Annotated in this window: 52 protein-coding genes, 1 tRNA gene and 1 pseudogene (2 of these 54 running past the window's edge); 34 read left to right on the forward strand and 20 right to left on the reverse strand. The window is 72.2% G+C overall.

Annotated features, from left to right (window positions below):
- Positions 1-943, forward strand: the 3' portion of a protein-coding gene (locus ACGF8A_RS03230) for an MFS transporter (protein ID WP_393103664.1). The gene continues 518 nt to the left of window position 1, outside the view; the window shows 943 of its 1461 coding nt (coding positions 519-1461); its start codon lies off the left edge, out of view; it ends in the stop codon at positions 941-943.
- Between the two features lie 361 nt (positions 944-1304).
- Here the strand turns inward: ACGF8A_RS03230 and ACGF8A_RS03235 are convergent, their stop codons facing one another.
- Positions 1305-1724 (reverse strand): DUF3151 domain-containing protein, encoded by a 420-nt coding sequence (locus tag ACGF8A_RS03235; RefSeq protein WP_393103666.1) that lies wholly within the window; start codon positions 1722-1724, stop codon positions 1305-1307.
- A gap of 122 nt (positions 1725-1846) precedes the next feature.
- On the opposite strand from ACGF8A_RS03235, the gene ACGF8A_RS03240 reads away from it, so the two are divergent.
- The 8 genes from ACGF8A_RS03240 to ACGF8A_RS03275 all read left to right on the forward strand — a co-directional run bounded on the left by ACGF8A_RS03240 (position 1847) and on the right by ACGF8A_RS03275 (position 10460).
- Positions 1847-3295 carry a recombinase family protein gene (locus ACGF8A_RS03240; protein ID WP_393103668.1) on the forward strand — a complete coding sequence of 483 codons (1449 nt, stop codon included), beginning with the start codon at positions 1847-1849 and terminating at the stop codon, positions 3293-3295.
- A gap of 18 nt (positions 3296-3313) precedes the next feature.
- Positions 3314-3523 carry a DUF3151 family protein gene (locus tag ACGF8A_RS03245; protein WP_393103670.1) on the forward strand — a complete coding sequence of 70 codons (210 nt, stop codon included), beginning with the start codon at positions 3314-3316 and terminating at the stop codon, positions 3521-3523.
- An 80-nt stretch (positions 3524-3603) separates the two neighbouring features.
- Positions 3604-4443, forward strand: a complete 840-nt coding sequence (locus ACGF8A_RS03250; protein WP_393103672.1) for a tryptophan 2,3-dioxygenase family protein — start codon at positions 3604-3606, stop codon at positions 4441-4443.
- The gene (kynU, locus tag ACGF8A_RS03255; RefSeq protein WP_393103674.1) at positions 4436-5623 is read left to right on the forward strand and encodes a kynureninase; all 1188 of its coding nucleotides are present in this window, start codon (positions 4436-4438) and stop codon (positions 5621-5623) included. Before ACGF8A_RS03250 ends, kynU begins: the two co-directional genes overlap by 8 nt.
- A gap of 230 nt (positions 5624-5853) precedes the next feature.
- Positions 5854-6753 carry an alpha/beta hydrolase family protein gene (locus tag ACGF8A_RS03260; RefSeq protein ID WP_393103676.1) on the forward strand — a complete coding sequence of 300 codons (900 nt, stop codon included), beginning with the start codon at positions 5854-5856 and terminating at the stop codon, positions 6751-6753.
- Between the two features lie 236 nt (positions 6754-6989).
- On the forward strand, positions 6990-8336 hold the full coding sequence (locus ACGF8A_RS03265; RefSeq protein WP_393103678.1) for a sensor histidine kinase: 1347 nt from the start codon (positions 6990-6992) through the stop codon (positions 8334-8336).
- Positions 8333-8998 (forward strand): response regulator, encoded by a 666-nt coding sequence (locus tag ACGF8A_RS03270; protein WP_393103680.1) that lies wholly within the window; start codon positions 8333-8335, stop codon positions 8996-8998. Before ACGF8A_RS03265 ends, ACGF8A_RS03270 begins: the two co-directional genes overlap by 4 nt.
- A gap of 241 nt (positions 8999-9239) precedes the next feature.
- The gene (locus ACGF8A_RS03275) at positions 9240-10460 is read left to right on the forward strand and encodes a cytochrome P450 (RefSeq protein ID WP_393103682.1); all 1221 of its coding nucleotides are present in this window, start codon (positions 9240-9242) and stop codon (positions 10458-10460) included.
- A gap of 162 nt (positions 10461-10622) precedes the next feature.
- On the opposite strand, the gene ACGF8A_RS03280 is transcribed toward ACGF8A_RS03275, so the two are convergent.
- Together ACGF8A_RS03280 and ACGF8A_RS03285 are read right to left on the reverse strand one after the other, a co-directional pair.
- On the reverse strand, positions 10623-12230 hold the full coding sequence (locus ACGF8A_RS03280) for an ABC transporter permease (protein WP_393103684.1): 1608 nt from the start codon (positions 12228-12230) through the stop codon (positions 10623-10625).
- Positions 12227-13141, reverse strand: coding sequence for an ATP-binding cassette domain-containing protein (locus ACGF8A_RS03285; RefSeq protein ID WP_393103686.1), 915 nt, complete (start codon positions 13139-13141; stop codon positions 12227-12229). The genes ACGF8A_RS03280 and ACGF8A_RS03285 overlap by 4 nt, the downstream gene beginning before the upstream one ends.
- 102 nt (positions 13142-13243) lie before the next feature.
- On the opposite strand from ACGF8A_RS03285, the gene ACGF8A_RS03290 reads away from it, so the two are divergent.
- A complete protein-coding gene (locus ACGF8A_RS03290; RefSeq protein WP_393103689.1) occupies positions 13244-13750 on the forward strand; it encodes a GbsR/MarR family transcriptional regulator in 507 nt (168 codons plus the stop codon).
- 45 nt (positions 13751-13795) lie between these two features.
- Here ACGF8A_RS03290 and ACGF8A_RS03295 read toward each other — a convergent pair whose 3' ends face one another.
- Positions 13796-14641 carry a diacylglycerol kinase gene (locus ACGF8A_RS03295; protein WP_393103691.1) on the reverse strand — a complete coding sequence of 282 codons (846 nt, stop codon included), beginning with the start codon at positions 14639-14641 and terminating at the stop codon, positions 13796-13798.
- 185 nt (positions 14642-14826) lie between these two features.
- Between ACGF8A_RS03295 and ACGF8A_RS03300 the strand changes: the two genes are divergently transcribed.
- Together ACGF8A_RS03300 and ACGF8A_RS03305 are read left to right on the forward strand one after the other, a co-directional pair.
- Positions 14827-16110: an adenylosuccinate synthase gene (locus ACGF8A_RS03300; protein WP_393103693.1), complete on the forward strand. Its 1284-nt coding sequence runs from the start codon at positions 14827-14829 to the stop codon at positions 16108-16110.
- A gap of 104 nt (positions 16111-16214) precedes the next feature.
- A complete protein-coding gene (locus ACGF8A_RS03305; protein WP_393103695.1) occupies positions 16215-16427 on the forward strand; it encodes a hypothetical protein in 213 nt (70 codons plus the stop codon).
- 25 nt (positions 16428-16452) lie between these two features.
- Here the strand turns inward: ACGF8A_RS03305 and ACGF8A_RS03310 are convergent, their stop codons facing one another.
- The 3 genes from ACGF8A_RS03310 to ACGF8A_RS03320 form a co-directional block, all read right to left on the reverse strand.
- A complete protein-coding gene (locus ACGF8A_RS03310) occupies positions 16453-17103 on the reverse strand; it encodes a hypothetical protein (protein WP_393103697.1) in 651 nt (216 codons plus the stop codon).
- A 123-nt stretch (positions 17104-17226) separates the two neighbouring features.
- Positions 17227-17928: a GntR family transcriptional regulator gene (locus tag ACGF8A_RS03315; RefSeq protein ID WP_393103699.1), complete on the reverse strand. Its 702-nt coding sequence runs from the start codon at positions 17926-17928 to the stop codon at positions 17227-17229.
- Positions 17929-18019: 91 nt separating this feature from the next.
- Entirely contained in the window at positions 18020-19375 is a 1356-nt protein-coding gene (locus tag ACGF8A_RS03320; RefSeq protein WP_393103701.1) for an aspartate aminotransferase family protein, read from the reverse strand.
- Positions 19376-19546: 171 nt separating this feature from the next.
- Here ACGF8A_RS03320 and ACGF8A_RS03325 point away from each other — a divergent pair, with 171 nt between their 5' ends.
- The 4 genes from ACGF8A_RS03325 to ACGF8A_RS03340 all read left to right on the forward strand — a co-directional run bounded on the left by ACGF8A_RS03325 (position 19547) and on the right by ACGF8A_RS03340 (position 24471).
- Positions 19547-20158, forward strand: a complete 612-nt coding sequence (locus tag ACGF8A_RS03325; protein ID WP_393103703.1) for a type 1 glutamine amidotransferase family protein — start codon at positions 19547-19549, stop codon at positions 20156-20158.
- A complete protein-coding gene (locus ACGF8A_RS03330; RefSeq protein WP_393103705.1) occupies positions 20155-20619 on the forward strand; it encodes a MarR family winged helix-turn-helix transcriptional regulator in 465 nt (154 codons plus the stop codon). Before ACGF8A_RS03325 ends, ACGF8A_RS03330 begins: the two co-directional genes overlap by 4 nt.
- A 266-nt stretch (positions 20620-20885) precedes the next feature.
- On the forward strand, positions 20886-22802 hold the full coding sequence (locus ACGF8A_RS03335; protein WP_393103707.1) for a protein kinase: 1917 nt from the start codon (positions 20886-20888) through the stop codon (positions 22800-22802).
- Between the two features lie 145 nt (positions 22803-22947).
- On the forward strand, positions 22948-24471 hold the full coding sequence (locus tag ACGF8A_RS03340; protein ID WP_393103709.1) for a substrate-binding domain-containing protein: 1524 nt from the start codon (positions 22948-22950) through the stop codon (positions 24469-24471).
- A gap of 40 nt (positions 24472-24511) precedes the next feature.
- On the opposite strand, the gene ACGF8A_RS03345 is transcribed toward ACGF8A_RS03340, so the two are convergent.
- Positions 24512-25261, reverse strand: a complete 750-nt coding sequence (locus ACGF8A_RS03345; protein WP_393103711.1) for an SLATT domain-containing protein — start codon at positions 25259-25261, stop codon at positions 24512-24514.
- Between the two features lie 298 nt (positions 25262-25559).
- Between ACGF8A_RS03345 and ACGF8A_RS03350 the strand changes: the two genes are divergently transcribed.
- From ACGF8A_RS03350 to ACGF8A_RS03380, 7 genes are all read left to right on the forward strand, one after another.
- Positions 25560-25901, forward strand: coding sequence for a YbaB/EbfC family nucleoid-associated protein (locus ACGF8A_RS03350; protein WP_393103713.1), 342 nt, complete (start codon positions 25560-25562; stop codon positions 25899-25901).
- A 58-nt stretch (positions 25902-25959) separates the two neighbouring features.
- Positions 25960-26559, forward strand: a complete 600-nt coding sequence (gene recR / locus ACGF8A_RS03355) for a recombination mediator RecR (RefSeq protein WP_171109735.1) — start codon at positions 25960-25962, stop codon at positions 26557-26559.
- Positions 26552-27208 (forward strand): DUF5063 domain-containing protein, encoded by a 657-nt coding sequence (locus tag ACGF8A_RS03360; protein WP_393103715.1) that lies wholly within the window; start codon positions 26552-26554, stop codon positions 27206-27208. The genes recR and ACGF8A_RS03360 overlap by 8 nt, the downstream gene beginning before the upstream one ends.
- 216 nt (positions 27209-27424) lie before the next feature.
- Positions 27425-28702, forward strand: a complete 1278-nt coding sequence (locus ACGF8A_RS03365; RefSeq protein ID WP_393103717.1) for an aspartate kinase — start codon at positions 27425-27427, stop codon at positions 28700-28702.
- Positions 28699-29751, forward strand: coding sequence for an aspartate-semialdehyde dehydrogenase (locus ACGF8A_RS03370; protein ID WP_393103719.1), 1053 nt, complete (start codon positions 28699-28701; stop codon positions 29749-29751). The genes ACGF8A_RS03365 and ACGF8A_RS03370 overlap by 4 nt, the downstream gene beginning before the upstream one ends.
- A gap of 313 nt (positions 29752-30064) precedes the next feature.
- Positions 30065-30727, forward strand: coding sequence for a SigE family RNA polymerase sigma factor (locus tag ACGF8A_RS03375; RefSeq protein ID WP_393103721.1), 663 nt, complete (start codon positions 30065-30067; stop codon positions 30725-30727).
- Complete coding sequence (locus ACGF8A_RS03380; protein ID WP_393103723.1) at positions 30724-31929, forward strand: hypothetical protein; 1206 nt, start codon at positions 30724-30726, stop codon at positions 31927-31929. Before ACGF8A_RS03375 ends, ACGF8A_RS03380 begins: the two co-directional genes overlap by 4 nt.
- Here the strand turns inward: ACGF8A_RS03380 and ACGF8A_RS03385 are convergent.
- Complete coding sequence (locus ACGF8A_RS03385) at positions 31899-32756, reverse strand: SURF1 family protein (RefSeq protein WP_393103725.1); 858 nt, start codon at positions 32754-32756, stop codon at positions 31899-31901. The genes ACGF8A_RS03380 and ACGF8A_RS03385 overlap by 31 nt on opposite strands.
- A 112-nt stretch (positions 32757-32868) precedes the next feature.
- Between ACGF8A_RS03385 and ACGF8A_RS03390 the strand changes: the two genes are divergently transcribed.
- Positions 32869-34698, forward strand: a complete 1830-nt coding sequence (locus ACGF8A_RS03390) for a prolyl oligopeptidase family serine peptidase (protein ID WP_393103727.1) — start codon at positions 32869-32871, stop codon at positions 34696-34698.
- A gap of 97 nt (positions 34699-34795) precedes the next feature.
- Here ACGF8A_RS03390 and ACGF8A_RS03395 read toward each other — a convergent pair whose 3' ends face one another.
- Positions 34796-36718 carry an NAD-binding protein gene (locus ACGF8A_RS03395; RefSeq protein WP_393103838.1) on the reverse strand — a complete coding sequence of 641 codons (1923 nt, stop codon included), beginning with the start codon at positions 36716-36718 and terminating at the stop codon, positions 34796-34798.
- Between the two features lie 267 nt (positions 36719-36985).
- On the opposite strand from ACGF8A_RS03395, the gene ACGF8A_RS03400 reads away from it, so the two are divergent.
- The 6 genes from ACGF8A_RS03400 (at position 36986) to ACGF8A_RS03425 (ending at position 41029) form a co-directional block, all read left to right on the forward strand.
- Complete coding sequence (locus ACGF8A_RS03400; RefSeq protein ID WP_393103840.1) at positions 36986-37915, forward strand: permease; 930 nt, start codon at positions 36986-36988, stop codon at positions 37913-37915.
- Complete coding sequence (locus ACGF8A_RS03405; RefSeq protein ID WP_393103729.1) at positions 37912-38787, forward strand: TIGR03943 family putative permease subunit; 876 nt, start codon at positions 37912-37914, stop codon at positions 38785-38787. Before ACGF8A_RS03400 ends, ACGF8A_RS03405 begins: the two co-directional genes overlap by 4 nt.
- 108 nt (positions 38788-38895) lie before the next feature.
- Positions 38896-39474 (forward strand): hypothetical protein, encoded by a 579-nt coding sequence (locus tag ACGF8A_RS03410; protein ID WP_393103731.1) that lies wholly within the window; start codon positions 38896-38898, stop codon positions 39472-39474.
- Positions 39471-39659, forward strand: coding sequence for a ferredoxin (locus ACGF8A_RS03415; RefSeq protein ID WP_393103733.1), 189 nt, complete (start codon positions 39471-39473; stop codon positions 39657-39659). Before ACGF8A_RS03410 ends, ACGF8A_RS03415 begins: the two co-directional genes overlap by 4 nt.
- 19 nt (positions 39660-39678) lie before the next feature.
- Positions 39679-40611 carry an FkbM family methyltransferase gene (locus ACGF8A_RS03420; RefSeq protein ID WP_393103735.1) on the forward strand — a complete coding sequence of 311 codons (933 nt, stop codon included), beginning with the start codon at positions 39679-39681 and terminating at the stop codon, positions 40609-40611.
- 43 nt (positions 40612-40654) lie between these two features.
- Positions 40655-41029, forward strand: a complete 375-nt coding sequence (locus tag ACGF8A_RS03425) for a VOC family protein (RefSeq protein ID WP_393103737.1) — start codon at positions 40655-40657, stop codon at positions 41027-41029.
- Here the strand turns inward: ACGF8A_RS03425 and ACGF8A_RS03430 are convergent.
- The 7 genes and pseudogenes from ACGF8A_RS03430 to ACGF8A_RS03460 all read right to left on the reverse strand — a co-directional run bounded on the left by ACGF8A_RS03430 (position 40995) and on the right by ACGF8A_RS03460 (position 49908).
- Positions 40995-41801 carry a glycosyltransferase family 2 protein gene (locus ACGF8A_RS03430; RefSeq protein WP_393103739.1) on the reverse strand — a complete coding sequence of 269 codons (807 nt, stop codon included), beginning with the start codon at positions 41799-41801 and terminating at the stop codon, positions 40995-40997. The genes ACGF8A_RS03425 and ACGF8A_RS03430 overlap by 35 nt on opposite strands.
- Positions 41802-41808: 7 nt before the next feature.
- Positions 41809-42597: a GntR family transcriptional regulator gene (locus ACGF8A_RS03435; RefSeq protein WP_393103741.1), complete on the reverse strand. Its 789-nt coding sequence runs from the start codon at positions 42595-42597 to the stop codon at positions 41809-41811.
- Positions 42598-42812: 215 nt separating this feature from the next.
- The gene (locus ACGF8A_RS03440; protein WP_393103743.1) at positions 42813-46787 is read right to left on the reverse strand and encodes an NACHT and WD repeat domain-containing protein; all 3975 of its coding nucleotides are present in this window, start codon (positions 46785-46787) and stop codon (positions 42813-42815) included.
- 399 nt (positions 46788-47186) lie between these two features.
- Positions 47187-47598: pseudogene (locus ACGF8A_RS03445) on the reverse strand (2-phosphosulfolactate phosphatase); the annotation flags it as partial.
- Between the two features lie 220 nt (positions 47599-47818).
- Positions 47819-47892: transfer RNA gene (locus ACGF8A_RS03450), tRNA-Pro, on the reverse strand.
- A gap of 32 nt (positions 47893-47924) precedes the next feature.
- Positions 47925-48719: a Pr6Pr family membrane protein gene (locus tag ACGF8A_RS03455; protein WP_393103745.1), complete on the reverse strand. Its 795-nt coding sequence runs from the start codon at positions 48717-48719 to the stop codon at positions 47925-47927.
- A 259-nt stretch (positions 48720-48978) separates the two neighbouring features.
- The gene (locus tag ACGF8A_RS03460; RefSeq protein ID WP_393103747.1) at positions 48979-49908 is read right to left on the reverse strand and encodes a metallophosphoesterase; all 930 of its coding nucleotides are present in this window, start codon (positions 49906-49908) and stop codon (positions 48979-48981) included.
- A 94-nt stretch (positions 49909-50002) separates the two neighbouring features.
- Here ACGF8A_RS03460 and ACGF8A_RS03465 point away from each other — a divergent pair, with 94 nt between their 5' ends.
- Positions 50003-50467: a GatB/YqeY domain-containing protein gene (locus ACGF8A_RS03465; protein WP_393103749.1), complete on the forward strand. Its 465-nt coding sequence runs from the start codon at positions 50003-50005 to the stop codon at positions 50465-50467.
- 160 nt (positions 50468-50627) lie between these two features.
- Here the strand turns inward: ACGF8A_RS03465 and ACGF8A_RS03470 are convergent, their stop codons facing one another.
- Positions 50628-52943 carry a transglycosylase domain-containing protein gene (locus ACGF8A_RS03470; protein WP_393103751.1) on the reverse strand — a complete coding sequence of 772 codons (2316 nt, stop codon included), beginning with the start codon at positions 52941-52943 and terminating at the stop codon, positions 50628-50630.
- A 417-nt stretch (positions 52944-53360) separates the two neighbouring features.
- On the opposite strand from ACGF8A_RS03470, the gene wblA reads away from it, so the two are divergent.
- The gene (gene wblA, locus ACGF8A_RS03475; RefSeq protein WP_196460922.1) at positions 53361-53699 is read left to right on the forward strand and encodes a transcriptional regulator WblA; all 339 of its coding nucleotides are present in this window, start codon (positions 53361-53363) and stop codon (positions 53697-53699) included.
- 75 nt (positions 53700-53774) lie between these two features.
- Here wblA and ACGF8A_RS03480 read toward each other — a convergent pair whose 3' ends face one another.
- Together ACGF8A_RS03480 and ACGF8A_RS03485 are read right to left on the reverse strand one after the other, a co-directional pair.
- Positions 53775-55184 (reverse strand): ArsA family ATPase, encoded by a 1410-nt coding sequence (locus ACGF8A_RS03480; RefSeq protein ID WP_393103753.1) that lies wholly within the window; start codon positions 55182-55184, stop codon positions 53775-53777.
- Complete coding sequence (locus tag ACGF8A_RS03485; RefSeq protein ID WP_393103755.1) at positions 55181-56158, reverse strand: ArsA family ATPase; 978 nt, start codon at positions 56156-56158, stop codon at positions 55181-55183. Before ACGF8A_RS03485 ends, ACGF8A_RS03480 begins: the two co-directional genes overlap by 4 nt.
- A gap of 107 nt (positions 56159-56265) precedes the next feature.
- Here ACGF8A_RS03485 and ACGF8A_RS03490 point away from each other — a divergent pair, with 107 nt between their 5' ends.
- Positions 56266-56427 carry a DUF4177 domain-containing protein gene (locus tag ACGF8A_RS03490; RefSeq protein ID WP_003975360.1) on the forward strand — a complete coding sequence of 54 codons (162 nt, stop codon included), beginning with the start codon at positions 56266-56268 and terminating at the stop codon, positions 56425-56427.
- Positions 56424-56805, forward strand: partial view of a RidA family protein gene (locus ACGF8A_RS03495; RefSeq protein ID WP_393103757.1) — the 5' portion only. It continues 86 nt past the right edge of the window; the window shows 382 of its 468 coding nt (coding positions 1-382); the start codon lies at positions 56424-56426; its stop codon lies beyond the right edge, outside the window. The genes ACGF8A_RS03490 and ACGF8A_RS03495 overlap by 4 nt, the downstream gene beginning before the upstream one ends.

Here is a 56805-nt window from a genome sequence, read left to right on the forward strand (position 1 = left end):
CGTCCCGCTCGCCCTGGTGTGCGTCCCCGTTGCCCTGCGCCACGTGCCGGAGTCCGCCGGCGGCCGGGCGCACGGCCGCTTCGACGCGCTCGGCGCGGTACTGGCCGCGCTGTCGCTGGCACTGGTGACGTACGCCCTGATCGAGGCCACGGACGGCTCCCTCGCGGTCGCCGTGACGGCGGTCGCGGGCGTGGCGGCGGGCGTCGCCTTCGTGTACGTCGAGAAGCACCGGCCCGATCCGATGATGCCGCTGGACATCTTCTCGTCGCGCCAGTTCACCGCCGTCAACCTGGTCACGCTGTGCGTGTACGCGGCCTTCGGCGGATTCTTCTTCCTCGCCGTGATCCAGCTCCAGGTGGTCTCCGGCTACTCGCCCCTGGCGGCCGGTACGGCTCTGCTCCCGACCACGGCCCTGATGCTCCTGTTCTCCGCCCGCTCCGGGGCGCTGGGCGAACGGATCGGCCCCCGCATCCCGCTCACCGTCGGCCCGCTGCTGGCCGGGGCCGGGATGCTGCTGATGACGCGGGTGGGTGAGAACGCCTCGTACCCTCGGGACGTGCTGCCGGCCGTGCTGGTGCTGGGCCTGGGCATGGTCACCCTCGTCGCCCCGCTCACCGCCACGGTCCTCGCCTCCGTCGACCCGGCCCGGGCCGGGCTGGCGAGCGGCGTCAACAACGCGGCGGCGCGGGCGGCGGGCCTGTTGGCGGTCGCCGCGCTGCCCCTGGTGGCGGGGATGGGCCCGGAGGCCTACCGCTCGCCGGACGCCTTCGACGCGGCGTTCGGCCGGGCGATGGTGGTCTGCGCCGCGATCCTGCTGGCCGGCGCGTTCCTGGCCGTCACCTACGTCCGCCGCCCGGCCCCCGGCTGCGAACGCCCCGAATGCCGCAGGCACGGCAACGTCATGTCCCCGCCGCTGGAGAGGCCGGGACCGGCGGAGGGCTAGCGCCGCTGGAGAGGGCCGGGGGGAGGGCTCGCGCCGGGGAAGCGGGCGGGGTCGATTGGTGTGTGCCGCCGGGCAGCGGGGGCCGGGGCGGCGGGTGTGTGGCGCCGGGGAGCGGGGCGGGGTCGGTGGAGGGCCAGCGTCGGGGGAGCGGGGCGGGGTCGGTGGAGGGCCAGCGTCGGGGGAGCGGGGCGGGGTCGGCTGAGGTGTGGCGCCGCCGGGGTCGCGGCGCAGTACCCCACGTCGTCCTCGCTGGCCTGGGCACAGCCGGCCGGCGAAGGGTGCTACATGTGGTCGTGCGCTGCGTGCCGCCGCTGCGTGAGACTGAGAAGCGGCGGCACATTCTTTCGAGCCGCGGTGACTGCTAGCGCTTCAGCTCGGCGTACGCCTCGGCGCTGCTGTCCTGAAGGAACTGCCAGCAACGCTCCGCCTCGTCCTTCTCGTTGATCTCGCCGGCGGCGCGGGCGAGGGCGGCGAGGCAGCGCAGGAACCCGCGATTGGCGCGGTGCTCCCAAGGGATGGGCCCATGCCCCTTCCATCCGGCCCGGCGCAGCGCGTCCAAGCCGCGGTGATAGCCGGTGCGCGCGTACGCGTACGACTCGACCACTCGTCCCCCCTCGAAGGCGTCGTCGGCGAGCATGGCCCAGGCGAGCGAGAACGTGGGGTGCTTCGCCGCGACCTCGGCCGGTGACAGGGACTCCTCGCCCAGCAGGCGGTACGCCTCCTCGTTCTCCGGGAGGTGAGTCGGATCTGGGCCGCCGAGCAAGTTCTTGTGGGTCGTCATGCCGCCAGTCTGCCACTTGTGGCCAGGCATCCGGGACACCTACGGGAGAGAAGGGCCGCGGATCGAGGACAGATGAGAATGGCGGTTGATGTACCTGTTCGCCGTATGCGACGATCCGGCGCATGACCGCACGACGGGGGTCCTCCGGGGGCGTACAGGTGGGCATCTACACCCGGATCAGCAAGGACGACGAGGCCGAGGGGCTGGGCGTCGCGCGGCAGGAGGAGGACTGCCGACTGCACTGTGCCGCCAGGGGCTGGGAGGTGGCCAGGGTTTACGAGGACAACGACCTCTCGGCGTACAAGCGCAAGACCGTGCGCCCGGAGTTCCGTCGGATGCTGGAGGACCTCAAGGCCGGGCGGATCGACGGAGTCGTCGCCTGGGACATCGACCGCTTCACGCGCCAGCCGCGTGAACTGGAGGCATGGATCGACGAGTACGAGGATGCGGAGCGCCGGAAGCGCCACCTCGTCTTCGACTCGGTATCGGCGTCGGACATCGACCTGTCCACGGAGAACGGCCGGTTCATCGCACGGATCAAGGTCACCGTCGCCGACAAGTCCTCGGCGGACACGTCGAAGCGGACGAAGCGCAAGCACCTGGAGCTGGCGGCGAAGGGCAAGCTTCCTGGTGGTCGGGCGCCGTACGGATGGGACCGCGAGGACCGCAGGACGCTGGTGCCGGAAGAGGCCGAGAACCTCCGCAAGGCGGTGAAGGACTTCCTGGACGGCATCCGTTGGGCGTCGATCGCGCGTGCGTGGCGGGACAAGGGGATCAGGTCGCACAGCGGTGGCTTCTTCGACGACTCCAAGATCAAACGGATGCTGATGAACCCGCGGATCTGCGGTTACCGCATGCACCGAGGGGAGTTGTTCCTGGACGAGCAGGGTGCCCCGGTCGCCGGGGACTGGGAGCCAGTCATCACTCCGCAGGAGTGGTACCTGCTCATGGAGAAGATCCGCAAGGAGTCGGAGGGGCGGGCGGCACGGGACTACGCCACCAAGTACCTGCTCTCCGGCATCGCACGGTGCGGACGATGCGGTACGAAGATGCGCGCGTTCCCGTCGTACCGGAAGTCGAAGACCTCGTCGCAGTTCCGGTACGCGTGTCCCGGCAAGAACGACGGGGGATGCGGGGGCGTGGCCAGGGCGGGGGAGCCGGTCGACCGTCTCGTCAGGAACGCCGTCTTCATCAGCTCGGACAAGGCCCTGGCAACCGTTCCGGAGCGCGCGCCGGCGTGGACCAAGGAGGAGGATCTCGCCTCGCTGGAAAGGGATATGGCCGAGTTCAAGCAGGCGTGGCAGGCCAAGCGGCTGTCGGCCGCCCGCTACATCGCGCTCACCGAGGACTTGGAGAAGCAGATTGCGGACCTGCAAAGGGAGCGCGCTGTGCACCGGGCCGAGGCCGCGACCATTGCCGCCGGGCCCATTGACATACGGGAACGGTGGGAGGAGCTGACGATCGAGCAGCAGCGTGCCGCAGTCCTCAAGGTCTTCCGCGCGATCATCATCAAGCCCTCCTCGAACGGGCCGATCTTTGATCCTGCGGACATCGAGCCGGTGCTCAGGTGACAGACGGAAGCCGGGCCCGTGCGGGCACGAGCCGAACCGCGACCTTCTGCGTGCCTGCACGCGCTCGCCCGTGCGGCTGGTTCGATCGGTGAGCAGCAGGAGTACGAACACTGCACCCAGTTCCTGAAGGGCTCCTCGCCCACGGCGGCACAGACGCTGGGCCAGGCGTCCTTTCGCAGGCCCGTCTGTGATCCAGACCGGCCTTGCGATGTTGCGGGGCATCCCTGAGGATGCGGGTGGGGACCGGGGCCCCCGTGTCGGTAACGGCAGGGGCGGACCGCTACCCGGAGTAACAACAGGAGACAGCGATGTCCCATGAGGCTCACGAAACGCAGGAGCCCGAGACCCCGCATCTCGATTTCGAGGGCACGACGCCGTACGAGGACTACGTCAAGGCGGACGTGCTCACCCACCTCCAGCACACCCTCTCCGACGATCCCGGAGAGATGGTCTTCCTGGTCACCACCCAGGTGATGGAGCTGTGGTTCACCGTCATCGTCCATGAGTGGGAGACCGCCGCGAAGGCGCTCCGCGAGGACGACGTACCGGTGGCGGTCTCGGCGCTGAAGCGTTCCGTCCGCGAGCTGGAGGCGCTGAACGCCTCCTGGACGCCGCTCGGGCAACTGACGCCCGCCCAGTTCAACTCGTACCGCTCGGCCCTCGGCGAGGGCTCCGGATTCCAGTCCGCGATGTACCGGCGGATGGAGTTCCTGCTCGGCGACAAGTCGGCGTCCATGCTGGTCCCGCACCGGGGCGCGCCCCGCGTGCACGCCGAGCTGGAGAAGGCGCTGCACGAGCCCAGCCTCTACGACGAGGTGCTGCGGCTGCTCGCGCGGCGCGGCCACGCCGTCCCGGAGTCCGTGCTGCGGCGCGACGTGTCACGGCGTTACGAGCCGTCGGACGAGGTCGAGGCGGTGTGGGCCGCCGTCTACACCGGTGACCAGAACGCCGAACTCGTGCGCCTCGGCGAGGCGCTGACCGATGTGGCGGAACTGGTGTGGCGCTGGCGCAACGACCACCTGGTCGCCACCCGCCGCGCGATGGGCGCGAAGGCCGGCACGGGCGGCTCGGCCGGGGTGGCCTGGCTGGAGAAGCGCGCCCGCAAGAACGTGTTCCCCGAGCTGTGGACGGCGCGGTCGTATGTCTGAACTCGCCCTGCGGGCCCAGAAGCTGGACGCGGCGGACGAACTGGCCCCGCTGCGCTCCCGTTTCGTCCTCGACGACGTGGTCTACCTGGACGGCAACTCCCTCGGCGCGCTGCCCGCGCACGTCCCCGACCGGGTGGCGGACGTGGTCCGCAGACAGTGGGGTGAACTGCGCATCCGCTCCTGGGAGGAGAGCGGCTGGTGGACGGCGCCGGAGCGGATCGGCGACCGGATCGCCCCGCTGGTCGGCGCGGCGCCCGGCCAGATCGTCGTGGGCGACTCGACCAGCGTCAACGTCTTCAAGGCACTGGTGGCCGCGGTCCGCATCGCCGGTGACGGTCGGGACGAGATCCTCGTGGACGCCACCACCTTCCCCACGGACGGGTACATCGCCGCGTCGGCGGCACGCTTGACTGGCCGCGCGCTGCGGGCGGTCGAGCCGGGCGAGGTGGGTGCCGCCCTGTCGGGTCGCACCGCCGCGGTGCTGCTCAACCACGTCGACTACCGCACGGGACGGCTGCACGACCTGCCCTCGCTGACGGCCGCGGTGCACGGGGCGGGTGCGGTGGCCGTCTGGGACCTGTGCCACAGCGCGGGCGCGTTGCCCGTGGGGCTGGACGACCACGGGGTGGATCTGGCGGTCGGGTGCACGTACAAGTACCTGAACGGGGGGCCGGGTTCACCGGCGTACCTCTATGTACGGGCCGATCTCCAGGACCGCTTCGACTCGCCGCTGCCGGGGTGGAACTCGCACGCCGAGCCCTTCGGCATGCGCGGCGCCTACGAACCGGCGCCCGGCGCGGTCCGCGGTCGCGTCGGCACGCCGGACATCCTCTCGATGCTGGCCCTGGAGGCCGCGCTGGAGGTGTGGGACGGCGTCCCGGTCGAGGCGGTGCGTGAGAAGTCCCTCGCCCTGACGGACTTCTTCCTGGAGTGCGTGGGTGAGCACGTGCCGGCCGGGCGCGTGGAGCCGGTGACTCCGCTCGCCCACGACCAGCGCGGCAGCCAGGTGGCGTTGCGGTGCGCGGACGCCGGGGACGTGATGAGGCGGCTGATCGGACGCGGCGTGGTCGGCGACTACCGGGCCCCGGACATCCTGCGCTTCGGCTTCACGCCGCTGTACGTGGGCTTCGGGGACGTGGAGCGGGCGGCGCGGGTGCTGGGGGAGGTGCTGGGCGCCTAGTCGCGGGTGCGAGTGCTGCTCACCCGCTGACGTACACCCCCGCCACGGCGGCCCCGCGTACGCGGCCCGTGCGGCGCGCTCCGCGGCTCGGCGACCGTGGAACCGTTTGCAGACTCCTCACCGAGCGTGACATCCGCGTGCAGCCCCACGTCACCGGCCTGATACGGTCCCGGCCAACGGCCGCATACCCCTGGTCCGCCAAACCCGTTACGCCGCTGAGAGGTTGGAGCATGCCGGACGACGCCGCAGCAGCCCGGGCCGCCGCCGAGGAGGAATCCGCCTTCTCGCACGCGGCCGTCCACCCCGACGCCACGGCGGCCTACGGCGACCACCCCGACCAGGTGATCGACTTCTACGCCCCGCGCGGCGCGGAAGCCGCCGGGCCCGCGGCCGTGGCCCCGCTCGTCGTGGTGCTGCACGGGGGCGCGTGGCGGGCGCCGTACGACCGCCGGCACATCAGCCCGTTCGCGGACTTCCTCGCCCGACGGGGGTTCGCTGTCGCGAGCGTCGAGTACCGCAGGGGGGCCGACGCGGATACGGGTGCGTCCGGCGGTTCCGAGGGGCCCCTCGCCGGTCGCTGGCCGGAGACCTTCGACGACATCGCCGCCGCACTGGACGCGCTGCCCGCCCTCGCACGGGAGGCCGTGCCGCAGGCCGACCTCCGCCGTACGGTGATCACAGGGCACTCGGCGGGCGGGCAGCTGGCACTGTGGGCGGCTGCCCGGCACCTGCTCCCGGCGGACGCGCCGTGGCGTACGGACCGTCCCGCGCCGCTGCGGGGTGTCGTGGCCCTGGCCCCGATCGCCGACTTCGCCGTGGCCGCGAAGCTCGACGTCTGCGGAGGCGCGGCGGTTCAGCTCCTGGGCGGCCAGGAGCACTTCGCGCAACGGCAGCCGTATGCCGACCCGGCGCTGCTGCTGCCCACCGGCATCGCGACGACGCTCGTCCAGGGACGTTCCGACGTGGTGGTGCCGCAGGCCGTCGCCGAGTCGTACGCGGACGCGGCGGCGAAGGCGGGGGAGGTCGTGGGGGTGACCCTCCTGGAGGGCGCCGGGCACTTCCCGCTGATCGATCCGGCGGCGGACGCCTGCGCGGTGGTGGCGGAGGAGATCGCGCAGCTGGCCTGGTGAAGGCGGCCTCGCGCGAAGGCGCCTCGCGCGAAGGCGCCTCGCGCGTGGACCGGTGTGTGCTGGGGCGCTTGAGCTGTGGGGCCGGAGTGCTCGGCGTTCCTGGTCAGGCCCACCGGCTACTGACCGACGCGACCGGCCGGGCCGTCAGGGCCGACCCGTAGTACCTGAGAGGGACCCCGAAGGACCCCTCTCACTGGTGACGACCGCGACGCCGGCCTCGCCGTACCGTTCTGAACGTGACCGAGACGACCCAGACGCACAGGCCCCCGACACCGCCCAGCGGTGCCGCGGCGCGCAGCCCCGAGTACCGGCTGGCCCTGGATGCCCTGCGGGGGCTGCGCCAGGATCTGTTCCACGACGCCTTCGCCTACCGTCCGCTGCCCCGCATGAGCCTCGACGGGCCGATGACACGCCGGCTGAAGGGCCGGCTGCGGCAGTACGCGGCGTGGACGCCGCACGCGGTGGTGACGTCGGCGGGCCTGCTGGCGATGCTCGTCGGGTTCGAGTCGAGTCACGGGGGGAGCCTCGACGGACTCGTCGGCCTCCTCGCGCTCGCTCCGGTCCTGCTGACCCTCGTCCGCCCCGTCGGCGCCTTCTGGGTGTCCATGGCCGCGGCTCCGGTCTCCGGAATTTTCTACGGCGGCTGGTACGAGTGGCCCTGGCCCCCCGGCAGCCTCGTCGCCCATCTGACCGTGCTGACGATCGTCGCCGTGCGCACCCGGCCTCGTACGGCCGCGTGGATGTGGGCGCTGACCGCGGTCTACGCGTTCCTCGCGGACTCCCTCCTCAGCTCCGGCTACTACGACAGCAACAGCGGCCCGATGCTGGTGATGTCGGCGTTCATCCTGCTGTTCGTCTCCGTGCTGCACATACGCCGTGAGGCCAGGCAGGAGGTGACCGCCCAGCAGACGGTCACCGAGCACGAGCGTTCCCGCCGCACGCTGCTGGAGGAGCGCACGACGATCGCCCGCGAGTTGCACGACGTCGTCGCCCACCACATGTCGGTCGTCGCCATCCAGGCGGAGGCCGCGCCCTACCGGGTGGAGAACCCGCCGCCGGAGCTGGAGCACGCCTTCGTCACCATCCGGGAGAACGCGGTGGCGGCGCTGACCGAGCTCCGCCGTGTCCTGGGCGTCGTGCGCGCCGAGGACTACGAGGCGCCCGAGGCCCCGCAGCCCGCCCTCGCCGACCTGGACGCGCTGCTGGCCAACGTGCGGGACGCGGGCCTGACCGTCGACAAGACGGTGACCGGGGCGGTGCGCGAGCTTCCCCAGGGCGTGGAACTCTCGGCCTACCGAATAGTCCAGGAAGCGTTGAGCAACACCTTGCGGCACGCGCCCGGAGCGAGCGCCCGGGTCGAGATCGGCTATGTCCTCGGCGGGCTGGGCCTGCGCATAGTCAACGGCTCGCCCCCGGCGCCCGCCCTGGTCAAGCCCTCCCCCGGCGCGGGCCACGGCATCACGGGGATGCGCGAGCGCGTCACCATGCTGAACGGCCAGATGACGGCCGGCCGCACCGACGAGGGCGGCTACGAGGTGACGGTGTTCCTGCCGGTGGCCACGGTGAGCGAAGGTGACGCATGACGATCCGCGTGCTGATCGCAGACGACCAGATGATGGTGCGCGAGGGCTTCTCGGTCCTGCTGAACGCGATGCCGGACTTCGAGGTCGTCGGCGAGGCGGTCAACGGCCGGGAGGCGGTCGAGAAGGTCCGTGAACTGGCGCCGGACGTCGTGCTGATGGACATCCGGATGCCCGAGCTGAGCGGCATCGAGGCGACCCGGGAGATCATCGCCGCGGACGGCGCGGCGAAGGTGCTGGTGCTGACGACGTTCGACCTCGACGAGTACGTGTACCAGGCGCTGCGGGCGGGAGCGTCGGGCTTCCTGCTCAAGGACGCCTCGGCACGGCAGCTCGCCGACGGGGTCCGGGTGGTGGCCGCGGGCGAGGCACTGCTGGCCCCGTCCGTCACCAGGCGGCTGATCACGGAGTTCTCGAAGCTGTCCGACGCCCCCGGCATCCCGGCCTCCGCGCAGGCGGCGTACGGGGACCTGACCGAGCGGGAGACGGAGGTGCTGGTGCTGATCGCCCAGGGCCTGTCGAACTCGGAGATAGCCGAGCGGCTGGTCGTGGCCGAGTCGACGATCAAGACCCACGTCAGCCGCATCCTGGTGAAGCTGGGCCTGCGGGACCGCACGCAGGCGGCGGTGTTCGCGTACGAGGCGCGGTTGGTGACGCCGGGCTGAGCCGCGCATCGGCGTCGAGCAGGGCGCCGCGCCCGGGGGTGGGCGTCAGTGCAGTGCGGCCTCGCCCGTGTGGACGGCGCGCACCACGGCCACCTGCATGACAACTCCTCCAAGTACAAGATGCCCACTCTTCCCGATGTTCCGTTCGGTGGCGGGGGCCGATCGGCGGCCGGTGGCATGCCTTGCGTCCCTCGCTGGAACACCCTGGTCAACGAGCGTGCTTCCGGGCTAGCGTCCGTCCATGGCAGCTGCTTCGGACCTCGCCTTCGACCCGTGGGACCCGGCGTTCCTGGCCGACCCGTACCCCGCCTACGCGGAGCTGCGCGCCCGGGGCCGGGTGTTCTACTTCGAGCCCACGGACCAGTGGCTGGTCCCGCACCACGCGGACGTCTCGGCGCTGCTGCGCGACCGGCGCCTTGGCCGGACCTACCAGCACCGCTTCACGCACGAGGACTTCGGCCGCACCGCGCCCGAGCCGGAGCACGAGCCGTTCCACACGCTGAACGACCACGGGATGCTGGATCTGGAACCGCCGGACCACACGCGGATCCGGCGCCTGGTGTCGAAGGCCTTCACACCACGCACGGTGGAGCGGCTGAAGCCGTACGTGGACAAGCTGGCCGGCGAACTCGTCGCGGCGCTGGCGGAGGCGGGCGGCGGGGACCTGCTGACGGACGTGGCGGAGCCGCTGCCGGTCGCGGTGATCGCCGAGATGCTCGGCATCCCCGAGCCGGACCGGGCGCCACTGCGCCCCTGGTCGGCGGACATCTGCGGGATGTACGAGCTGAACCCGTCGCAGGAGACGGCGGCACGCGCGGTGCGGGCGTCGGTCGAGTTCTCGGACTACCTCCGGGAGTTGATCGCCCAGCGCCGCAAGGCCCCCGGCGAGGATCTCATCTCCGGGCTGATCGCGGCGCACGACGAGGGCGACCGGCTCACCGAGCAGGAGATGATCTCGACGGCGGTACTGCTGCTGAACGCGGGTCACGAAGCCACGGTGAACGCCACGGTCAACGGCTGGTGGGCATTGTTCCGCGACCCCGGCCAGCTGGCCGCCCTGCGCGCCGACCACTCCCTCGTCCCCTCCGCCGTCGAGGAGCTGATGCGCTACGACACCCCGCTCCAGCTCTTCGAGCGCTGGGTCCTCGACGAGATCGAGATCGACGGCACCATGATCCCGAGGGGCGCGGAGATCGCGATGCTCTTCGGCTCCGCGAACCACGACGACCAGGTCTTCGCCGCGCCGGAACGCCTGGACCTCACCCGCCGGGACAACCCCCACATCTCCTTCAGCGCCGGCATCCACTACTGCATCGGGGCCCCGCTGGCCCGCATCGAGCTGGCGGCGTCGATGCGGGCGCTGCTGGAGCGGGCCCCGGCCCTGCGGCCGGCGGCGGAGCCGAAGAGGAAGCCGAACTTCGTGATCCGGGGGCTGGAGGGGCTGAGCGTGGAGGTCGGCTGATCTGCTCCTGCCGATCGCTTCGTCGGTCGGGGCGACCGGGCGCAGGGCAGGTAACGGGACATCCAGACGGTGACGATCGGCGCCGAGGTCGGCCTCCCGTCCCCCGTCGGCATCGATCCCGACACCGAGGGCCTCAAGAAGTCGTCGACCGTGGCCGAACCGTCAGCTGCTGATCACGTCCCGCCGGCGCAAGCCCATCAGCCCCCCGGCGACCAGCACCACCGCCAGCCCGGTCAGCACCGACACCGCCCCCCACTCCATCTCCCCACCCGGCATCTTCGGAAGATGCCCGAACGGTGACACATCCAGCACCGTCTGAGGGACGTCCAGCGCGGGACCGATCCAGCCGATCAGCACGACCGCCCCGGCCGCACCCCACGCCGCCGTCGCCGACCGCGGCGACACCCCGTGCAGCAGTACCGCCACCCCGCCGATCACCCAGATCGCCGGGAGCTGCACCAGGCAGGCCCCCAGGATCGGGCCGGCCGACCTGCCGTGGCCGGCCGCGAGGCCCAGCCCCGCCAGCAGCATCAGCAGCACGGAACCGCCGAAGGCCACGACCAGGTGCCCCGCCGCCCACCGCAGCCGCCCGACCGCGTTCGCCAGCACCGGCTCCGCCCGCCCCGACGTCTCCTCGCCGTGCAGCCGCAGCACCGACGCCACGACGTACAGGGCGGCGACCAGGCCGAGCATCCCCACCATCGCCGCGAGGAACGCGTCCGTCAGGCCGGACCGGCCGCCCATCCGCTGGAAGATCTCCCGGGCGCTGTCGTTGTCGCCGACCAGGTCAGCCGCGCCCTCGGCCATCCCGCCGTACACCACCCCGGCGAGGAGGAATCCGATGCTCCAGCCGAGCACACTGCCCCGCTGCAACCGCCAGGCCAGCGCACCGGCCGTACCGAGCCGCCCCTCGGCCGGACCCGGCCGGCTCGGCAGGAAGCTCATGCCGACGTCCCGCCGACCGGAGAGCCCGTACGCCACCGCGCCCTGCGCCACCGCCGCACCGGCGAACAGCAGCAGCACCCACCAGCGTTCGGCCGCGAACGGCCGTAGGTTCTCCAGCCAGCCGAGCGGCGACGCCCAGGTCAGCGGCGAGGAACCGTCGTCCGTCGCCGAGTCGCCCGCCGCGCGCAGCGCGAAGGCCGCGCCGAGCAGCCCGGCCGCCAGTCCGCGGGCCAGCCGCGCGCTGTGCGTGAACTGGGCGACGATCGCCGCCGTCGTCGCGAAGAACATGCCGACGCCCGCGATCCCGAGTCCGAGGGCGAGGGCGCCGCTCGTGCCCTGACCGGCCAGGCCGCCGGCCACCAGCAGCGCCAGCACCCCGTTCGCCACGAGAGCGGTCAGCAGCGTCGCCGTCAGCGGGGCCCGGCGGCCCACCATCCCGGCCGAGATCATGTCCTGCCGGCCGCTCTCCTCCTCGTCCCGCGTGTGCCGTACGACGATCAGCAGGCTCATCACCGCGGCGAGCACACCGGCGTACACACCGGCCCGCCACGCGGTCAGCGCGCCGAGCGAGTCGCCGAAGACCGGGCCGATCATGGCGCGCAGGGAGGCGTTGGTCTCCATCTGGCGGACCAGGCCGGCGCGTTCGGCGGCGGTGCCGTACAGGCCCTCGAGGGTGTTCGGCATGGACAGCACCATCAGGGCGTTCACACCGACCCAGATCGGGATCATGGCCCGGTCGCGGCGCAGCGCGAAGCGCAACAGAGTGCCGGTGCCCGCCAGTTGACGTGACCCGGTGCCCCGTACCGCGAAGGTCGTGGCGGTCATCGCGCGGCCACCTCTGCGTGCTCGTCGGTCTCCTGCTGGTAGTGCCGCAGGAACAGCTCCTCCAGGGTGGGCGGCGTCGAGGTCAGGGACCGTACGCCGGAAGCGCTGAGGGACTTCAGTACGTCGTTCAGCTTGTCGGTGTCGACCTGGAGGCGGACCCTGCGTCCCTGTACGTCGAGGTCGTGCACGCCGGGCAGATGCGACAGCCCGTTGGGCGGACCGGCCAGCTCGGCGGTCACGCTGGTGCGGGTCAGATGGCGCAGGTCGGCGAGCGAACCGGTCTCCACCGTGCGGCCCTTGCGGATGATGCTGACCCGGTCGCACAGCTCCTCGACCTCGCTCAGGATGTGGGAGGAGAGCAGGACCGTCCGGCCGCGCTCCCGCTCCTCGGCGACGCAGCGCCGGAAGACCTCCTCCATCAGCGGGTCGAGGCCCGAGGTCGGCTCGTCCAGGATCAGCAGGTCGACGTCCGAGGCGAAGGCGGCGACGAGGGCGACCTTCTGCCGGTTGCCCTTGGAGTACGTGCGGCCCTTCTTGGTCGGGTCCAGCTCGAACCGCTCCGTCAGCTCCGCGCGGCGCCGTTTGTCCAGGCCGCCGCGCAGACGGCCGTACAGGTCGATGACCTCGCCGCCGGAGAGGTTGCGCCACAGGGTCACGTCGCCGGGGACGTACGCGATCCGGCGGTGCAGTTCGACCGCGTCGGTCCAGGGATTGCCGCCGAGGACCTGGGCGGCGCCGGAGTCGGCGCGGAGCAGGCCGAGCAGGACGCGGATGGTGGTGGACTTGCCCGACCCGTTCGGGCCGAGGAAGCCGTGTACCTCACCGGACTCGACGTCGAGGTCGAGGCCGTCGAGCGCATGGGTCCGGCCGAACGACTTGTGCAGGCCGGAGACGGTGATTGCCTTGGTCATGGCATGAACGTACGCGGGCTTCAGAAATTTGTGAAGTTAAGGAAACGTATGAATCGTCGGTACACTCAGGGGAGGGCGTTGAGCAGGGGAGATGATGCCGGGATGACGGAAGCGGGTGTGAGCGGGGCGGATCGGCGGAATCCGGAGGCCGTCGGCCGTTTCGTCGAGCACTTCGCCGCGCAGCTCGTGGAGGCCGGGATGCCGAGGATGCCGTCGCGCGTCTTCGCCGCCCTGCTCGCCTCCGACGCCGGTGCCCTCACCTCCGCCGAGCTGGGTGAACAGTTGCAGATCTCGCCCGCCGCGGTCTCCGGCGCGGTGCGCTACCTGGCGCAGGTCCACATGGTCTCGCGCGAGCGGGAGCCCGGTTCGCGCCGGGAGCGGTACCGGGTGCACGGCGACCAGTGGTACGAGGCGCTCACCAACCGCGAGGCCGTGCTCAAGCGCTGGGAGGACGCCCTGCGGGACGGCGTCGACAGCCTGGGCGCCGGCACCCCGGCCGGCCGCCGGCTCGCCGAGACGCTCGCCTTCTTCGAGTACCTGGAGGGGGAGCTGGAGGCGCTGATGGAACGCTGGCGCGCGCACCGCGAGAAGGTCTTCGGCCGCGGCTGACGGCGCGAGGCGGCCCCTTACCGCAATCCCCTTACCGCAATCTCCTCACCGCCCCGGCAACGTCAGCCCCCACGCCCCCTCCCGCACCCGCCACGTCCGTGTCCGTACCGGGCCGCTCACGCCCGCGTCCGAGCGGTAGCGGAAGTCCGCTCCCGAGACGGTCACCGTCCGTCCCTCCGCGCGCAGCGGCGTCGCCTCCGCGCCCACCGACAGCGGGCGCACCTCGATCTCCGCCGCGCCGGAGCCGTCCGGGGCGACGGACACTGCCTCGACCGGCTGGTCCAGATCGACCAGCGTCGATCCGTCGACCTCGATCCGCAGCCGCGCGGGCCCCGGCGCGGACACCGACGGCACCCGCGCAGGACGGGCCGCCACCAGGGTGCGTACGAGGGACTGGCACGTCCGCAGCCAGGGCGCCCGCGCCGAGGGCGTGTCCTCGTCCAGCGGCACCGGCGGGATCCGCAGCGCCCCCAGCACCACCCCGTCGCTGTCGTCGACGAGCAGGTCCAGCCGCCGCTCGACCCCCTCCAGCACCGTCCGCGCCGCCGAGACCGCACTCCCCGGCACCCCCAGGGCCGCCATGAGCCCGAGGGAGGGCCCCACCGGGACGACCGACAGCACACTTCCGGCCAGCTCCCGCTGCCGGTGCAGCAGGGCCACCGTCCGCACCAGGGCGCGGTCGTCGCCGATCACCACCGGCCGCCGTGAGCCCCTGCGGGCCAGCGCCCGGGCGAATTCCTCCGGTCCGTCCGGCAGGCACACCTTGGCGGCCGCACCCGCGCTGAGCACGTCCTTCGCGATGCGGACGGACTCCCCGTCCGTCCTCCGAGCGACCGGATCGATGATCACCAGCAGCTGATCGGACGTCGGAGAAGTCGCCACCTCGGTCATGCCTCGCTTCCTCGGGTAGCATCTTTGTGCAAGAGCCCCTTGCGCTATTGCGCCAGGGGCTTCGTCTATTCCGGGGCATCCGGTCCGACGGTCGCGGCCAACGACGGCCGCGGGGCACGCGGCGGCAAGACCACCGCGTTCGCCCCTGACCTTGGACATGCCCCGCCCGGAAGGGGTGTACGCGCGTGCCCGCACTTGTGCTGCTCGGTGCTCAGTGGGGTGACGAAGGCAAGGGAAAGGCGACGGACCTGCTAGGCGGGTCGGTCGACTACGTAGTGCGCTACCAGGGCGGCAACAACGCCGGCCACACGGTGGTCGTCGGCGACCAGAAGTACGCACTGCACCTGCTCCCTTCCGGAATCCTCTCGCCCGGCTGTACGCCGGTCATCGGCAACGGCGTCGTCGTCGACCCGTCTGTCCTGCTCTCCGAGCTGAGCGGGCTGAACGAGCGTGGCGTCGACACGTCCAGGCTCCTGCTCAGCGGTAACGCGCACATCATCACGCCGTACAACGTGACGGTCGACAAGGTGACGGAGCGCTTCCTCGGAAAGCGCAAGATCGGCACCACGGGCCGCGGCATCGGACCGACGTACGCCGACAAGATCAACCGCGTCGGCATCCGGGTCCAGGACCTGTACGACGAGTCGATCCTCACGCAGAAGGTGGAGGCCGCGCTCGACGTCAAGAACCAGATCCTCACCAAGCTCTACAACCGCCGCGCGATCGCCGTCGGCCAGGTCGTCGAGGAACTGCTCGGCTACGCGGACAAGCTCGCCCCGTTCGTCTCCGACACCGTCCTGGTCCTGAACCAGGCGCTGGAGGAGGACAAGGTGGTCCTCTTCGAGGGCGGCCAGGGCACCCTCCTGGACATCGACCACGGCACGTATCCGTTCGTGACGTCGTCCAACCCCACGGCGGGCGGTGCCTGCACGGGCGCCGGTGTCGGCCCCACGAAGATCAGCCGCGTCATCGGCATCCTCAAGGCGTACACGACCCGCGTCGGCGCGGGCCCGTTCCCGACGGAGCTCTTCGACGAGGACGGCGAGGCGCTGCGCCGCATCGGCGGTGAGCGGGGCGTGACCACCGGCCGTGACCGCCGCTGCGGCTGGTTCGACGCGGTGATCGCCCGCTACGCGACCCGCGTGAACGGCCTGACGGACTTCTTCCTCACCAAGCTCGACGTCCTCACCGGCTGGGAGCAGATCCCCGTCTGCGTGGCATACGAAATCGACGGCAAGCGGGTCGAGGAGCTGCCGTACTCGCAGACCGACTTCCACCACGCGAAGCCCGTCTACGAGATGCTGCCCGGCTGGTCGGAGGACATCAGCAAGGCCAAGTCCTTCGGCGACCTGCCGAAGAACGCGCAGGCCTACGTCAAGGCCCTGGAGGAGATGTCCGGCGCCCCGGTCTCCGCGATCGGCGTGGGCCCGGGCCGGGACGAGACGATCGAGATCAACTCGTTCCTGTAGCCGGCCGTCCGGCCGTCCTTCCCACGCCCGCCGTTACGCCCGCCGTTACGCCCTCCGGGTGCGTCCGGCGGGCGTGCGGCCGTCGGGGGCGGTGCAATCGGCGTATGAGCAATCACGGGATCGTGCCGTGCCATGGCCCGTACGGCGGAGAGGGGGCCGACGCGGCGGGGTCGGAGTGCTCCGACCCCGCGGTCTTCGAGGTCGCGCGCCACAACCGGGCGCCCCTGAAGGTGTGCCCGGTCCACCTCGGGCCGTCCCTGCTGATGGCGGCCGGGGTGCTGTGGCCGCCTGCCGTCACCGTCATCGGCCGGACCTGAAGCGGGGCCCGGGAGGGCGGCCCGGTCAGCTGAACACGATCATCGACCCCTGCGCCAGGCTCCGCGTCGCCGCCGCGTGCAGGCCGAGCCAGACGTGGCGCTCACGGGCGAACGGGCTCGGGTCGTACGGTGCGGGAACGGCGGGCTCCTCCAACTCCGTGGGAGCTGGAGGGGCTTGGGGGGCGGCAGGCGGGTTGGCCGGGTCGATGCCGATCGACGGGGCCACGAACTCCAGCTCGCGCAGCAGCGCCTGCGAGGAGCCCAGCGGGCCGCCGCCCGCGAGGAGCTCGTCGTCCGCCAGCGGGTGCGGGAAGTCGACGGGGACGTACGCCCCGGCGTGGTCGTAGTGCCAGACCAGATGGGACTGCTGGGCCGTCGTCTCGAACATCTCCAGAAGCTGTTCGTAGTCGCCGCCCAGTTCGTCGACCGGCGTCACCGGCAGGCCGCACACCTGGAGCAGATACGCGCGGCGCAGGAAGTGCAGTGCGTCGTAGTCGAAGCCGGCCACGGGGGCGACCTCGCCGGACAGGCCCGGCATGTACTGGTACACCGGCACCGGCGGCAGCCCGGCCTCGGCGAGCACCTTGTTGTATTGCGCGAGTTCCTCGGCGAACGGGTTGTCGGGGGTGTGGCACAACACGTCGACGAGCGGTACCAGCCACAGGTCACAGGCCAAAAGAGGGCTCCTCTTCACGCAGGCGGCGCGGGTGTTGACGCGGGCAGCGCATAGCACGTTGGTCGAAGAAGGGTAATCCGTGTGCCGCGGGGCGGGGCCCCGCGTGCAGGTCCCATACCCACGTCAGACGTCGGCCAGCCGCTCGATCAGAGCCAGCGCGTGCGCGTTGTGCTCGGCGACGAGGGCGCGTGCGGCGTCGGTGTCGCGCCGCGACAGCGCGTCGATCAGTTCGGTGTGGCCGGTCCACAGGTGACCGCGCAGATCGGGGAGCCGGCGCAGATGCTGCACCGCGCACACCCAGGACTGCACGCGCAGCCGGTGCAGGAAGTCGACCAGGTACGGGTTGCCGAACAGACTGCCCAGCTCACGCCAGAAGCGCAGGTCGTAGCCGACCAGGACGGTGAGGTCCCCGGCGCAGGCGGCGCGCTGCGCCTCCTCGCCACGCCGCCGCACACCCGCGAGGGCGGCGGCCGTGTACGGGTCGTCGGGGTCCTGGAACCGCGGCGGGCCGCCCCGGCCGCGCTCCAGGGCGTGGAACATGCCGTCCATGACCAGGCTGCGCGCCTCGACCAGTCCGCGGAAGTCGGCGAAGGAGTACTCCCGCACCCGGAAGCCCCGGTGCTGGAGCGCGTCGAGCAGGCCCTGCGCGGACAGGTCGACCAGCGCCTCGCGCACCGGCGTCGCGGAGACGCCGTACTGGTCGGCGATCTCCTTGACCGTGAACTCCTGACCCGGCTGGAGCCGCCCGGCCAGCACCTCGTCGCGCAGCGCGTCCGCGATCTGCTGTCGCAGGGTGCTGCGGGTCACGGCGCCGTTGCCGGGCATGGTCGGGCGGTCTCCTCGTCGCGTGTGGGGGCGTGCTCGTGGTGCGGGTCCACGAGCACGCCACCATACGCGGTCGGATCCCCGGCCGTGATTACTCGGTGTGCTCGTCGGCCACCGACAGGGCCGCGTCCAGCGCCGCCAGACCCTCCTTGAGTTCGGCCTCGGTCACGTTGCACGGCGGGACGACGTGTGTACGGTTCATGTTCACGAAAGGCCACACCCCGCTTGCCTTGGCCGCCGCCGCGAACGCGGCCATCGGCGCGTTGGCCTCACCGGCCGCGTTGTAGGGCACCAGCGGCTCGCGGGTCTCCCTGTTCCGCACCAGCTCCAGCGCCCAGAACATGCCGGTGCCGCGCACCTCGCCCACGGACGGGTGCCGCCGCGCCAGCTCCCGCAGCGCCGGGCCGACGACGTCGGCGCCGAGCCGCGCCGCGTTCTCGACGACGCCTTCCTCGGCCATCACGTTGATCGTCGCGACGGCGGCGGCGCAGGCGAGGGGATGGCCGGAGTAGGTCAGTCCGCCCGGGTAGGGCCGCTTGCCGAAGGTCGCGGCGATCTCCCCGGAGACGGCGACGCCGCCGAGCGGCACATAGCCGGAGTTCACGCCCTTGGCGAAGGTCATCAGGTCCGGTACGACGCCGAACAGGTCCGCCGCGAACCACTCACCGGTGCGCCCGAACCCGGCCATCACCTCGTCGAGGACGAGGACGATCCCGTACTTGTCGCAGAGCTCGCGGACGCCCGCCAGATACCCCGGCGGCGGCACCATGATCCCGGCGGTCCCCGGGATCGTCTCCAGGACGATCGCGGCGACGGTCGCCGGGCCCTCGAAGGCGATCGTCGTCTCCAGGTGCTCCAGCGCCCGCGCGCACTCCTGCTCCTCGGTCTCGGCGTAGAAGCGGGAGCGGTACAGGAAGGGCGCCCAGAAGCGCACGACGCCGGAGGTGCCGCTGTCGCTGGCCCAGCGGCGCGGGTCGCCGGTGATGTTCACGGCCTGCTGGGTGCCGCCGTGGTACGAGCGGTAGGCCGACAGCACCTTCGGGCGGCCGGTGTGCAGCCGTGCCATCCGCACCGCGTGCTCGACGGCGTCGGCGCCGCCGTTGGTGAAGAAGATCTTGTCGAGGTCGCCGGGGGTGCGCTCGGCTATCAGACGGGCCGCCTCGGAGCGTGCCTCGACGGCGAAGGCCGGCGCGAAGGTGGACAGGGTCCCGGCCTGCTCCTGGATCGCGGCGACGACCTTCGGGTGCTGGTAGCCGATGTTGGTGTAGACGAGGCCGCTGGTGAAGTCCAGGTAGCGGTTGCCGTCGTAGTCCCAGAAGTACGACCCCTCCGCACCGGCGACGGCGAGCGGGTCGATGAGCTCCTGCGCGGACCAGGAGTGGAACACGTGCGCGCGGTCCGCCGCCTTCACGGCGGCGCCGGCGGCGGGATGGGGCTGAGGGGTCATGCGGCCGAGCGTAAATGTCCGGGATGCGGACGCGACATCGGCGTCCTGTCTGTGGTCTCACGCATTCCGCGACAGGTTGTCGACGGTGGCTCGTGAGGATAGTTGACAGGATGCTGTCGAAAATGACAGCATCCTGTCATCCGACCCTGCCGCATGGCCCGAGGAGGAGTCATGAACAGCGCTCGCAAGCCCGTCCACCTGGCCGTCTACGACACCCTGGCCGACTGGGAGACCGGCCACGCGACGGCGTACCTCGCCCGCGCCGGGCACGAGATCCGCACCGTCGGCGTCACCGCCGACCCGGTCACCAGCCTCGGCGGACTGCGCATCCGGCCCGACCTGGCCCTGGACGCCGTACGGCCCGAGGACAGCTCGCTGCTGATCCTCCCGGGCGCCGACCTCTGGGACGCGGGCGACGATCTCGCCCCGGTCGCCCGCAAGGCCCGCGAGTTCCTGGCCGCCGGGGTGCCCGTCGCCGCGATCTGCGGGGCCACCGCAGGGCTCGCCCGCGAGGGCCTGCTCGACGACCGGGACCACACCAGCGCCGTCTCCTTCTACCTCGCCGCCACCGGCTACCAGGGCGGCGACCGGTACGTCGAGGCCGACGCGGTCACCGACGGCGGCCTGATCACCGCCGGGCCGACCGAGCCGGTCGCCTTCGCGCGGGAGATCCTCGGGCTGCTCGGGGTGTACGAAGGCGAGGTGCTCGACGCCTGGTACCGGCTGTTCCACGACTCCGACGCCGGGGCGTACGCCGTTCTCGAACAGGCGGGTGCGCGGTGAGCCACCGGCGGCAGGACCTGTTCAGCCGGGGGGCGCTCGGCGTCTTCCGGCTGAACGGCCAGTTCCTCGCGGTGGCGGAGGACCTGGCCCGCCCGGCCGGGCTCACGGCGGCCTGGTGGCAGGTGCTCGGCGCGGTGCTGGGCGAGCCGCTGCCCGTCGCCGGGATCGCCCGGGAGATGGGCATCACCCGGCAGAGCGTCCAGCGCATCGCCGACCTGCTGGTCGAGCGGGGCCTCGCCGAGTACCGCCCCAACCCCACCCATCGGCGCGCCAAGCTCCTGGCCCCCACCGAGGCGGGCGTCGCGGCGGTGCGCCGCATCGGCCCCGGGCACGCGGAGTTCGCCGACCGGCTGGCCCGGGCGCTGGGCGAGGAGGAGTTCGAGGAGACCGTACGGGTGCTGGAGCGGCTGTCGCGGGTGCTCGACGAGGTGGGGAAGCCGACGGACGCCGGGGAGCCGTAGCAGCGGCGGGGCTCCGCGCCGCGGGGCAGAGGGGCGAGATGCCGCCCTCACGGAGGCGCCCTCACGGAGGCGTCGGCACGGAGGCGTCGGCACGGAGGCGTCGGCACGGAGGCGGCTTCGCGGAACCGTCGCCACGAACCCGCCGGCGGAGCCCGCCGCACCGGATCGCCGTTACGGAACCGCAGAAACCGGACCCGCCGTCTCCTGGGGCCGCCGCATTATTCTTCGGTCAACGCACAGGGGCGGATGGGGGAGGCGGGTTCGCCGTGGACAGACTGGGGCCTGGGGATCCACCGCGGATCGGTGCCTACCGGCTGCTGGCGCGGCTCGGTGCCGGCGGTATGGGGCACGTGTATCTGGCGCGCTCGGACCGGGGGCGGACCGTCGCGGTCAAGCTGGTGCGCAAGGAGCTCGCGGCGCAGGAGGAGTTCCGCGCGCGGTTCCGGCAGGAGGTGCGGGCGGCGCGGCAGGTCGGCGGCCACTGGACCGCGCCCGTGCTCGACGCCGACACCGAGGCGGCCGTGCCGTGGGTGGCCACCGGCTATGTCGCCGGTCCGAGCCTGCAGCAGGTCGTGGGCCGGGACCACGGGGCGCTGCCCGAACGCTCCGTGCGGATCCTCGGGGCCGGGCTGACGCACGCGCTGAAGGACATCCACGCCACCGGGATCGTGCACCGGGACCTCAAGCCGTCCAACGTGCTCGTCACCATCGACGGGCCGCGGGTCATCGACTTCGGGATCGCGCGGGCGATGGAGACCGTGACCGACGGCGGCCTGACGCGGACCGGCGCGCTCGTCGGCTCGCCCGGTTTCATGGCGCCGGAGCAGGTGCGCGGCGATCGCATCACGCCCGCCTGCGACGTCTTCTGCCTCGGCTCCGTGCTGGCCTACGCCGCCACCGGCAGACTTCCCTTCGGCGGCGCGGACAGCGGGGTGCACGCCCTGATGTTCCGCATCGCCCAGGAGGAGCCGGACCTGGACGGGGTGCCCGAGGGCATCGCCGACCTCGTGCGGGACTGTCTGCGCAAGGAACCGGCCGCCCGGCCCTCGCTGGACGACATCCTGCGCCGCACGGGCGCGGAGGACACCGTCACGGGCGGGCGGTCCCGGGACCCCTGGCTGCCGGGCGGGCTGGTCGCCCAACTCGGGCGGCACGCGGTGCAGTTGCTGGACACGGAGGATCCGGAGGCGGCCGAGGGCACCGACGCCGACCGGGGCGCGTCGCCCGAGCACGCGTCCCCCGCCGACGAGGCGGCACCGCCGGGCGCCGGGCCGCAGCCGCTGGACCGGATGCCCACCGTGGCCGCGGCCCAGGGCACCGCGCCCCCGGCCCCGCCGCACCCGGCGTACGGCCGTCCGCAGCAGGGGCACGGCCATCCCCAGCAGCCCCAGGGCCCCGGCGCGGCGCCGGGCGCGGCGCCGCCACCGCCGTACGTGCCCGCCTACGGGCCCCGGAGCGGCGGCGCGCCCGCATCCGGCCTATACGGCGACGGCCCGTACGGCGACGGCCCGTACGGGAACTCCTCCTACGGAACCGGCCCTTACACGGCCGGGTACGGCGCCACCCCGCCCTACGGCAGTCCTCCCACCGGCGCCCCCGAGGAGCCGCCGGGCAGAAGCGGCCGCACCACCGTGGCGCTGGTGGCGATGGCACTGGTCGTCGCGCTCGCCGCCGGCGGGACGGTGTACGCGCTGATGGACGGCAGCGAGGAGCCGCAGGCCGGTCCGACCGCCTCCGCGCCCGTCGGTTCCTCCGCCCCGAGCGGCCCCGAGGCGTCCACCCCTGAGCCCGAGCCCTCACCGCCGGTCTCGTCCACGCCCCCCGGCGGTCCGATACCCGACCGCTACCTCGGTACCTGGACGACCACGATCGAGAACGCGAGCGGGCGGCACACCCGGCGGCTCACCCTCCAGCAGGGCGAGGTGGGCGACACCGTCCTGTCCCTGGTGGCGGACGGGCCCGCCGCGGACGGCGGCGGCTACCACTGCGTGTTCCAGGCCCGGTTGGCGGAGCAGCCGGGCGCGGACGGCCCGGTGCGGGTCGGCCCGTCCACCGTGACGGCCGGCGAACCGCCCACCGCCTGCACCCCGGGCGCGGCCACCGAGGTCACCCTCCAGCCGGACGGCAGCCTCCAGCGCCTGAACGGGGCCACCGGGGAGAAACTGACGTACCGGCGCCAGTGACGAGCGCCGGGAGACGGCGGAAGTCACGCGCCCCGTGGGGAAGTTGAACGGCCGGCGAACATTGCCGACGGGGCCCTGACGGGCGGTTCGGACAGACGTACGGTGACCCCACGATCCGAGCTCTGGGAGTGGCGGGGGACCACCAGTGGAGTGGCTGAACATCGAGAACGTCATCGCCATCGGCACGTCCGTCCTCGGTCTCCTCGTGCCGATCGTGATGTTCCTCTACGACCGCCGGGTGCCGCGCCGCAAACTGATCGGCTACCGCGTGCAGATGGACAGTCCGATAGGCGACGGCGCGTCCAACCCCCGCCTCGGCGACTTCGACGTGCCGAACATGGCCGACGCCTCGCTCGTCCTGCTGCGCATCGAGAACGACGGCTCCCAGAGCGTCGCCGACAACGACTACACCTCGTCCGAGGTGCACGGCCTGACCGCCGACTTCACGGGACGCACGGTCCAGGCCGTCGCCGTCACCCAGCCGTCCGGCATCGACCATCTCAACAGCCACTTCACGAACGCCAACGGCTTCGAGCACGTCGGCAGCACGGTGACCATCCCCCGGGTGCCGCTCAACCCGGGCGACCACTTCAAGCTGCTCGTGCTGCTCTCCGGCGGACCGGCGGAAGGGGAGGTCAAGCTGATCGGTGGCCTCCGGGACGGCAAGGTGCACCGCAACAGCGCTCCGAAGCCGGACGAGAAGCAGCGCACGTTCAGTCCCGCGGCCCGGCTGCTCAGCGCCGCGCTCACCCTCGCCCTGATCCTCCTCGCCGGCATCATCGTGCTGCGTGACGGCAACCCGATCGAGTGCGAGCAGGGCGAGCTCAGGGTGACCGGCTCGACCGCCTTCGAGCCCGTCGTCAGCACGCTCGCCGAGCAGTACGAGAACAAGTGCGAGGGCGCCGACATCACGGTCGAGGCGCGGGGCAGCGAGGACGGTGTCGCCGAGCTCGCCGAGCTGGGCGCGGAGTCGAGGAACGCCGCCCGGTCGGTGATCGCCTTCTCGGACGGCCCGATGGGTGAACGCTGGGACCTGACGGGGGAACGGGTCGCGCTCTCCGTCTTCACCCTCGTCGTCCACCCTGACGTCGAACTCGGCCCGCACGGACTCTCCCTGGAGGAGGTGCGGGAGATCTACGCGGGCCGGTACCAGCGCTGGGGGCAGGTCGTCCCCGGTGCGAAGGAGATCGCCGACCTGCCCATCGTCCTGGTCAGCCGGGGTGACGAGTCCGGCACGCGGCAGATCTTCCAGGACCGGGTGCTGCGCGGGTGGGAGCAGGCGCCGAGCACGTCACTGGACTGCCGCCCGCCCGCCCGGGCCGGTGACAGCGTCACGCGCTGCGAACTCGGCTCGACCGCAGCCGTGCTGGACAAGGTCGGGCAACAGCCGGGCGCGATCGGCTACAGCGAACTCGGCCTCGCCAGGGCGCGGGGCGACGACGTGAACCGGGTGGCCCTGGCCGGCGACCAGCCCGACGACCGGCAGATCGAGCTGGGCGGCAGCCGCTACCCGTACAAGGACGTCGAGTACGCCTACACCTACGGCGTGCCCCGGCCCGGCTCCCTGGCCGCCGGCTTCCTCGCCTACGTCGACGAGTCCACCAGCCAGGACGTGATCCGCGACAAGGGGCACCTGCCGTGCCTGCGTGATCCGGGCCTGTGCGGCTGAGGCCCCCGCGGGTTCGGCGGCAGCGGCGGCCACGGGCGGGTCACCGGGGCTCGGGCGGGCGCTGCCGCGGCATGTTGGGGCGGGCCGCCGCTCCCGGGGGCAACGGGAACCTGCCCTGCCCGGCCGCACCCTCCGGCCGGCCACCCGGCACCAGGGCCGACTGGATCCCGAGCGGCGCCGGCCCGGTCCGGAACTCGACCATCCAGTCCGCCGTCTCGGTGCGCACCAGCTCCGTCACGTCCTCCGTGAACCTCCGCAGCACCCCGAGGCACCGCTCGGCCGCCTCCCCGGCCGTCCCCTCCGTGGGCCCGAGCACCTCCCGCACGCTCTCCGCCGCCCAGTCGAACTGCAGGGCCTGCAACCTGCGCTGCACGGCCTGCGCGGTCGCCATGTCCCTCATCCACCCGGACGTCACGCCGAAGTACCGGTCCACCGCCACGCACGACACCGCGAGCAGCAGTGCCAGGTACCCCCAGGGCGCCACACCGCCCACCACCCCGGTCAGGTCGAGGAACGGCAGCGCGGCCCCGGTCACGGCGCCCACCGCCGCCCCGCACCGCAGGCCCCTGGCCTGCCGCCGCTTCCACACCCGGTCGGCGAGATACCAGGCCGCCGTGTCCAGGGCCCCGCGCTCCACCCACCGGTACAGCTCGTCCAGGCGCATGGCGGGCTCCGCCCAGTCACCGAGCGGAAACGACCGCCCGGCCAGATCGCCCGGCCGCAGACCGGCCGCACCCTCGCCCCGCCCGTCCTGAGGCGGACCCTCGGGCTGCATCTCCGGCTGACCCACCCGGCACTCCCTATCGACCACAGCTGATCACGGTGCGTGACACCTCGTTACGGCGCAGGTGTCGTCACGACATCCCGCCTGATGGTGACGCCGATGCGCCGTGACCCTTCCTACCTCCCAATGGGTGGCGAAGGCCCTGCTTTCCCCTGTTTTCCGCCCGGAAGTGGGTCTTGATCAGGTATAGGAAATGCAGTCCTCTCACTCGAAAGAGTGCTGGGGCGACGGCCGCGTGGACCACGTAGGCTCGTGCTGAGCGGGAAAACCCCGCGTCTCGTGAGCCCCGGAAGAGGAGCTGATCGTGATCCCCGGTGGTGGCCAGCCCAACATGCAGCAGCTGCTGCAGCAGGCCCAGAAGATGCAGCAGGACCTGGCGAAGGCGCAGGAGGAACTGGCGCAGACGGAGGTCGACGGCCAGGCGGGCGGCGGTCTGGTGCGGGCCACGGTGACCGGCGCCGGTGAGCTCCGCGCCCTGCGGATCGACCCGAAGGCGGTGGACCCGGAGGACACCGAGACCCTCGCCGACCTGGTCGTGGCGGCCGTGCACGCGGCCAACGAGAACGCGCAGGCGCTCCAGCAGCAGAAGCTGGGCCCGCTGGCCCAGGGCCTGGGCGGCGGTGGCATCCCCGGACTGCCCTTCTAGGACAGGCTGCGGGAAACTACCGTACGTACTGAACAACACCGAGAAGGGCGGCAGTCCGTTGTACGAAGGCGTGGTTCAGGACCTCATCGACGAACTGGGGCGGCTTCCCGGCGTCGGTCCCAAGAGCGCCCAGCGGATCGCCTTCCACGTGCTGCAGGCCGAGCCGGCGGACGTCCGCCGGCTCGCGCACGCCCTCCTGGAGGTCAAGGCGAAGGTCCGCTTCTGCGCCACCTGTGGCAACGTCGCCCAGGAGGAGCTGTGCGGGATCTGCCGTGACAGCCGCCGCGACCCGGCGGTGATCTGTGTGGTCGAGGAACCCAAGGACGTCGTCGCCATCGAGCGCACGCGCGAGTTCCGGGGCCGCTACCACGTGCTCGGCGGCGCGATCAGCCCGATCGAGGGCGTCGGCCCGGACGACTTGCGGATACGGGAACTGCTGGCCCGCCTGGCCGACGGCACGGTCACCGAGCTGATCCTGGCCACGGACCCCAATCTCGAGGGCGAGGCCACGGCGACGTACCTCGCCCGCATGATCAAGCCCATGGGCCTGAAGGTCACCCGCCTGGCCAGCGGCCTCCCAGTGGGCGGCGACCTGGAATACGCGGACGAGGTGACCCTCGGCCGCGCCTTCGAGGGGAGACGACTCCTAGATGTCTGACGCCACGCTGCACTCCACGACCCGCGACCCGGACGACTTCGCGGTCCAGATCGCGGACCAGGTAGAGAGCTTTCTGGTAGCCGTCACCGAGGTGGCCCGTGGCGACGAGCCGGCCTCGGCCGTGCCCTTCCTCCTGCTGGAGGTCTCCCAGCTCCTGCTGGCCGGCGGCCGTCTGGGCGCCCACGAGGACATCGTCCCGGACGAGCGCTACGAGCCCGACTCCGGCCCCGAGCCCGACGTCGACGAACTCCGCGAGAACCTGGCCCGGCTGCTGGAGCCGATCGACGTCTACTCCGAGGTCTTCGACCCCTACGAGCCGCGCAAGGCCCCCGTCCCGGCCCGGATCTCCGACGACCTCGCGGACGTCATCACCGACCTCCGCCACGGCATGGCCCACTACCGCGCGGGCCGCACCACGGAGGCCCTGTGGTGGTGGCAGTTCTCCTACTTCTCCAACTGGGGGCCCACGGCGTCCGCCACCCTGCGCGCCCTGCAGTCGGTACTCATCCACGTCCGCCTGGACCAGCCGCTCGCCGAACTGGACGGTCTGGACACCGACCAGGGGATGGGCGACGACACCCTGGAGATCGAGGCCGGCAAGGTCATGCAGCAGGAGATCGCGGGTCCGCTCGGCCTGCGGGTGACGTAGTGGCCGGGACGGCCGGCTCATGACGTTGTGATGCGGGGCACTTTCCGAGTGGCCCGGCCGGTGTGCGGGCAGGTGCTTCCCCGGAGCGGGCGGCGGAGATCTCACCATGCGATATCGCGAGGGTGATTTCCGGACGCTCGTTAAACTGAGCCGACCGCGGTGCATATGCGTATCTGTGGACCGCGGAACATACGACGGACTGAGCGAGGAGCGCACGTGGGCCTTGTCGTGCAGAAGTACGGAGGCTCCTCCGTAGCCGATGCCGAGGGCATCAAGCGCGTCGCCAAGCGAATCGTGGAAGCCAAGAAGAACGGCCACCAGGTGGTCGCCGTGGTTTCCGCGATGGGCGACACGACGGACGAGCTGATCGATCTCGCCGAGCAGGTTTCCCCGATTCCTGCCGGCCGCGAGCTCGACATGCTGCTGACGGCCGGAGAGCGGATCTCCATGGCACTGCTGGCCATGGCGATCAAGAACCTGGGCCACTCGGCCCAGTCCTTCACCGGTAGCCAGGCAGGTGTCATCACCGACTCGGTCCACAACAAAGCCCGGATCATCGATGTCACGCCGGGCCGGATCCGGGACTCGCTGAACGAGGGCAACATCGCCATCGTGGCGGGTTTCCAGGGCGTCAGCCAGGACACCAAGGACATCACCACGCTGGGCCGCGGCGGCTCCGACACCACCGCGGTCGCACTGGCCGCGGCGCTGGACGCCGAGGTGTGCGAGATCTACACGGACGTCGACGGGGTGTTCACCGCCGACCCGCGCGTGGTGAAGAAGGCCCGGAAGATCGACTGGATCTCCTTCGAGGACATGCTGGAGCTGGCGGCGTCCGGGTCGAAGGTGCTGCTCCACCGCTGCGTGGAGTACGCCCGCCGCTACAACATCCCGATCCACGTCCGGTCGTCCTTCAGCGGACTTCAGGGCACGTGGGTCAGCAGCGAGCCGATCGAGCAAGGGGAAAAGCACGTGGAGCAGGCCATCATCTCCGGTGTCGCGCACGACACCTCCGAGGCCAAGGTCACGGTCGTCGGCGTGCCGGACAAGCCGGGCGAGGCCGCCGCGATCTTCCGCACGATCGCCGATGCCGAGATCAACATCGACATGGTCGTGCAGAACGTCTCCGCCGCCTCCACCGGTCTGACGGACATCTCCTTCACGCTGCCGAAGACCGAGGGCCGCAAGGCCATCGACGCGCTGGAGAAGAACAAGCCGGGCATCGGCTTCGACTCGCTGCGCTACGACGACCAGATCGGCAAGATCTCGCTGGTCGGCGCCGGTATGAAGACCAACCCGGGGGTCACCGCGGACTTCTTCACCGCGCTGTCCGACGCCGGGGTGAACATCGAGCTGATCTCGACCTCCGAGATCCGCATCTCGGTCGTCACCCGCGCCGACGACGTGGCCGAGGCCGTGCGCGCCGTGCACACCGCCTTCGGACTCGACTCCGACAGCGACGAGGCCGTCGTCTATGGAGGCACCGGCCGATGACCGGACGACCGGCGCTCGCGGTCGTGGGGGCGACCGGAGCCGTCGGCACGGTCATGCTCCAGATCCTGTCCCAGCACGCGGACATCTGGGGCGAGATCCGTCTCGTCGCCTCGCCGCGCTCGGCCGGCCGCAAGCTGGCCGTGCGCGGCGAGGAGGTCGAGGTGGTGGCCCTGTCCGAGGAGGCCTTCGACGGGGTCGACATCGCCATGTTCGACGTCCCCGACGAGGTCGCCGCGCACTGGGTGCCGATCGCCGCCGCCAAGGGCGTGGTGGTCGTGGACAACTCCGCCGCCCACCGGATGGACCCGGAGGTGCCGCTGGTCGTGCCGGAGGTCAATCCGCACACGGTGCGCGTCCGGCCGCGCGGCATCGTCGCCAGCCCGAACTGCACCACGCTGTCGATGATCGTCGCCCTGGGCGCGCTGCACGCCGAGTTCGGCCTGCGCGAGCTCGTGGTCTCGTCGTACCAGGCGGTCAGCGGCGCCGGGCAGGCGGGCGTACGGACGCTGCGGCAGCAGCTGTCCCTGGTGGCCGGTACGGAGCTGGGGACCGGACCCGGCGACGTACGGCGGGCCGTCGGGGACAACACCGGGCCGTTCCCGGAGCCGGTCGCGCTGAACGTCGTGCCGTGGGCCGGATCGCTGCGGGAGGACGGCTGGTCTTCGGAGGAGATGAGGGTGCGGGACGAGTCCCGCAAGATCCTCGGCCTGCCGAGGCTGCCCGTGGCCGTCACCTGTGTCCGGGTGCCGGTGGTGACCGCGCACTCGCTGACCGTGCACGCCCGCTTCGAGGGCGAGGTGACGGTGGACCGGGCGCGGGAGATCCTCGCCACCGCGCCGGGTGTGGTCCTGTGCGACGACCCGGCGGCCGGCGAGTTCCCGACCCCGGCGGACGTGGTGGGCACCGATCCCACGTGGGTGGGGAGGGTGCGGCGGGCGCTGGACGACCCGACCGCGCTGGAGCTCTTCGTGTGCGGGGACAACCTGCGCAAAGGGGCCGCGCTGAACACCGCGCAGATCGCCGAACTGGTCGCCGCCGAGATGACGTGAGAGAAAAATTGTCCCTGGCGATGTCCTGATCTATTTGTAGGATCAACGTAAGGATTTTCCTCCCCGTCCTCCGCAACCGCGCGGAGGGCGGGGAGCGTCTTTGCGGTCGCCCTTCCTGGGTGTTGGGGGCGCGTTGATCCGAGGCGTGGGGACGCCGGCGGGCGGGCGTGGGGACGCTCGCTCGTATGGGATGCAAGGGAAGAGCGGGACGCATGGGTGCATATGGGGCGGCGTCGGTCGGGCTGCCTGGCGCGAGAACGAGAGTGACGTCCGGCACGTACAACCCTGGCGGGGGTGAACGTGTCCAACTGGCGTGGCAGAGGTACTCGACTTCCCCGCGGTGGCCGGCGGCACGGCCCTGCGGCCGCCCCGGCGGCCCGTGCGCACCCGCATGCCCGGCGGCATGCCGGTGATCGCGCCCATGCCCGCAGCGCGGCCCGCCCGCATCCCCGGTCAGCGTGACGGCGCCGAAGAGGCGGCGGCCGGGACCACCGTCGACCACCTCACCGAGACCTACCGCACGCACTACCGGTCGCTGCTCGGTCTCGCCGCGCTCCTGCTCGACGACACGGCCTCCTGCGAGGACGTCGTCCAGGAGGCCTTCATCCGCGTCCACTCCGCCCGCAAACGCGTCCGCGACCCCGAGAAGACCCTCGCCTATCTGCGCCAGACCGTCGTGAACCTCTCGCGCTCGGCGCTGCGCCGCCGCATCCTCGGCCTGAAGCTGCTGTCCAAGCCGATGCCGGACATGGCGAGCGCCGAGGAGGGGGCGTACGACCTGCTGGAGCGGGCCTCGCTGATCAAGGCGATGAAGGGGTTGCAGCGCCGGCAGCGCGAGGTCCTGGTGCTGCGCTACTTCGCGGACATGACCGAGGCCCAGGTCGCCGAGACGCTCGGCATATCGCTGGGTTCGGTGAAGGCGTACGGCTCCCGCGGCATCGCCGCGCTGCGGATCGCCATGGAGGCGACGGCATGACGGAAGAGCCTCGTGAGCGGGAGGAGCCCGCGCGGTGGGACCGGGCGCCCGAGGCGTCCGGCGACTCCTCGCCCGATGACTTGCGTGAGCCCACCGAGGCGCACGAGCAAGAGCCGAAGCAACCGCACGCTGGGAACGGAACTGTGAACCACGGCCTCGACGACCAGGGCTTCGAGGGCCTCGACCCGGACGAGCTGGCACTGCGCAGGATGCTGCACCAGGCGGTGCAGGACATCGAGCCGCGCGACGGAACGCTGGACCATCTGCGGCGGGCGGTGCCCGCACGCCGGGCCCGCAAGCGGCAGGCCGCCGTCGGCATGGCGGCCGCGGCGCTGTTCGTCTGCACCGCCGTCCCCGCACTGGTGCACGTCTCCAGCTCCACCGGCCCCGACGCCAGCCCCTCGATCGCCGGCCACGGCTCGGCGGCGCAGGGCGGCGCGAGCGAGGGCGGGAGCACCGAAGGCACGGGCAGCACCTCGGCCGGCTCCACGGGCTCGGCCGAGGACAAGGGCAAGGGCGGCTCCGAGAAGGACGACGAGGGCGCCGGTCCCACCCCGAGCAGCGGTGTCGTCGACGACCGCACCGACGGCGTCTACCCCTCGGCGACCAGCGCGGTCGCCGCCCCGGTCTGCACGGCGACCCAGCTCGGCTCGGCCACCGCGACCACCGGGGTCCCGGACGCGACCGGGGCGGTGTACGGCACGTTCCGGATCACCAACGTCTCCACCGCCGGCTGTACCGTCGGCGGCGCCGGCGCGGTGACCCCGCTCGCGCAGGGCGCGGCGGACGCGGCCAGGATGAGCGTCGCCGCGCACACGGCGGGCGACGCGGCGGCGGGCCTGCCCGACCCGGCCCTCGAGGTCCCGCAGCTGGTGCTGGAGCCGGGCGCGGCGTACGAGGTGCGGTTCGCCTGGGTGCCCTCGGAGACGTGCCCGGCCGACCCCGGCGGTGACAACGGCGGCGAGACCGGAGGCCCGTCGCCCGACCCTTCGCCCACGGACAACCCCGGCACCACGACGACGGGCAGCTCCACGGGCGGCGACACGGGTACGACGACGCAGCTGATGACCGAGGGCGGCACGAAGGACGGAAGCGTCGTCGTCTCCTACACGGCGGAGGCGGGCTCGCCCACGGTCTCGGTGACGGTGCCGAACGCGTGCGCGGGGACGGTCTACCGGACGGGCGTGCTGTCGGTTTCGTAGGCGCCCTCGGTGTCCGGGCCCTCCGGAGCTCGCGAGGAGGTGGCCGCCGGGGTGGCCGGGGCGGTGCCGGTGGCCAGGAGCCCCATCTCGCCGTCCCGCACGAACTCCACCTCACGGCGGAACAACCGGAACCACATGAAGACGACGAAGCCGGCGAAGACGAACCACTCCCCGGTGTACCCGAGGTTCTGGAAGGCCTTGAGGTCGAGCCCGGTGTCCGGCGCCGCGCTCACGGGCACCGTCCGCATCCCGGAGTCGCCCTCGTCGAGCGTGACCCAGGCGTCGTACAGGTCGTAGGGCACGAGGTTCACCAGCGAGGCCGCGCTGATCGCCCCGGTCTGGCCCTCGGGCAGCCCGGCCCGCGCGCTGACGCCGTTCTCACCGGGGTTCTCCGAGGCCTGGAGCGCACCGGTGACGGTCACCTCGCCACGGGGCGGGGCGGGCACCTTCGCGGCGTCCGGCTCGCCGGGCAGCCAGCCCCGCACGACCGGCAGGGCCTTGCCGCCGTCGGTGTGCAGCAGGGTCAGCACGTAGTACCCGCGACGGCCGTCCAGCTCCCGGTCCGGCACGAGCAGCTGCTCGCCGTACCGGCCGACCACGGTCGCCGGGTCGCCGGAGGTCTCCTTGTCGACGGGCAGCAGCTCGTCCAGCGGCCTGGCGGCCTGCTTCCCGTCCGAGGCGGCCCGCTCCTCGGCGCTTCGATGGTCCTCGACCCGTGCCTCGAACCGGCTCAGCTGCCAGGACCCCATGAAGACGCAGAAGGGGATGGCGAGCAGCACGAAGAGGTTGATGCCCCACCATCGGGGGGTCAGCAGAAACCGGTACACGCCTCCAAAGGTACGGGGGGCGTGGGGTGCCGCGGGGCGCGGGGTGCCGAAGTTTTCCACAGGCTGGGGACCTCGGGAGCGGGATGCCGGCCGGGGCGGGCAGTATGGGGTCATGACTGAGAGCAACGGGTCCCCCTCGCCCGAGCGGCGCGAGGCAATGCCGGACTGGGAGAAGCGCTTCCGGGCGCCGCGGGTGTCACTGCCCGACTGGGCGGAGGACGCCCCCGACCGCTCCCTGTTCGTGTCGAACGCGACGGGGACGTACGAGCTGTACGCCTGGGACCGGGCGACGGGTGAGCAGCGCCAGGTGACGAACCGGCCGAACGGCACGACGGACGGCCTGCTCTCCCCGGACGGCGCGTGGATCTGGTGGTTCGACGACAAGGACGGCGACGAGTTCGGGGTATGGCGACGGCAGCCCTTCGTCGGCGGGGAGGACGAGCTGGCCGTGCCCGGTCTCGATCCGTCCTACCCGGCGGGCCTCGCCCTCGGGCGGGACGGGCGCACGGCGGTGGTGGGACGCTCCACCGACGAGGACGGCACGACGATCCATCTCGCGCGCGTGGGCGAGGCGCCGGTGGAGATCTACCGGCACCGCGAGTCGGCGGGCGTCGGCGACCTCTCCCACGACGGTTCGCTGATCGCCGTCGAGCACACCGAGCACGGCGACGCCATGCACTCCGCGCTGCGCGTGCTGCGCCCCGACGGCACGCCGGTCGCCGAACTCGACGACACCAAGGGCGGCACGGTCGAGCTGGGTCTGGAGGTGCTGGGCTTCGCGCCGGTCGCCGGGGACACGCGGCTGCTCATCGGGCACCAGCGGCGCGGTCGCTGGGAGCCGCTGGTGTGGGACGTCGGCACGGGCGAGGAGACCGACCTGGCGCTGGACCTGCCGGGCGACGTGAGCGCCGAGTGGTATCCGGACGGCTCGGGGCTGCTGATCGGGCACAGCCACGAGGCGCGCGGCGAGCTGTTCCGCTACGACCTGGCCACCCGCGAGCTGGTGAAGGTCCCCACCCCGACCGGCACGGTGTCGGGCGCCACGGCCCGGCCGGACGGCAGCGTGGAGTACCTGTGGTCGTCCGCTGCCGAGCCGTCGTCCGTGCGCTCCACGGCCGGAGGCGTGGTGCTCGACCCGCCGGGCATGAAGTCCCCGGGCTCGGTGCCGGTGGAGGACGTGTGGGTGGAGGGCCCCGGTGGCCGGATCCACGCGCTGGTGCAGAAGCCGGCGGGGGCCGCCGGGCCGCTGCCGACGGTCTTCGACATCCACGGCGGTCCGACCTGGCACGACAGCGACTCCTTCGCCGCGGGCCCGGCGGCCTGGGTCGACCACGGGTACGCGGTCGTCCGGGTCAACTACCGGGGCTCGACGGGCTACGGGCGGGCCTGGACGGACGCCCTGAAGCACCGGGTCGGCCTGATCGAGCTGGAGGACATCGCGGCGGTCCGCCAGTGGGCGATCAGCTCGGGCCTGGCGGATCCGGACCGGCTGATCCTGACCGGCGGCTCCTGGGGCGGGTACCTCACGCTGCTCGGTCTCGGTGTCCAGCCCGACGCGTGGACGATGGGCATCGCCGCGGTCCCGGTGGCCGACTACGTCACCGCGTACCACGACGAGATGGAGGCGCTGAAGGCCATGGACCGCACCCTGCTCGGCGGCACCCCGGAGGAGGTCCCGGAGCGCTTCGAGGCGTCCTCGCCGCTGACGTACGTCGACCAGGTCGAGGCGCCGGTCTACATCTCCGCCGGAGTCAACGACCCGCGCTGCCCCATCCGCCAGATCGAGAACTACGTCAAGCGCCTCCAGGCACGCGGCGCGGTCCACGAGGTCTACCGGTACGAGGCGGGGCACGGCTCCCTGGTCGTGGACGAGCGGATCAAGCAGGTGCGCCTCGAACTGGACTTCGCGGAGCGCCACCTGAAGGCGTCCGCCGGGAAGTGACGTTCCCCGGCTGAGACCTCCCCTCCCGGGCCCGGCGACCACGATCCCCCTCGTGCCGGGCCTGGAGAGGCGAGTCGGGCGATCGCCGAGCGGACCCCTACGCCCCCGTTCGTTCCCGGCTTCTGCGGCCGAGGAGTTCGGCGAGCCCGCGGCGGGTCGCCGCCAGGACCACGCGGTCCTCGGCGCGCAGCACATAGGTGGGCGGCAGGTCCCAGACGAGGTCCGAGGCCGCCGAGCGGTCCGTGGGCGCCGGGCTCGTCGCCAGGTCCGGGCGGCGTTCCCCCGGGTCCGCCGTGTCCAGGGCCAGCACCCGCCAGGAACCGGCCCGGAAGGCGTCGGCGACCGTCCTGCCCTCCAGCTGCCGGATGCCCCGCACCTCCACGGCTGCGAACAGCAGCACCCGCCGCTCGACGGGGATCGCCCCCAGCACCTGGCGCCCCATCATCGCCCCGGCGAAGGCGGGCGCCGCGAGGTGCGTGACGCTGCGGCTGCGGGTGAGCGCCCGTGGGTGGGCGGCGCGCAGCGTGCGGTAGACGGCGGCGGCGAAGTCGTCGTCGTAGAGCCGGAGCACGACCCGAAGGTCGGGCCGGACGGAGCGGGCGTAGAGGACGGCCTCCAGGTTGGTGGTGTCGACGCTGGTCAGCGCGAGCAGCGTGTGGGCGCGATGGATCTTCGCCGCCTCCAGGACGCCCTCCTGCGTGACGTCCCCGAGCACCACCGGCACCCGCAGCCGACGGGCTGTCGCCATGCCCCGGGCCTCGGGGTCTCCCTCGACGCAGACCACGGGGATGTGCAGTTCCCGCAGCCGGGTCAGCACCCGCGTGCCGATCTTGCCGAGGCCGAGCAGGACGACATGCCCGCCGAGCCCCCGTGGCGGCCTGCGCAGCGCGGACGCGCTCCGGAAGGTGCCGAGGGCCTCCAGCACGGCGGCCAGCAGCACCGGCAGCAGCAGCAACCCGACCACGGCGGACAGGAGTTGCAGGATCTGCCGCCCGACGGAGGCGTTGGTGGCGGGGTCGTCGATGCCGAGGATGTCGAGCAGCGTGAGATACGTGGCGTGCAGCGGATGGTCGCCGGTGACCACGGTCAGCGCGATCGCCAGCGCCACCACGGCACCCACCAGTCCGGCCAGCGACCAGCGCAGCCGCCGGGAGAACAGCGAGGAGATCGGCGGTACGACACCGGCCGACCGTCCGGCGGACCGGGGTGCGCCGGCGTAGGACACCTGCTCCAGCACGACCGTGCCGCGCCCGGTGGCAGCCGCCACCTCCTGCTCGTCCGGCAGCAGCCGGGGCCCGCGCTCCCCGCTGCTCTCCGACCCGTCGGCACCCGCGGGATCGCTGCTCGTCGCCGACAGCAGCGCCAGCGTGCACAGCCCCGGGTCGGCGACCTGTCCCGGCGCCGGGGGCGTCCGCTCCACCGCGCGCAGCAGCAGCCCGTCGGTCTGCACGACCTTGCTGGTGCCGACCAGGGCGGTCGCGGCCAGCGCGGGCGCGGCGGTGTCGGCGTCGGACAGCACGGTCGTGGACGCGTCGAAGCCGGTGCCCGTCCCGTGCGGGGTGCCGGTCGCCAACGCGGCGGCCTGGTCGAGGAGTTCCTCGATGTGCTGGCCCAGCCGGCGGTTGTACAGGCGCAGCACGATCCGCAGCCGGGGGTTGAGGCGGCGGGCGGTGAGGGCGGCGCGGATGTTGGTCTCGTCGTCGTCGTACACCAGCGCCAGCGCGGTCGCCCGCTCCACGCCGGCTTCGGCGAGCACGGCCTCGGATGGCTCGGCGGCCTCCACGAGCCGCACGTTGCCGGGGCTCCGGCCGTTCACCGGGGCGCCGTTGCCCCCGGCCCGGCTGGCCGCGTTCACCATCCGGTCCAGCAGCGCGGCCGAAGCGGCCCGGGCACGCCCGGCGACCGGCTGCGGGACCGGGCGCTCGGAGGGCGGTGCGACGAGGGTCACCTGCTCCTCGTACACACCCCGGAGTTCGGCCGCGAGCCGCTGCGCGAGCCCGTCGTCGCCGCACACCACCATGTGCGCGGGCGCGTCGCCCGGCCGGCCCTGATTCGGAACGCTCGCCACGAGGGAAGAGACTGCCCCAACGAGGCGGATGGTTCCAGCAACTGTTTGAACGTCCGTTCCCCGTCGGCCGTATGGAAGGCAAGCCACCCCGCGCAACGGAGGACCCGACCCGTGGCCGTCACCGTCCCCAAGTCACCGCCCCCGGCCCCGGCCACGCCCTCGCCCTCGGCCACGCCCACGAGCTCCGGCAGGGACGACGGCTGGCACCTCAGCTCCCCTCTGGTCCTCACCGTCACCCTGCTTGTGCTGCTGCTCGCCCAGGCCCCGATCCGCCGCGCGCTGTCCGCGCCGGTGATGCAGAGCTGGACGACGGTGTTCGTCGCGGTGGTCGTGCAGGCGCTGCCGTTCCTGGTGCTCGGGGTGCTGCTGTCGGCGGCGGTCGCCGTGTTCGTACCGGCGTCCCTCTTCGCCCGCGCCCTGCCGGCCCGGCCCGGCGCGGCGGTACCGGTCGCGGGGCTGGCCGGCGCGGTGGTCCCGGGCTGCGAGTGCGCGTCGGTGCCGGTGGCGGGTGCCCTCATGCGCCGGGGAGTCGCCCCGGCGGCCGCACTGGCGTTCCTGCTCGCCGCGCCCGCGATCAATCCGATCGTGCTGACGGCGACGGCGGTCGCCTTCCCCGGACAGCCCGGGATGGTGCTGGCCCGGTTCGCCGCGAGCCTGGGCGTGGCGTGCCTGATGGGGTGGCTGTGGCAGCGGCTCGGCCGCGCCGCGTGGCCGCGCCCCCCGGCCCGCCCGTCGTACGAGGGGCAGGGCAGGGGAGCGGCCTTCTGGGGGTCCGTGCGGCACGACGTGCTGCACGCCGGCGGGTTCCTGGTGATCGGCGCGATGGCGGCCGCGACGCTGAAGGCGGTCGTGCCCGAGCGGTGGCTCCAGGCGGCGGCCGGCAACCCGGTGCTGTCGGTCCTGGCGCTGGCCGTGCTCGCCGTGCTGCTGTCGATCTGCTCGGAGGCCGACGCGTTCGTGGCGGCGTCGCTGACGCAGTTCTCGCCGACGGCCCGGCTGGCGTTCCTGGTGGTGGGGCCGATGGTCGATCTGAAGCTGTTCGCGATGCAGGCAGGCACGTTCGGCCGCGGCTTCGCGCTGCGTTTCGCGCCGGTGACCTTCGCCGTCGCCGTCGGTGTGTCCGCGCTGACCGGGGCGGTGCTGCTGTGAACCGGCAGACGCAGGCGGCCGTGCTGTGCCTGCTCGGTGTGTCGCTGCTGCACGCGGGGGCCACGGATCTGTCGCTGCGGTACGTCAAGGCCGGGCTGCGGCCGCTGCTGCTGGTGGCCGGTGCGGTGCTGGTCGCGACGGCGCTCGCGACGCTCCGCTACGAGCGCAGGCACCGGGCGTCCGTAAGGGGCGAGCAGCCGCACGGTGAGGAGCCGCACGGTGAGGAACCGCACGACGAGGAGCCGCACGGTGAGGAGCCGCACGACGAGGAACCGCACGACGCGGAACCGCACGACGAGGAACCGCACGACGCGGAACCGCACCGCGGGCAGCCGCACGGTGAGGCCCGGCGGGCGTCCGGCCACCATGAACCGCGCGTCTCCTGGCTGCTGCTCCTGCCGGTCCTCGCGCTGGTCCTCGTCGCCCCGCCGGCCCTCGGCTCCTACAGCGCGATGCGCGCCGGTACGGCCCTGCAACGGCCCCCCGCCCACGCCCCGCTGCCCGCCGGTGACCCCGTCCGCCTGGGCGTCGTCGACTACGCGAGCCGGGCGGCGTACGACGACGGCCGCACCCTGCGCGATCGCCGGGTCAGGATCACGGGGTTCGTGGCGCTGGACCGGGCGGGCACCCCCTACCTCGTCCGCATGACGCTCAGCTGCTGTGCCGCCGACGCCCAGCCGGTCAAGGTCGGTCTGGCGGGCAGGGTCCCGCCGGTGCTCCAGCCGGACACCTGGCTGGAGATCACCGGCACCTACACCCCGAAGCGCACCCGTGACCCGGTGGGCGGCGGCCCGATCCCCTTCATCGAGGTGACGGCTGCCGTGCCGGTACGGGCGCCCGCTGATCCGTACGACGAGAGCTGGAACAGCTGAGCGCAGCGGACGACCCCCGGACGCCGCGGTTGCAGGTCTCTCGCCCTGGCCATCTGACGCTCCGTCAGTTATGGTCCGGAACTGTCGTTCCCGAAGGGGTGATGTCCCGTGCCGTCACGTCCTCAGAGCCCGCAGCCGGCGGGCGCTCCACGCTGGGTCGCGCTGTTCTGCGAACCGTCCGGCGCGTCCTGGCGGGTCGGCGCGGAGTCGCCGTACCGGATGCCCGTGCAGTACGCCGTCGGCGAGATGACCCAGACCCTGCGGGCCCGCGGCCAGGATCCGGTCGTGGCCCTGTGGGGCCCCAAGGACGGCGCCTGGCAGCGGATCGACGCGCCCGCGCTTACGGCCGCCGCCCCCGCCGTCACCCCGGGGCCCGCCGCCGCGAGCCCCGCCCCGCCCCCGAAACTCACGGAACGCATGACCGACCGCCGGCACCAGGTGCTCGTCGCCGCGCTGAACCGTGCCGGGCTGTACGACCTCGCCCCGGACGACGAGGCGGCCGTGCGGGCGGTCGTGGACCGGCTCGACGAGACGACGGTCCGCAGGGTCGCCCACTGGCTGGACCTCGCCGCCGACTGGAGGCCCGCCGGTTCGGTGGTGGGCCCGGCGGGCAGGGAAAGGGGCGTAGGTGTCGGTTCCGATCCGCCTGGCGCCCCCAGGGGCCGAAGGCGTCTGGAGTGGGAATGAAGCTCTCCGTCGACCCCGAGCGCTGCTACGGCTCCGGCGACTGTGCGTACCGGGTTCCGTCCGTCTTCACGGTGGTGGACGGGTACGGCGCGGTCGTGCCGGGGCGCGAGGACAGCGGAGGCGACCCCGAGGTCCGGGAGGCGGTCGAGGGGTGCCCGTCCCAGGCCATCACCGTCACCGGGTAGCGCGGGGCGCGCAGACCGGATGAGCCGCGCCCGCACGGCAGCCACGGAAGCCCTGATCACCCTGGGCAGCCGCTACGTACGGCACGCCCCCGGCACCCTCGGCAAGGCCGCCCTCGCCGCGCGCGTCCTGAACCCGTATCTGCGGGGCCACCCGCGAAGGCGCCTCGTCGAGACCCGCTCGGGCGCCCGTTTCGCGGTCGACAGCCAGGACCTGATCCAGCGCTACCTGTACCTCTTCGGCGCCTGGGAACCCCATATGACCGGCTGGCTGCGCAGCCGCCTGCGCCCCGGCGACGGCTTCATCGACGTCGGCGCCAACATCGGGGTGTTCAGCGTCCTGGCCGCGCAACTGGTCGGAGCGGCGGGCCGGGTCGTGGCGATCGAGGCGTCCCCCGCCTGCCACCGCCGTCTCGGCCTGCACGCCCGGCTCAACGGCTGCCCTGCCGTCCGGGCCGTCCACGCCGCCGCGTCCGACCGGCCCGGGAGGCTGACCTTCACCCTCGCCAGCTCGCACAACACCGGCGCGAACAGCATCGTCCCGTACGACGGACCCGCCGAGGCGGTGTTCGAGGTCGACGCCGCTCCGCTGCCCGACCTGCTCGAACCGGGCGAGCTCGAACACGCCCGGGTGATCAAGATAGACGTCGAGGGGGCGGAGGGCGGCGTCGTGCGCGGCCTCGCGCCGGCGCTGGGCAGACTGCGGCCCGACGCCGAGATCACGGTGGAGGTGACGCCCGGGCGGATGGCCACACTGGGCGACCGTGTCGAGGAGTTGCTGGAGACCATGGCCGGGGCCGGCTTCCACGTCTACCGCCTCGACAACGACTACGACCCCGCGAGCTATCCGGCCGCGCTCGCCGGTCCCCGCCGGGTGCCCCAGCGGTGGCGGGCGCCGGTCACCGAGGAGAGCGACCTGGTCTTTTCGCGCACGGACGCCGAGGCGCTGCCCTGACATCCACGGACATCCGACGGGCACTCAGTAAGGTGCGAAACGGATGAAAGGGGTACCCATCGTGGCCATCAGGACCGTCTACGCCGTCATTCCCGTCGCCGACTTCGAAGCCGCCCGCGCCTGGTACGAGCGCCTCTGGGGCCGCCCGGCCGACCGTGAGCCGATGAGCGGCCTGGCGGAATGGGAGGTCATCGAGGGCGGCGCGATCCAGCTGCTCCTGGAACCCGACCGCGCGGGCGCCGCCATGCTGACGCTGGGCGTCGACGACGTCGCGGGCGAGGTCCGGCTCGCCGCGGAGCGGGGCCTGGACCTGGGGACCGTCCAGGACACCCCGGGCGGCGGTTTCCGGATCGCCGCGGTCAACGACCCGGCCGGAAACGTCGTCACCTTCGCCCAGGGGATCGGCCGTCCCGCGTGAGAGGTGACCGCGCGGCCCCGTCGTCCGGGTACCGCCAGCCGAACTGCGCCAGCGCCCGCGCCCGTGCCTCCGCCACCGCCATCCGGGCCTTGCGCTCGGCCGGGTCGACGTGCGGGGCCTGGCCCGTCACCTGCCCCTCCCACTTCCGGTAGAGGAGCCCCACCTCCGCCGAGAACCACCCCCGGCTCACCGCGTTCAGCGCCAGCAGCAGCCCCGTGTCCTCGGACGCGGGCAGCGCCATCCAGCCGCCGAGAGCCACCAGCAGGTCCCGCCGCACGCACAGAGACGCCGGGTGGACCTGGGCCCGGTAGTCGTTCGCCTTCCAGAAGCCGAGCACCGCGCCCCGCTCGACCGGCCCGTCCTCGGGATCGCCCGGGAAGCCGGCCGTCGAGCCGTCCGGGAACAGGTCCAGCACCCGCGACGTCACCCACCCGATCCCCCGGTCGGCCTCAAGCACCGCCAGATCGCGGGCCAGCACGCCGGGCGCCAGCTGGTCGTCGGCGTCCAGGACCTTGACGTACTCGCCCTCCGCCCGCGCCAGGGCGATGGTGCGCGCCACGCCCGGACCACCGCGCCGCCCCTGACGGAACGTCACCCGGTCGTCCTCGGGCACGTACGGCCTCACGTCCTGCGACGCGCCGTCCTCCTGGATCACCCAACGCCACTCCCAGCCCTCCGGCAGGCGCTGCCGGCACAGCGACGTGTAGGCGTCGGGCAGGAAGTGTGCCGACGGGGGGTGCACGGCGGTGACGACGACGAGGTGCCGGGTCACGAAGCGCTCACCACCTCTCCAGTGACGTGGTGAAGAGCAGTTCGGTGCGGTCGCCCGGCAGTGTGACGTCGGAGATGTCCACCACCCTGCCCTCGACGTCGTACGACGTCTTGTGCAGCAGGATCACCGACGTCCCCGGCGGCAGTTCCAGCTCGGCCGCCTCCTCCGGCGTCGGCGGACGGGCCGTGAAGCGCTCCTCGACGCGGTCCACCTCGATGCCGACGGTGTGCAGTTGGTGCTGGGTGCCGCCGGGCCAGGGCTCGTTGGCCTCGTCCAGGAGGGCGGGGTTGGCGGCGATCATGTCGCGGACCAGGTAGGACGTGACGAGGCTGAAGGGAGCGGTCTCCGCCGCGCATCTGGTGCGGTACCTGCGCTCCAGCAGGAGCGTGCGTGCGGGGACGCCGAACGCCTCCGCCAGCGTCCTGGGCGCCTTGATCTCGCGGTAGCTCGCGTGGAAGACCAGATCGCGCGCGTCCAGCCCGGTCTCGCGTTCCGTCGCGCCGGTCGCCGCCCGCCGGTGCAACGGCTGACGGGCGCGGTCCTTCTCCCACTGGTGCCGCCTGTTGTCGCGGACCGCGAGGGTGCGGGGGCGGCGGACGAAATTGCCGAGGCCGTGCCGCTTGTCGATCAGGCCTTCCTCGCTCAGCAGCCGCAGCGCGCTCTGGACCGTCGGCACGCTGCGCCGGTACCGCTCGGCCAGTTCCGTCTCGGCCGGCAGCCGGGCGCCGGGTTTGCGTTCGCCCTCGCGGATGGACCGGCGGATGTCGTCCGCGATCACTTCGTACGCCTTCGGCATATGACGCAGCGTACGGCTCCTCAAGAGGTCTTGCTGACCGGGAACGGCCGTAGGGCCGGGGAGTCGGGGGGAGCACGCGCGGGCTCCGGTGAACGAAAACGCCCGATCGCTGGCGACGGGGGATGCACCAGCGATCGGGCTGTGGCCAAGACTAACAAGGCGGATGGCGCCGCGGGACCCGACTGATGAGGTGCGTCGAGTCGCTGTGACGCGGATCACTCCGGGCAGGGGGGTTCGTAGGACAGCCGCGGCAGGTATTCGTGCCACTTCTCGGGCGTCAGCACACCCCGCGTGCTCGCACAGATCTGCCGCACCGCGTCCTCGACGTTCAGATCCCACAGCCGTACGGTCCCGGCGCCGCTCGACACCCCGAGCAGCCGGCTGTTGGGGCTGAAGGAGAGGAAGTTGCCGGTCTTGGCGTTGGGGCTCAGCGACTGCCCGATGGGCATCGCGGAGGACGGGCGGCCGACGTCCCAGAGGCGGACCGTGTCGTCGTTGCCGCCGCTGGCCAGCGTGCGCCCGTCCCGGCGGAACGTCAGGGACACCACCGCCTCGGTGTGCCCGCCGAGGGCGGGGCCCAGCCGCTCGGCCTCCAGCGGGTCGCCGACGCCCCAGAGTCCCACCGTGTTGTCGTCGCTGCCGCTGGCCAGGGTCCGGCCGTCGGGACTGTAGGCGAGCGCGTTGACCGGGCCGAGGTGGCCCCGCAGGGGGGTGCCGAGCCGGGCGGCGCGGCCGGGGTCCGAGACGTTCCAGAGGCGGACGGTGGTGTCGGCGCTGCCGCTGGCGAGGGTGCGGCCGTCGGGGCTGAAGACGAGCGCGTTGACGTAACCGGTGTGCCCGGTGAGCGGCCCGCCCAGGCGGCGCGGCTTCGAGGGGTCGGCGATGTCCCAGAGCTGGATGGTGCGGTCGTCGTAGGCGGTGGCGAGGGTGCGGCCGTCGGGACCGTACGCGAGCGCGTCGGGGCCGGCGTACCGGGTGTGCAACCGTAGGGGCGGCCCGTGAGGGACCGGCCTGGACAGGTCGGTGACGTTCCACAGTTGCACCGCGCGGCTGCCGGTCAGCACCGCGAGCGTGCGCCCGCCGGGCGAGAACACCACCGCGCGGACGTCGCCCTCGGCGGGCAGGAACGGCTTGCCCAGCAGCGCCGGCCGCCGGGGCGCCCGGACGTCCCACAGCCGGATCCGCTGGTCGCGCGCGGCCGTGGCCAGCACCCGTCCGTCCGGGCGGAACGCCCCGATCCGCCCGAGCATGTCCGACGTCGGCAGCGACCACAGACGAACCCTGTTGTCGCCGGTTCCGGTGGCGAGGGTACGGCCGTCGGGGCTGAAGCCCAGGGCGTACATCTCGCCGCTGCTGCCCGCGAGCGGCTCGCCGACCTGGGACGGGAACGCCGGATTGCTCACGTCCCACAGGCTCGCCGTGCTGTCCGCGCTGGCGACGGCGAGCATCGAACCGTCCGGACTGAACGCCACCGACCACACGGGGCCCCTGTGACCGGTGAGCGGCCGGCCGATCGGGTCGGCCTGCCCCACGTCGCCCACGTCCCAGAGCTGGACCGTGTCGTCGGCGCTGCCGCTGGCGAGGGTGCGGCCGTCGGGGCTGAACGCGACGGAGTGGATGAGCGCCCGGTGGCCGGTGAGCGCCTCGCCGATCCGCTCGGGGCGACGGGGATCGGCCATGTCCCACAGCCGCACCGTGGTGTCGTCGCCACCCGACGCCAGGGTCCGTCCGTCCGGGCTGAAGGCGACCGAACGCACGGCGGCGGTGTGGCCGGTGAGCGCGCCGAGCGCGCCGGGCCGGGCCGGGTCGGCGACGTTCCACAGCCGTACGACGCGGTCCTCGGTCGCGGCGGCCAGCGTACGGCCGTCAGGGCTGAAGGCGAGCAGGTAGACCGTGCCGTCGTCGCCGGTGAGCGGCGCGCCGAGCGGACGCGGGCGACGGGGGTCGCGGACGTCCCACAGCCGGACCGTGCCGTCGTCCGAGGCGCTGGCGAGGGTGCGGCCGTCCGGGCTGAAGACGGCGGTGCTCACCCAGCTCGTGTGGGCGCCGAGGGGCTTGCCCAGGGGCTTGGGACGCTGCGGGTCGGCAACGTCCCACAGGCGGACCGTGCGGTCGTAGCTGGCGGTGGCCAGCAGCTTGCCGTCGGGGCTGAACGTCGTCAGGTAGACGGCACCGGTGTGGCCGAGCAGCGGGGTGGCCAGCGGCGCGTTGACGATCGACACCAGCCGGTTGTTCGTGCCCTCGTCGTCCGGGCGCAGGCGATGGGCGACCAGGTCGAGCTGTGCGGACAGCGACGGGTCGGTGTACTGGACGCGGTCGGCCTCGGCGAGCACCTGCGCGAACACCGCGTCGTCCCGCTGCTGCCAGGCCACCACCGCCGACCCGACCGCCAGTACCGCCAGCGCCATCAGCGCCGCCACCGCGCCCCGCCTCATCCACACCGTGCGCCGCCGCAGCCGGGCCGAGGCGGCGAGGAAGTCGACCGCGCTGCGGGTCAGGAAGGTGTCACCGGCGGACCGCGCCCAGGTGCGGGCGTGCTCCAGCCGCGATCCCCGGTACAGCAGGGAGGTGTCGCGGTGGGTCGCCTCCCAGGCCCGGCTGTCCTCCTCCAGCCGCTGACGCAGCAGGTTGCCGCCCCGGTCCTCGTCGATCCAGTCCCGCAGGCGGGGCCAGGCGTGCAGCAGGGCCTCGTGGGTGATCTCCACGGTCTCCGCGTCCAGCGTCACCAGCCGGGCGCGCACCAGCTCTTCGAGCGACTCCTCCGTCCTGCCCGGATCCGCCGACTCGTCCGCCAGCTGCCGCCGCGTACCCCGCCGCCGGGTCGCCTGGGTGTCCTCGCCGAGCCGGACCAGCCGGAGCAGCAGCAGCCGTGCCGCCGTGCGCGCCGCCGGGTCCAGCCTGGACCAGGCCCGTTCGGCGGTCGCCGCCACCGCCCCCTGGATGCCGCCCGCCGCGCGGTACCCGGCCAGTGTCAGCCGGCCCCCCTTGCGCCGCTGCCAGGTGGCGAGCAGGGCGTGCGACAGCAGCGGCAGCGCGCCCGCGTCGTGCGCCCCGCGCGGCCCGTCGGAGCTCACCTCCCGGACGATCAGCTCCGCCAGCCCCGGTTCCAGCTCCAGCCCCACGGCCTTGGCGGGGCCGGTCACCGCCTCGCGCAACTCGGCGGCGGTGAGCGGTCCGAGCACCATGTGGCGGTGCTGGAGGGCGTCGGCCAGTTCGGGATGGCCCAGGCACTGCTCGTAGAAGTCGGCGCGGATGCCGAGGACGACGAGCACGGGGGCCGGTTCGCCGGGGCCCGCGGGCGAGGCCGCGGCGTGCAGGATCTGGATGAAGGTACGCCGTTCCGCCTCGTCGCAGCAGAGGGTGAAGGTCTCCTCGAACTGGTCGACGATGACCACCGGACGGGCCCCGCCCGGCGCCCACGCGGCGACGGCCGCGCGTACGGCGTCCGCGAACTCCGGCGTCCCGGGCTCCTCCTCGGCCGCGACCCGCGCGAGCCCGGGTATACGGCGCGTCAGTACGGCCACCGGATCGGCCCCCGGCACCAACTGCACCACCTCCCGCCCCTGACCGCCCCTGAGGGCGGGCACCAGACCGGCGTTCAGCAGCGAGGACTTCCCCGCCCCGGAGGCCCCGACGAGCATGACGAGACCGCCCGTCCGTTCCGCGGCGCGTAGTTGGGCCGCCAGCGCGTCGGTGCTGCGCTCCCGTCCGAAGAACCACCGCGCGTCCTGCTGGCGGTAGGAAGCCAGCCCCCGGTACGGGCACACCCCGCCCGGCACGGCCGGTGTCCCCTCGGCCGGCGTCCCGTCCTCCTCCGCGTCCGCCGCCCCGCCGGCCACCCGCTCGGCGATCGGATCGGCGACCGCGCGCCCCCACAGCCGCTGCCACTGCCCCATGTCGTACAGTCCGGCGGAGACCGGCACGGGGCGCTCGCGGCGCGCGTGCGGAATCAGCACCTGCAACACGGCGGCGAGCGCGGCGAAGTGCGCCGGTACGTTCTTCGCGCGGCGCCAGTCGCTGATCCGCTGTGCGGAGACCCGTACGGGCCGCCCCCGTTCGTCCACCCGCTTCAGTCGTACGACGGCCTCGGACACGCTCTTCAGGGGAGGGTTGCCGGCCTCCTTGTACAGCAGCGCGAGACGTTCCGCGAAGGCTGTGCGTGCCCCTGAGTCCGCGCCCAAGGTCTCCACCCCTTACTTCCGCCGCACCTGGCCATCCGGACCGGAAAACTCACCCTACCCGGCTGACCTGCGGATTAGCCGTCGTCCGGGTGCCGGAACCTCCCCGTCGGGGGCCCAAAAATGGCAGGATCACGACCCAGCAAGGCACCACCCGCACGCCGCCCAGGCAGGTCACCAGCTCAAGTCTCGAAGAGGCACCTCAAGCCGCCGCATGTTCTGGGACAACTTCCGCGAAGTCACCGGACGGCGCCGATGGCCCCGCCACCCGAGCCTGAGTTCCACCGCGCGCGTCGTTCGGCACCGGTCTCCACGTGGGGAGGGACCGGCGCCGAACGACGTTGCTCAACGCCTGCTCAAGAAGATCATGACCGGCCATGCCTGCGCCTCCTCGGGTCAGCCGGCCAGGACTTCCTCCAACTCGGCAGCGGCGCGCGACTCGGCAGCGCGGCGGAGGAACTCAGCAGCATCCGTCTCAGCCTCGTTGACTTCCGCGCGATGTACTGAGCACACGCCAGAACTTCGTAGGCCCGCCCGTCTTCGCCAATGACCACGAACGTGACGCTGTCACCCTGCGCGTCCGCAAGGCCCGAGCCGTCGCCTCCGCCACCACGGAGCTGGCGCACAGCACCGACCGTCCCCGTCGTGGTCATCTACACAACGGTCCGTCCGCCAAGAGCGACAGACCGCAGCAGACCCGGCGAGTTGACGGCGTCGAACCCGGGCGCGGTTCTCTTGCGTCCCCTGGGGCAAAGGCCCAGGCAGCCACGGTGAGAGCACGCATGACGTCGACCACGACCGCCACGGACGGGGCTTCGACCAGCTAAGCGATGCCAAGGAAACGAGAGTCCATTCGCCCGCCCCGAAGCACCCAGAGAGTGGTGCGCATCACCTCTGCGGATACAGGACGCAGTCTCATTCGACATGGACGGGCGGGATCCCCAAGCGGGACCTGGAGCGGTAGTCACGCAGACATACCCGCAGACAGAAACAGGCGAGGCGCCTACCGAATCCGGTAGGCGCCTCACCTGCTGTTCTGGCTGTCGGGGTGGCGGGATTTGAACCCACGACCTCTTCGTCCCGAACGAAGCGCGCTGCCAAGCTGCGCTACACCCCGATGCCGCTGCTGTCGCGGCGACGACGTTTACTTTAGCCCACTGGTGGCTGGAGACGAAATCCGGTTTTCCCGTGGTGGCGGACGGGGTTCGGGCGGGCGTGGTCGAGGGCGACCAGGAGGACGGCCAGGGCGTAGATGGACAGGCCCAGGAGGAGGGCGTTGCCCAGGACGCTCTTGTAGCCGTGCTGGTCGACGTCGAGGAAGGGGTAGAGGTAGTGGCCCGGCGTGCCGGGGAGCAGGTACTCGCCCCGGATGAGGGAGAAGGCCAGGTAGGCCATGGGGTACAGGAGCCAGCCGCTGGCCTGGCGCAGGTGCAGGCGGCCGGAGGGGGTGAGGAGCAGCCAGTCGAGGACGGCCGCGATCGGGACCGCCGTATGGAGGGCGTGATCGGCGATCGTCTGGAGCAGCGCCGGGGCCGCGTCACCCGTCATCGTGCTGGTCATCGGGTAGGGGCTCGACGCGTTCGCCAGGAGCAGGTGGTGGACCAGGGCCGCGACGACCACGTACAGGAGCGCGGCGCCCGTCAGTGAGGAGCGCGGCGGGCGGCGGGCCGTCCAGGCGCGGCGGGCCGATGCGGTGAGGACGAGGGCGAGCAGGATGCTGCTCTGGATCGTGAAGTAGCTCAGTACCCGCAGGGGGCTGCCGAGTGCCAGGAAGATCGTGACGCCGGCCGCCGCCGTCAGTGCGGTGAGGAGGCGGAAGGCGGCGGTCAGGGGGCGGCGTACGGGGGGTACCACCGCGGTGGCGGGGACCGGCGAGGGCAGCAGTGCGGGCATGCCCGGGATCGCGGGGAGGTCCGGGATGTCCCTCGGTATCGGGGCGGTCATGCCCTCACGCTAAGCATGTCGGGCAAATGGGGCATTGCGGGCGGGCTGTGCGGGTGACGGCGCGCCTATCCGGATTCGGGTCAGCAGGGTGGGTCGCGTGGTGCGTCACCTGGTGCGGCGACCGCTGCCCCGGTCGCTGGGTCCGTCGCTGGGTCGGTCGCTGGGTCGGCGGGTGCGTCGGCGGGTGCGCTGAGCTGGTGTTCTGCTCGTCCGTCCGGCCGAGGGCGCCACCCCTCGGCCGCCCCCGGCAGCGACGTACTCACTGCTCCCGTGCCACCAGCGTCAGCAACGTAGCCTCCGGCGGACAGGCGAACCGTAGCGGGGTGTATCGGTTCGTGCCGCAGCCCGCCGACACGTGCATGTAGGACGTCCGGCCCTCGGATGTGTGCGTCGACAGGCCCTTCACCCGCTCCGTGTCCAGGTCGCAGTTGGTGACGAGGGCGCCGTAGAAGGGGACGCAGAGCTGCCCGCCGTGGGTGTGGCCGGCCAGGATCAGGGGGTAGCCGTCGGCCGTGAAGGCGTCGAGGCTGCGCAGGTACGGCGCGTGCACCACGCCCATCGAGAAGTCCGCGTCGGCCGACGGGCCGCCCGCCACCCGCACGTAGCGGTCCCGCTTGATGTGCGGGTCGTCCACGCCCGTCATCTCCACCGAGGCGCCGTCGATCTTCAGCACGCCCCGGGTGTTCGTGAGGTTCAGCCAGCCCGCCGCGTCGAAACCGTCCCGCAGGTCCTCCCACGGATTGTGGACGACGTCGACCGCGGGCGCGTTGCCGTTCAGGCCGTGGCGGCCCTGGGCCTTCTCGAACAGGTAGCGGGCGGGGTTGCGCAGCTTGGGGCCGTAGTAGTCGTTGGAGCCGAAGACGTACGCGCCCGGGAAGTCCATCAGGGGGCCCAGCGCGTCCAGCACCTCCGGCACGCCTTCCGGGTCGGAGAGGTTGTCGCCGGTGTTGATCACGAAGTCGGGGCGCAGGCCGGCCAGCGAGCGCAGCCAGCGCTGCTTCTTGCGCTGGCCGCCGACCATGTGGATGTCGGAGACGTGCAGCACACGCATCGGGTGCATGCCCGGAGGCAGTACGGGGACGGTCACCCGTCGCAGGCGGAAGGAACGGGCCTCGAACCCGGCCGAGTAGAGGAGACCGGCGGCCGCGACCGCCGTGATGCCGAGAGGTACTCCGTATCGCGCGCGCATGCGCCCATCGTGTCAGACCCCCTCGCAGCCCCGCGTCCGGCCGCCCCTTAAATCTACGGGCGTCCGGCCGTGCACACCTGCGACAATCGACGTCATGACCACGCTCAAGTCGAAGCTGCAGGAAGACCTCAACGCCGCGATCAAGGAGCGCGACGAGCTCCGCTCCTCGACGCTCCGGCTGACGCTCGCCGCGATCACGAAGGAGGAGGTCGCGGGCAAGGAGAAGCGCGAGCTCTCCGACGACGAGGTCCTGAAGGTGATCACCAAGGAGGCGAAGAAGCGGCGCGAGGCCGCGGACGCCTTCACGCAGGGTGGTCGTGCCGAGTCGGCCGAGCGGGAGAAGGCGGAGGGCGAGGTGCTGGCGGCGTACCTGCCCCAGCAGATGTCCGACGAGGAGCTGGACGCGATCGTCGCCCAGGCCGTCGAGGAGGCCAGGGCGGCCGGTGCGGAGGGGCCGCGGGCCATGGGTGCGGTCATGAAGATCGTGAACCCGAAGGTCGCCGGCCAGGCGGAGGGCGGCCGCGTCGCCGCGGCGGTGAAGAAGCTCCTGGCGGGCTGAGGCTCCTCAAGGCCTTGCGGCTCCTCGCGGGCTGAGGCCGCACCCGGCCGTTACGGCAACCTCCGACGGCCGACCCGTACGCCGATGGGGGCGCCCTTCCTCAGAAGGGCGCCCCCATCGGCGTACCGGCGTGGCGTACCACCGTTGTGTACGGCTGCGCCTACGGGAAGTTCCCGCCGTTCCCGTTCCCGTTCCCGTTCCCGTTGCCGCCGCCGTTGTCACCGCCGCGGATCCAGCCCTCGGGGATCGAGAACGAGGGGTCCGGGAACGTCCCACCGTCGTTGCCACCGCGGTTCCCGCCGTTGAGCAGGCCCTCGATCAGCCCACCGTCGTCGTCGCCGTTGCCGTTGTCGTTGTTGCCGCCGCGGTCACGGCCGTCGTCCTCACGGTCGCGGTCCTCGGCGTCCGGGATGTGCACGGGGTTGAAGGACGCAGCCTCCTTGCCCGAGAGGGCGCCGGTCATGGCGTCGCGCCAGATCGGGCCGGGCACGCGGCCGCCGTAGACCTTGTCGTGCCAGACGCCGCCGATGCTGATGGCCTCCATCTTGACCTGCTGGGTGGCGCTGCCGACCCAGACGGCGCCCGCCAGGTTGGGCGTGTAGCCGACGAACCAGGCGTTCCTGCGCTCGTCCGTCGTACCCGTCTTGCCGGCGCTGTCACGGTCGGTGAGGCCCGCCTCCTGGCCCGTACCGGAGTCGATCACGCCGCCGAGCAGTTCGTTGATGGTGTCGGCGGTCTTCTCGGACATGGCCCGTGAGCAGGTCGACTTCGGCACCTGGAGCGACTTCTCCTGGTCGCCGATCTTCTGCGAGATCGACTCGATGGCGACCGGCGTGCAGTACATACCGCGCGAGGCGAAGGCGGCGTAGGCGCTCGCCATGGTCAGCGGGGAGATTCCCTTCGAGCCCAGGGCGATCGAGGGCACCTCGGGAAGCTTGTCGCCGTTGCCCTGCACCACGTGGAGCTTGTCGGTCATCTTCACGACCGGGCAGAGGCCGATGTCGGAGATCATCTGCACGAAGTAGGTGTTGACCGACTTGGCCGTCGCCTCCTTCAGCCGGTACGGCCCGACCTCGGACTCGTCCTCGTTCTCGACCGTCTCCTTCTTCGCGCCGACGTTCACCCACGGCCTGCCGGAGCACGTCTGGACCGGGCTCGGGTAGTCCATCTCGTACGGCGAGGAGTACTCCTGCGTGGGCGGCCTGCCCTCTTCCAGCGCGGCTGCCGCGACGAACGGCTTGAACGTCGAGCCGGTCGGGAAGCCGTAGTTCGAGCCGCCCCAGGCGGAGTCGACCGAGTAGTTGTACTCCGTCTCGTTCTTGTTGTAGCCGTAGGGCTTCGACTGGCCCATGGCGAGGATCTTGCCGGTGCCGGGTTCGACCAGGGTGGTCGCGGCGGCGACCTGGTCGTCCTTGTTGACGTGGTTGGCGAGCGAGGCCTGGACCGACTCCTGGGCCTGCGGGTCGAGGGTGGTCTTGATGGTCAGGCCGCCCTGGTTCCAGAGCTTCGCCCGCTCCTCCTTGGTCTTGCCGAAGACCGGGTCGTTGAGGAAGACCTTCTCGACGTACTTGCAGAAGAAGGCGGCACCCCGCACGGAGGTGATGCAGCCGTTCTGCGGCCGGCTGACCTTCAGCTCCAGCGGGACCCGCATCGCCCGGTCGGCGTCCTCCTGGGAGATGTCGCCGGTCTCGACCATGCGCTGCAGGACGATGTTGCGCCGCTTGGTGGCCTCGGCCTCGTCGTTGACCGGGTCGTACCGGCTGGGGGACTGGACGATGCCCGCGAGGAGCGCCGCCTCCGGGAGGGTGAGGTCCTTGGCGGACTTGGAGAAGTAGCGCTGCGAGGCGGCCTCGACGCCGTACGCCTGCTGGCCGAAGAAGGTGATGTTCAGGTAGTTCTCGAGGATCTTCTTCTTGCCGAGTTCCTCCTCGACCTGGATCGCGTACTTCAGTTCGCGGATCTTGCGGCCGAGGGTCTGCTGGGTGGCCTGCGCGACCTTCGTCGGGTCGTCGCCGGCCTCCTCCACGAAGACGTTCTTCACGTACTGCTGGGTGAGCGTGGACGCGCCCTCGGCGACGCCGCCGCTCTGGGCGTTGCGGTTCAGGGCGCGCAGGACGCCCTTGAGGTCGACCGCGCCGTGCTGGTAGAAGCGCGAGTCCTCGATCGCGACGATCGCCTTCTGCATGAACGGCGAGATGTCCTTGAGGTCGACCACCGTGCGGTCGCGCGAGTAGACCGTCGCGATGTCGTCGCCGCGCGAGTCGAGGATGGTGGTCCGCTGGCTGAGCGGCGGGGTCCGCATGTTGGCGGGGAGCTCGTCGAAGCTCTCCACCGAGCCCTTCGCGGCGAGGCCCAGCGCGCCGACGGCGGGCAGCGCGATGCCGGCCATGACGGCTCCCGCGAGCACACTGACACCGAGGAACTTGGCGGCCTGTTGCGTTGGCGACAGACCACCGCCCGAGCGCTTCTTTGGCATGAGGGCAGCCTACGTTCTCATTCGCCGGACACGCGTATAGGCCTTGGCCTAAGCTGCTCTCAACTGTCACAGCAGTGCGGCTACGTATCAATACGTCCGGCGACCCCGAATCGTTCCGGATCCTCTCGGTCTTTTCCCCGAGGTGTGTTGCGCGCGTGCCCGAATCCGCCTTGTGTGTCACCGGGCGTCCGTTGTGGCGCAACTGAACCGTCCCGAATTGCCGGGAAGGTCGCGCATGTCGCGGGCTCACTCCCCCGGGTGATCTGCCGCTTACGCATAGTCCGTTCGGGCCATTCAAGATTGGGCCCGCTGGGGGTGTTGCGCTGTGCCCACCTTCCGTAACGTCCTCAACTGGCGGCGGTGAATATGCCGCTGCCGCCGTGGGGGAGCCTCGATTCGGGAGAGGACGGCGCCGGTATGGGCTGGGTAACCGACTGGAGTGCGCAGGCGGCCTGCCGCACTACCGATCCGGATGAACTGTTCGTTCAAGGAGCAGCGCAGAACAGGGCCAAGGCGGTGTGTACCGGGTGTCCGGTACGCACGGAATGCCTGGCCGACGCGCTGGACAACCGCGTCGAGTTCGGCGTGTGGGGAGGCATGACCGAGCGGGAACGCCGCGCACTGCTGCGCAGGCGCCCGACCGTCACCTCCTGGCGCCGGCTCCTGGAGACCGCGCGGACGGAGTACGAGCGGGGTGCCGGCCTGGTGCCCCTCGACGACGACGAGGTGTACGAGAACTTCGCGGCGGTGAGCTGAGGGCTTCGGGGAGGAAGACCGCGGGCGCCCCCGGGAGAGGGGGCCCGCCCTCCGACGGCCCCGCAGGGTCCGCCCTCAGACGGTGTCGACGGGCAGCTCCGGCCGGTGGGCCGCGAGCCGGTCCCCGATGTCCCGCAGTCCCACCAGGTCGTGCACATCGCCCGGCAGTGCGGCCACTTCGACGACCGCGACCTCGGGGTGCAGCGAGGTGAAGCGGTCACGCGTGCGCTGCTCGCGGGCGATGAGGTGCATACGTTCCGCGTGCAGCCTCAGCAGGCCCACGGTGAGCTGGTCGACGGGGCGCTGCGAGGTGTGCTCGTCCGTGACGACGGGGGAGTCGTCCTCGTCCGTGGCGGCGGGAGCGTCTGTGGGGGTGAGAGGGTCCGTCGCGGTGAGAGGCTCCGTGGCGGCGGGGGAGTCCTCGGTGCGAGCCGGTGCCTCGGAAGCGGGTGCATCTGAACTGCCGTACGTTTCGGGAGAGTTACGAAGTCCAGCTTTCCCGTCCCCCTGATCCACAATGCGGGCCTCTTCAAGATTTTCCGCGGCGGCGAGCGCGCGCTCGGCCGACAGCCGGTCGGCGCCGCTGCCGTGGACGCGGTTGAGTACCAGGCCGGCCAGCGGCATGTCCTCCGCGGCCAGCCGCTTCACGAAGTACGCGGCCTCCCGCAGCGCGTCCCGCTCCGGGGCCGCCACGACCAGGAACGCCGTCCCGGGGGCCTGGAGCAGCTTGTACGTCGCGTCCGCACGCGTGCGGAACCCGCCGAACGTGGTGTCCATCGCGGCCACGAACGTCTGGACGTCCTTCAGCAACTGACCGCCGAGCAGCTTGCCGAGCGTGCCGGTCATCATCGACATCCCGACGTTCAGGAACTTCATCCCGGCCCGGCCGCCCAGCTTCGCCGGCGCCGTCAGCAGCCGGATCAGCCGGCCGTCCAGGAACGACCCGAGCCGTTTGGGGGCGTCCAGGAAGTCCAGCGCCGACCGCGAGGGCGGCGTGTCCACGACGATCAGGTCCCACTCGTCCCGGGCCCGCAGCTGGCCCAGCTTCTCCATCGCCATGTACTCCTGCGTCCCGGCGAAGCCCGCGGACAGCGACTGGTAGAAGGGGTTGCCCAGGATGGTCGCGGCCCGCTCGGGGTCCGCGTGCGCCTCGACGATCTCGTCGAAGGTGCGCTTCATGTCGAGCATCATGGCGTGCAGCTCGCCGTCGCCCTCGACGCCCTTCACCCGGCGCGGGGTGTTGTCCAGCGAGTCGATGCCCATGGACTGCGCCAGCCGGCGTGCCGGGTCGATGGTGAGGACGACGACCTTGCGGCCGCGCTCGGCGGCCCGCAGGCCCAGCGCCGCCGCCGTGGTGGTCTTGCCGACCCCGCCCGAGCCGCAGCACACCACGATGCGGGTCTTCGGATCGTCCAGCAGCGGGTCGATGTCGAGCACGCGTGAGGGGGCGAGACGGTGGTGCGCCGACGTGGCATCCGGACTCATGAGATCCCCTGCTTCCGCAGCTCGGTGGCCAGTTCGTACAGTCCCGCCAGGTCCATGCCCTCCGCGAGCAGCGGCAGTTCGTGCAGCGGCAGGCCCAGCTCGGCCAGGACTGCCCGCTGTTCGTGCTCCAGCAGATACCGCTCGCCGTACTCCTCGGCCTGCGCGAGCAGCGGGTCCACCAGCTTCTCGGCGTTCTGCCCGCGGCGGGCCCCGCCGAGCCCGGCGGCCGACAGCGACCGCGCCAGATCGGCGCGCGGCATCGTCCGCAGAAGTTCCAGGTCGGTGGCGTCCAGCTCCTCGGGCCGCACCATGTTCACGATCACCCGGCCGACCGGCAGCTTCGCCGACCGCAGCTCGGCGAAGCCGTCCGCGGTCTCCTGGACGGGCATCTCCTCCAGCAGGGCCACCAGGTGGACGGCCGTCTCCCGGGACTTCAGCACCCGCATCACGGCCTGCGCCTGATTGTGTATCGGGCCGATCTTCGCCAGGCCGGCGACCTCGTCGTTGACGTTCAGGAAACGCGTGATCCGGCCCGTGGGCGGGGCGTCCATGACGACGTAGTCGTACACGAACCGGCCGGCCCGGTCCTTGCGGCGGACCGCCTCGCACGCCTTGCCGGTCAGCAGGACGTCACGCAGACCGGGCGCGATGGTGGTGGCGAAGTCGATCGCGCCGAGCTTCTTCAGGGCCCGTCCGGCGCTCCCCAGTTTGTAGAACATCTGGAGGTACTCCAGAAGGGCCAGTTCGGGGTCTATGGCGAGGGCGAACACCTCGCCGCCGCCCGGGGCGACGGCGATCTTCCGTTCCTCATAGGGCAGCGCCTCCGTTTCGAAGAGCTGTGCGATGCCCTGTCGGCCCTCGACCTCGACGAGAAGCGTCCGCTTCCCCTCGGTGGCCAGAGCCAACGCTAGGGCGGCGGCGACCGTCGTCTTGCCGGTCCCGCCCTTGCCGCTGACGACCTGGAGCCTGCTCACGTCTTCGAGCGTAACCAGTTCGCGCGGAAAGCAATCGGCGGCCTGTGGACAACGGTCACTCCGGTCGGCCGTGATGACCGCCTCCGCCAGCGGATACAGTCGGCCCCATGACCAAGTGGGAATACGCAACCGTGCCACTGCTCGTCCATGCCACGAAGCAGATTCTGGACACCTGGGGCGAGGACGGCTGGGAGCTCGTCCAGGTCGTGCCCGGGCCGAACAACCCCGAGCAGCTCGTGGCCTACCTGAAGCGGGAGAAGCAGGCGTGAGCGCGGTCGAGGCGAAGCTCGCGGAGCTGGGGCTGACGCTGCCGGAGGTCGTACCGCCGCTCGCCGCCTACCAGCCGGCCGTGCAGAGCGGGCCCTATGTCTACACCGCCGGCCAGCTGCCGATGGTGGAGGGCAAGCTCCCGGTCACCGGCAAGGTGGGCGCGGAGGTCACCGCCGAGGAGGCCAGGGATCTGGCCCGCCTCTGCGCCCTGAACGCGCTGGCGGCCGTGAAGTCCGTCGCCGGCGACCTGGACCGCGTCGCGCGCGTGGTGAAAGTCGTGGGCTTCGTCGCCTCCGCCGCCGACTTCACCGGCCAGCCCGGTGTCGTGAACGGGGCGAGCGAGCTCCTCGGAGAGGTCCTCGGCGAGAAGGGCGTGC

The organism is Streptomyces sp. NPDC047706 (assembly GCF_043204795.1).
GTDB lineage: Bacteria > Actinomycetota > Actinomycetes > Streptomycetales > Streptomycetaceae > Streptomyces.

Bases quoted from the DNA above. Each gene is read 5' to 3' on its own strand.
- ACGF8A_RS03370 (WP_393103719.1), top strand. From the start codon at position 28,699: ATGACCGGACGACCGGCGCTCGCGGTCGTGGGGGCGACCGGAGCCGTC.
- ACGF8A_RS03305 (WP_393103695.1), top strand. From the start codon at position 16,215: ATGAGCAATCACGGGATCGTGCCGTGCCATGGCCCGTACGGCGGAGAG.
- ACGF8A_RS03240 (WP_393103668.1), top strand. From the start codon at position 1,847: ATGACCGCACGACGGGGGTCCTCCGGGGGCGTACAGGTGGGCATCTAC.
- ACGF8A_RS03235 (WP_393103666.1), bottom strand. From the start codon at position 1,724: ATGACGACCCACAAGAACTTGCTCGGCGGCCCAGATCCGACTCACCTC.
- ACGF8A_RS03490 (WP_003975360.1), top strand. From the start codon at position 56,266: ATGACCAAGTGGGAATACGCAACCGTGCCACTGCTCGTCCATGCCACG.
- ACGF8A_RS03425 (WP_393103737.1), top strand. From the start codon at position 40,655: ATGAAAGGGGTACCCATCGTGGCCATCAGGACCGTCTACGCCGTCATT.
- ACGF8A_RS03480 (WP_393103753.1), bottom strand. From the start codon at position 55,184: ATGAGTCCGGATGCCACGTCGGCGCACCACCGTCTCGCCCCCTCACGC.
- ACGF8A_RS03395 (WP_393103838.1), bottom strand. From the start codon at position 36,718: ATGGTGGTGTGCGGCGACGACGGGCTCGCGCAGCGGCTCGCGGCCGAA.
- ACGF8A_RS03455 (WP_393103745.1), bottom strand. From the start codon at position 48,719: ATGACCGCCCCGATACCGAGGGACATCCCGGACCTCCCCGCGATCCCG.
- ACGF8A_RS03285 (WP_393103686.1), bottom strand. From the start codon at position 13,141: ATGACCAAGGCAATCACCGTCTCCGGCCTGCACAAGTCGTTCGGCCGG.
- ACGF8A_RS03275 (WP_393103682.1), top strand. From the start codon at position 9,240: ATGGCAGCTGCTTCGGACCTCGCCTTCGACCCGTGGGACCCGGCGTTC.
- ACGF8A_RS03470 (WP_393103751.1), bottom strand. From the start codon at position 52,943: ATGCCAAAGAAGCGCTCGGGCGGTGGTCTGTCGCCAACGCAACAGGCC.
- ACGF8A_RS03315 (WP_393103699.1), bottom strand. From the start codon at position 17,928: ATGCCCGGCAACGGCGCCGTGACCCGCAGCACCCTGCGACAGCAGATC.
- wblA (WP_196460922.1), top strand. From the start codon at position 53,361: ATGGGCTGGGTAACCGACTGGAGTGCGCAGGCGGCCTGCCGCACTACC.
- ACGF8A_RS03380 (WP_393103723.1), top strand. From the start codon at position 30,724: ATGACGGAAGAGCCTCGTGAGCGGGAGGAGCCCGCGCGGTGGGACCGG.
- ACGF8A_RS03290 (WP_393103689.1), top strand. From the start codon at position 13,244: ATGACGGAAGCGGGTGTGAGCGGGGCGGATCGGCGGAATCCGGAGGCC.
- kynU (WP_393103674.1), top strand. From the start codon at position 4,436: ATGTCTGAACTCGCCCTGCGGGCCCAGAAGCTGGACGCGGCGGACGAA.
- ACGF8A_RS03360 (WP_393103715.1), top strand. From the start codon at position 26,552: ATGTCTGACGCCACGCTGCACTCCACGACCCGCGACCCGGACGACTTC.
- ACGF8A_RS03250 (WP_393103672.1), top strand. From the start codon at position 3,604: ATGTCCCATGAGGCTCACGAAACGCAGGAGCCCGAGACCCCGCATCTC.
- ACGF8A_RS03465 (WP_393103749.1), top strand. From the start codon at position 50,003: ATGACCACGCTCAAGTCGAAGCTGCAGGAAGACCTCAACGCCGCGATC.
- ACGF8A_RS03415 (WP_393103733.1), top strand. From the start codon at position 39,471: ATGAAGCTCTCCGTCGACCCCGAGCGCTGCTACGGCTCCGGCGACTGT.
- ACGF8A_RS03390 (WP_393103727.1), top strand. From the start codon at position 32,869: ATGACTGAGAGCAACGGGTCCCCCTCGCCCGAGCGGCGCGAGGCAATG.
- ACGF8A_RS03435 (WP_393103741.1), bottom strand. From the start codon at position 42,597: ATGCCGAAGGCGTACGAAGTGATCGCGGACGACATCCGCCGGTCCATC.
- ACGF8A_RS03325 (WP_393103703.1), top strand. From the start codon at position 19,547: ATGAACAGCGCTCGCAAGCCCGTCCACCTGGCCGTCTACGACACCCTG.
- ACGF8A_RS03320 (WP_393103701.1), bottom strand. From the start codon at position 19,375: ATGACCCCTCAGCCCCATCCCGCCGCCGGCGCCGCCGTGAAGGCGGCG.
- ACGF8A_RS03280 (WP_393103684.1), bottom strand. From the start codon at position 12,230: ATGACCGCCACGACCTTCGCGGTACGGGGCACCGGGTCACGTCAACTG.
- ACGF8A_RS03270 (WP_393103680.1), top strand. From the start codon at position 8,333: ATGACGATCCGCGTGCTGATCGCAGACGACCAGATGATGGTGCGCGAG.
- ACGF8A_RS03295 (WP_393103691.1), bottom strand. From the start codon at position 14,641: ATGACCGAGGTGGCGACTTCTCCGACGTCCGATCAGCTGCTGGTGATC.
- ACGF8A_RS03420 (WP_393103735.1), top strand. From the start codon at position 39,679: ATGAGCCGCGCCCGCACGGCAGCCACGGAAGCCCTGATCACCCTGGGC.
- ACGF8A_RS03460 (WP_393103747.1), bottom strand. From the start codon at position 49,908: ATGCGCGCGCGATACGGAGTACCTCTCGGCATCACGGCGGTCGCGGCC.
- ACGF8A_RS03260 (WP_393103676.1), top strand. From the start codon at position 5,854: ATGCCGGACGACGCCGCAGCAGCCCGGGCCGCCGCCGAGGAGGAATCC.